Genomic DNA, 56,562 nt, shown 5'->3' on the forward strand with positions numbered 1-56,562 from the left:
CCCGCGCGCCCCGGTGTCAGCCCAGCGCCGAGACGCGGTCGCGGTACGTCCGGACGGCGGGGGCGTCGCGGTAGGGCTCCAGACGGCGTTCGAAGTCGCGGACGTACTCCGTCGCGCGCGCCGAGCGCATCTCGGAGGCCTGCTGGGCCGCTTCGGCGCCCAGCGCGCAGGCCTGGTCGAGCTCGCCGAGGGCGAGCCGGGCGGAGGCGAGGACGACCCGGCAGAAGAGCCGGCTGCGGGCGAAGCCGGGCGCGCGCAGCTGGAGGGCGCGCTCGGCGTGCTGGGCGGCGGCCCGGTACTGCTGGAGGTCGCGGTGGCAGTGCCCGAACTCGTCGGCGAGCTGGGCCTCGTCGAAGGACCTGGCCCAGTACGGCACCTCGTCGCCCGGCCTGGCCGCCTCCAGGGCCCGCTCGGCACGGGCCAGCGAGGCGCCGCAGGCCCGGGAGTCGCCGAGCACGCCGTGCCCCCGCGCCTCGACCGCGTGGAGCAGCGCCTGGACGACGGGCGGGGCGGCGGAGCCGACGCCCTGCTGGGCGACCCGGGCGAGCTGGACGGCCTCGCGGCCGTGGCCGAGGTAGACGGCCTGGTGGCTCATGGTGACCAGGACGTACGAGCCGTAGGCCCGGTCCCCGGCCGCCTGGGCGAGCCGCAGCGCCTGGACGAAGTACCGCTGGGCCAGGCCGTGCGCGGCGATGTCGTACGAGGTCCACCCGGCGAGCCGGGTGAGGTCGGCGGCGGCGCCGAAGAGCCGGCGGCCCACGCTCTCGCCGTAGGTGCCGCGCAGCATCGGCTCGGCCTCGTGCTCCAGGTAGCGGACCAGGGCCTGGCGGGCGTGGCCGCCGCCGTAGGCGTGGTCGAGGGTGCGGAAGAGCTCGCCGACGGAGCGGAGGGCGGCGATGTCGCCGCTGGAGACCCGCTGGCCGGGGCCGCGGTCGGTGCCGCGCTGGCGGGGCACCGAGTACCGGCCCTGGGCGGGCACGCGCGGATCGGCGCCCTGTCCTCTCGTACCGCCGCCGAGCGCCGCGCCGGGTCCGGCCCCCGCGCCGGGTCCGGTGCCAGGGCCGGGGCGGGCGCCGCCCGCTCCCCCGCCCGGTTCGCCGCGCGCGACCCGCTCGTCGGCCCGGCCGATCAGCCAGTCGCGGCTGGGCACGACGAGCCCGGCCGGGGTGAAGGCGATCTTCCGCAGCTCGGCGTGGCTCCCGGAGTCCTTGCGCCACAGCCCGCTGACGATGTCGACGGCCTCCTCGGGCGTCGCCGCGAACTCCAGGCCCGCGTACACCGGCGCGCAGGCGTCGAGCCCGAGGTCCTGCGCGGAGAGCCGGCGGCCGAGCCGGCGGGTGAAGACCTCGGCGATCAGGGCCGGGGTGGTGCCGCGCGGCTGCTGCCCGCGCAGCCAGCGGGTCACCGAGGTCTTGTCGTACCTGAGGTCGAGGCCGTGCTCGAGGCCGAGCTGGTCCACCCGTCTGGCGAGACCCGCGTTGGAGAAACCGGCCTCGGCGATGAGCGCGGCGAGCTGGCGGTTCGGGATGCGCTGCGGGGGTCGTTCCGTCATCAGCTGTGCGGTCTCCTGCCTTCCGGGCCCGGGTGGCAGCCCGTACGGACCCTCATGGCCCTCATGGAACGGCGTGAATTTAGCGGCAGTCGCCGCCCTTACCGCCACCTTCGCCCCACATTCATCCGATCGTGTGAGGAACGCGATCAAGGGTTGTCGCAGGCCGGTGACCAGGAGCACGGGAGCGGTTCCCGGCCGGAACCGGCCGGCCACCCGCGCCCGCTCCCGTCCCTCCGGCCGCGCTCGCGTCCGTACACCTGCCCGAGGGACACGCCGCGCGCCGCCGTACAGTGGCATGGGCGCGAATGACGCATGGTGCCGCGCCGGCTCCCGCCCGGGACGATCCCCGGAACCCGGCCCGCGGCACCCAGGAGGAGGCATTGCCGTGAGTGAGCTGCGATTCGTCCGTCTGGGCTTCGGCGACGACGCCGTCGACTACCGGGTGGCCTGGGACAAGCAGCGCGAGGTGCACGCCGCCCGGTTCGCCGACGAGGTCGAGGACACCTGTCTGCTCCTGGAGCACCCGCCCGTGTACACCGCGGGCCGGCGCACCGCCGACAGCGAGCGGCCGCTGGACGGGACCCCGGTCGTGGACGTGGACCGCGGCGGCAAGATCACCTGGCACGGCCCCGGCCAGCTGGTGGGCTACCCGATCATGAAGCTGCCCCGGCCGGTCGACGTGGTCGCCCACGTCCGCCGCCTGGAGGAGGGGCTGATCCGCACCGCCGCCGAGTTCGGCCTGGAGACCACCCGGATCGAGGGCCGCAGCGGCGTGTGGGTGCTCGGCGACCCGGTCGAGCAGCGCCCGGCGCTCGGCGGGCTCTCGCTCGACTTCGACCCGCGGCTGACCGACGAGGAGTTCGACCCGCGCCTGAACGGCCCCGAGTACGCCCCGTCCAACGCCGGCCAGCGCCGCGAGGACCGCAAGCTCGCCGCGATCGGCATCCGGGTCGCCAAGGGCGTCACCATGCACGGCTTCGCCCTCAACGTGAACCCGGACAACACCTGGTTCGACAGGATCATCCCGTGCGGCATCCGCGACGCGGGCGTGGCCTCGCTCGCCAACGAGCTGGGCCGGGACGTCACGATCGAGGAGGTCCTCCCGGTCGTCGAGAGGCACCTGCGGGACGTGATGGCCGAGGCGGTGCTCAAGCCGCGGGAGATCGAGCGGGACGGCGCGGACGACGCCGTGCGCGACACGGCGGGCGACGGCGCGGTCGGCGTCGTGCGGGACGGCGCGGGCGACACGGCGGGCGCCGTGGACGGCGTGCGCGAGACGGAACGGGCCTCGGCCTGAGGAATGCCGGGCCTTGGCCACGGGTTGGCCAGAGCGTCAGGGCATGAGAACCACGGGCGTACCCTGGTGTACGCCGAAGAATCGAAGCTACAGGAGCCGATGTGTCCGCAGTCGCACCCGACGGACGCAAGATGCTGCGCCTGGAGGTCCGGAACAGCCAGACCCCCATCGAGCGCAAGCCCGAGTGGATCAAGACCCGGGCGAAGATGGGGCCCGAGTACAACAAGCTGCAGGGCCTGGTGAAGAGCGAGGGCCTGCACACGGTCTGCCAGGAGGCGGGCTGTCCCAACATCTTCGAGTGCTGGGAGGACCGCGAGGCGACCTTCCTCATCGGCGGCGACCAGTGCACCCGCCGCTGCGACTTCTGCCAGATCGACACCGGCAAGCCGCAGGCCCTCGACCGTGACGAGCCGCGTCGCGTCGGCGAGTCCGTCGTGACGATGGACCTGAACTACGCCACCATCACCGGCGTCGCGCGCGACGACCTGGAGGACGGCGGCGCCTGGCTGTACGCGGAGACCGTGCGCCAGATCCACCAGCAGACCGCGGAGCGCGCCGCCGGCCGCACCAAGGTCGAGCTGCTCGCCCCCGACTTCAACGCGGTGCCGGAGCTCCTGGAGGAGGTGTTCGCCTCCCGCCCCGAGGTCTTCGCGCACAACGTCGAGACGGTGCCGCGGATCTTCAAGCGGATCCGCCCGGGCTTCCGCTACGAGCGCTCCCTCGAGGTCATCACCAAGGCCCGGGACTACGGTCTGGTCACGAAGTCGAACCTGATCCTCGGCATGGGCGAGACCCGCGAGGAGATCAGCGAGGCGCTGCGGCACCTGCACGACGCCGGCTGCGAACTGATCACCATCACCCAGTACCTGCGCCCGTCCGTCCGGCACCACCCCGTGGAGCGCTGGGTGAAGCCGCAGGAGTTCGTGGAGCTGAAGGAGGAGGCCGACGAGATCGGCTTCTCCGGTGTGATGTCGGGCCCGCTGGTGCGTTCGTCGTACCGGGCGGGACGTCTGTACCAGCAGGCGATGGAGCAGCGCAGCCGAGCCGGAGCGTAGGCCGCGGGTCCGCCCGGGGAACGCGGGCGGGCACCCGGCCGCGGCGGTGGCGAGGCGGAGCGCGACCGGGCGACCAGCGACGCTGGGCCGTGGACGACAACGCCACGCGGGCCGTCCGACCTCCGCATCCGGCCGTCGGGGCCGGCCGTTCGCCAGCCGACCGCCGGAGCCCCCTTCGGGCCCTCCGGAGCCCTCCGGATGCCCTTCGGAGCCCTTCGGAGCCCTTCGATGCGGCCGCCCGTACGCCGTACGGGCGGCCGCATCGGCGTTTCACCAGTGTTTGACCCCCGAGTCACGCCCTGGTAACACCGTTCTGTGAGGCTGTACTCACTCACCGCCACCGAGCGTTCACGGAGGCCCTCGCCCATGCAGGCCGCACACATCCGAGCCCATGCCCTCCCGTCCGTCACCGACGCCCTGCGCGCCGTCGAGTCCGTGCTGATGGCCCGCGGGCAGCGCACCGCCCGGCGCAACGCGTGGACGTCCGTCCTCGAGGACCGCCGCCGCGCCAAGGACCGGGTCGAGGCCCAGCACGTGATGGAGGCGGTGGCGGGCCGGGCTTCCCTGGGCACGTAAACTTCAGGTCATGGCGAGGAAGGCAAACACGGGCGGCGCTGACGCCGCGAACCCAGGGCGACTGAAGCAGATCGCCCTCACGTACAAGATGACCCGGAAGGCCGACCCGAAGGTCGGTCTCGTCGTCGCGGGCGTGGGCATCGTCGTACTCGGTGTCCTCCTCGCGATCGGCTTCCTGATCGGTCACCCGGTCTACCTGGGCATTCTCGGCTTCGTGCTGGCGTTCCTGGCGATGGCCATCGTCTTCGGCCGACGCGCCGAGAAGGCGGCCTTCGGGCAGATGGAGGGCCAGCCGGGCGCCGCCGCGGCGGTGCTGCAGAACATCGGGCGCGGCTGGACGGTGACGCCCGCGGTGGCGATGAACCGCAACCAGGACGTCGTGCACCGCGCGGTCGGCCGCCAGGGCATCGTGCTGGTCGCCGAGGGCAACCCGAACCGGGTGAAGACGCTGCTCGCGGCCGAGAAGAAGAAGATGGCCCGGATCGTGGTGGACGTCCCGGTGACGGACATCATCGTCGGCAACGACGAGGACGCCGGCCAGGTGCCGCTGAAGAAGGTCCGCACCCGGATGCTGAAGCTGCCCCGGCTGCTGTCCGGCCCGCAGGTGACGGCCGCCAACGACCGGCTGCGGGCGATGGGCGACCTGATGAGCAACATGCCGCTGCCGAAGGGCCCGATGCCGAAGGGCATGCGGATGCCCAAGGGCGGCGGGAAGACGCGCTGACCGTACACGTACGCGCGACGGCGACAGCCGACCGTACGCGCAGAAGCGACAAGGGGCGCCCCGGACCGAAGTGGTCCGGGGCGCCCCTTGCCGTCGCTCCCGCCCGTCAGGCACAGCGTCGCTCCCGCCCGTCGGGGGCGTCGCCGCTCCCGTCCGTCAGGCGCGGACCTCGACCGTACGGGCGAGCCGGTCGTGCAGGCCCCGGCCGTCGCGGTCCCAGATGAGAGCCGGGACGGCGAGGAAGAGGAGGACCGTGCGCAGCAGGGCCCGGAGCACGTTCGCGCGGCCGGTGCCGAGGGCGACCACGCGCAGGCCGAAGAGCCGCTTGCCGGGGGTGAAGCCCACCGTGCCGACGGTGAGGACGGTCAGGACGAAGAGGATGAGCGGGGCCCAGACCTGGGCCGCTTCGTTGTAACTGTCCGCGATCAGGCCGTATGCGATCAAGAGGCACAGGCCCCAGTCGACGGCGAGGGCGCCGAGGCGGCGGCCGGGGCGGGCGATGGAGCCGGGCCCCTCCTCGGGCAGGCCGAGCTGCTGCCCGCGGTAGCCGAAGTCCACGCCCGCTTCTTCGGCCGCGGCGCGCGGGCCGGAGAGCCATGATCCGAGTGCTTGCCTGTTGTCCACCCGACCACGGTACTGCGCCCGTTTTCGATCACTTCGGCCTGGGTGCGGGATCGGCCCGGGGTCGGGGCCGGGGGCGGTGCCGGTGGCGCCGCGTGACCGTGGGGCGCGGCCGGGCCGGTTAACTTCCACGAAACAAATGGGTCATGCTTGAGAAATCCCGGCTGCCTATGGTCGGGTCCAGCGTGTAGGCCACCGCACCGGCCCTACGACCGAGCTGCAACCCCGCCCCTCCCCGGGCCGGGAGTAGGAGGAGTTGGATGTTCCAGAACGCCGACGAGGCCAAGAAGTTCATCAAGGACAACGACGTCAAGATGGTCGACGTCCGGTTCTGCGACCTTCCGGGCGTGATGCAGCACTTCACGATCCCGGCGACGGCGTTCGACCCGTCCGAGGAGCTGGCCTTCGACGGCTCGTCGATCCGCGGCTTCCAGGCCATCCACGAGTCGGACATGGCCCTGCGCGCCGACCTGTCGACGGCCCGCCTGGACCCGTTCCGCCGCGACAAGACGCTGAACATCAACTTCTTCATCCACGACCCGATCACGGGCGAGCAGTACAGCCGTGACCCGCGCAACATCGCGAAGAAGGCGGAGGCGTACCTGGCCTCCACCGGCATCGCCGACACCGCGTTCTTCGGCCCCGAGGCCGAGTTCTACGTGTTCGACTCGGTCCGCTTCGAGACCTCGGCGAACCAGGGCTTCTACCACATCGACTCCGAGGCCGGCGCCTGGAACACCGGTGCGCTCGAGGACAACCGCGGCTACAAGGTCCGCTACAAGGGCGGCTACTTCCCGGCCCCGCCGGTCGACCACTTCGCCGACCTGCGCGCGGAGATCTCCCTGGAGCTGGAGAACGTCGGCCTGCAGGTCGAGCGCCAGCACCACGAGGTCGGCACCGCCGGCCAGGCCGAGATCAACTACAAGTTCAACACGCTGCTCGCCGCGGCCGACGACCTGATGCTCTTCAAGTACATCGTGAAGAACGTCGCCTGGCGCAACGGCAAGACCGCGACCTTCATGCCGAAGCCGATCTTCGGCGACAACGGCTCGGGCATGCACGTCCACCAGTCGCTGTGGCAGGGCGGCGAGCCGCTCTTCTACGACGAGCAGGGCTACGCCGGCCTGTCGGACATGGCCCGCTACTACATCGGCGGCATCCTGAAGCACGCCCCGTCGCTGCTGGCCTTCACCAACCCGACGGTGAACTCCTACCACCGCCTGGTGCCGGGCTTCGAGGCGCCGGTCAACCTGGTCTACTCGCAGCGCAACCGCTCCGCCGCGATGCGCATCCCGATCACGGGCTCGAACCCGAAGGCCAAGCGCGTCGAGTTCCGCGCGCCGGACCCGTCCTCGAACCCGTACCTCGCCTTCTCGGCCCTCCTCCTCGCGGGCCTCGACGGTATCAAGAACAAGATCGAGCCGGCCGAGCCGATCGACAAGGACCTCTACGAGCTGGCCCCGGAGGAGCACGCCGGCGTCGCCCAGGTCCCGACCTCCCTCCCGGCGGTCCTCGACGCCCTCGAGGCGGACAACGAGTACCTGCAGGCCGGCGGTGTCTTCACCTCCGACCTGATCGAGACCTGGATCGACTACAAGCGCACCAACGAGATCGCCCCGATCCAGCTCCGCCCGCACCCGCACGAGTTCGAGCTCTACTTCGACCTCTAAACCGCGGCTGCACCCAGCGACAGAAGGGCCCCGCCACTCTCCCCGGAGAGCGGCGGGGCCTTCGCCGTACGTCCCGGCGCTGTCGGCCGCGCTGCACCGCCGGGAACGGCGGGTCTTCCAGCCGATGCTCCCGGCGCAGCACGTGGAGGGCGCCGACCCGGTGGACGCGGCTGCCGGTTCTCGCTCTCGCGTCCACCGGTCGCAACGGTGCCCCGCCCTCGCGGCCCCAAGGGGCCTCGCATGACGAAAAAGTGACGATCTGACGAATCGTCGCCCTTACCCTTCAGTAGGCGTATCGCTCTCCGTGACTGATCGATAGCATGTGGTCGTCGCTGCCGCCACACCCGGAGCACAGGGCTCCGTTGGGACTAGTTGGCGCGATGAGGATGTTCGAACGTGACTCAGGCGGCCTACGCCCCTGCAGAGACTCTCCGACTCCAGCCGTACACCGATCACTGCCGCGTCATCGCCGAAGAGGGCGCGCACGTGGTCATCGGCGTCTCACCGGGGAACAGCTATTTCACCGCCCAGCGGCTGCGCGAGCTGACGCGCTGGGGTTTGGACCACTTCGACCAGGTCGACCTCGTCTACACGGATCTGCATGTCGCCGACATGTACGAGGCGTTGGGGTACGGGGCCGACGAGGCGCGGCGCAAGGCCGTCAAGAACCTGCGGGGGGTGCGCGCGAAGGTCGGCGCGGCCGCCGCGGAGGCCGATCCGGCCGGCATACGGGTGCGGGCGCGCGGGATGTCGGAGTTCCGGGACATCCCCGCGTACCGGGAACTCCACCGGGAGGTGCTGGCCGCCGTCGAGCACGATCCGGTGGTGCGCGAGACCTGTGACGCGCTGACAGGGATCTTCCTCGCCGGGAAGCTGGCGCCCGGGCAGGAGACGAACGAGCGGCAGCGGGAGGTGTGCCGGGCGTACATCTGCGCCGAGGTGCCGCTGTTCCTGGACACGCCCGCGATCCTCGGGGTGCCGTCCTCGCTCAACTGCTACCACCAGGCCCTGCCGCTGGCCGATCTGCTCTACGGACGGGGACCCGGGCTGCGGGCCTCCCGCAACCAGGGACACGGCATCCTCACCCCCGCCGAGAACGCCCGCACCGCCGATGCCGAAGGAGATGCGCGATGAGCGTCGCCGTCGAGACCCTGCCCGCGTTCCCCTTCGACTGGAACGGCACCCGGCTGCCCGCCGAGGTCGAGGCGCTGCGCGCCGAACCCGTGCGGAAGGTGCGGACCATCGCCGGCGCGGAGGCCTGGCTGGTCTCCTCGTACGAGCTGTGCCGGCAGGTCCTGGAGGACCCGCGGTTCAGTCTGAAGGACACCTCCGCGCCCGGTGCGCCCCGCCAGTACGCGCTGACCATTCCGCCGCACGTCGTGAACAACATGGGCAACATCACCGGCGCCGGGCTGCGCAAGGCGGTGATGAAGGCGATCAACCCGAAGGCGCCGGGCCTCGAGGAGTGGCTGCGGGCCCGGGCCGGGGAGCTGGTCGACGCGCTGGCCGCGGAGGGTGCGCCCGCGGAACTGCGGACCGCCTTCACCGACCCGTACTCGGCCGGGCTGCACTGCCGGATGCTGGGCATCCCGGAGGAGGACGGGTCCAGGCTGCTGCGCAGCCTGGACGTCGCCTTCATGAACGCGCCGCAGGAGATCGAGGCCGCACGGCTCAACTGGGACCGTGACATCGCCTACATGACCGAGCGCCTCGACGACCCGGCGACGGGCGGGCTGATGGCGGAGCTCGCCGCGCTGCGCGACGATCCCGAGTACGCCCACCTGACGGACGAGATGCTGGCCACGGTCGGCGTGACGCTGTTCGGGGCCGGCGTGATCTCCACGGCCGGCTTCCTCACGATGGCCCTGGTGTCGGTGCTGACCCGGCCGGACGTGCGGGACGCGCTGGCCGGGGGCCGCGGGGTCACCGGGGCGATGGACGAGCTGCTGCGGGTCAACCTGTCGATCGGCGACGGTCTGCCGCGGCTCGCCCTGGAGGACGTACGGCTCGGCGACGTCGACGTACGTGCCGGTGAGCTGCTGCTCGTGCTCGTGGAGGCGGCGAACCACGATCCGGCGCACTTCCCCGAGCCGCTGGCCTTCCGGCCGGAGCGCGAGAACGCCGCCGACCACCTGTCCTTCGGCGGCGGCCGGCACTACTGCCCGGCGACGGCGCTCGGCAAGCGGCATGCCGAGATCGCCCTGGAGACGGTGCTCGAACGGCTGCCCGGGCTGCGGCTCGCGGTGCCGTCCGAACAGCTGGTGTGGCGCACCAACTTCATGAAGCGGCTGCCGGAGCGGCTGCCGGTCGCCTGGTAGTCCGTGCCTGAAGGTCCGGTGGACCGGACGGCGGTGGGAGGCCGCCCGGTCCGTCCCTTCCGGGGCGGTCCGGGCGGCACCCGCCGGGGTCAGCGGCCGTAGCGGATCAGGGCGCGGACCATGTGGCAGGTGGTGTCGGACGGCGGGTGGATGCCGAGCTCGGCGGCGGTCGTCCGTATCCTCGCGTTCGTCGCGCGCGAGGGCAGGTAGACGCCCGCGTCGAGCAGGGCGATGGCCAGGCGCATGGCCTTCAGCCGGCGGTTGTGCGTGACGTACCACTCGCGCGGGCGGCCCGCGGGCAGCGGCTTCTTCTGGAGCGGCTTCCAGGGTTCGAGGGACGGTGTCCGGATCATGGCGACAGCCATGGGCGACCTCCTGGCGAACGGTGGGCGAAGGCCCTCCCCGGGACCCTCGCCTTCACCCTCGATTTTAGTGCCCGGCACTGACAATCGGCCCTGGTCGGACCGGCTTTGACGGCCTTTCCGCGAGGTGTGGCGGAAGTGTCCCTCCGGTGCGGTCCGCGGGTCGGTGGAGAGCCGGTGGCGGCGGCTCGTGACCGTGTCCGTGGCGGTACTTTGGGGGCATGGAGATCTGGATCAACCCCGCCTGTTCCAAGTGTCGCAGCGCCCTGACCCTGCTGGACGCCGAAGGCGCCGACTACACCGTGCGCCGCTATCTGGAGGACGTGCCGTCGCCGGACGAGATCCGGCAGGTGCTGGAGCGGCTCGGCCTCGAGCCGTGGGACATCACGCGGACGCAGGAGGCGGTCGCCAAGGAGCTGGGCGTCAAGGACTGGCCCCGTGACGAGGACGGCCGCGAGCGCTGGATCGAGGCGCTCGCCGCCCACCCGAAGCTGATCCAGCGCCCCATCATCACCGCCGAGGACGGCACGGCCGTGGTCGGCCGCACCGAGGAGGCGGTGCGGGACGCCATGTCCCGCTGACCGGTGCGCGACCGCGAATTCCCGGGCCGCCGGTCCGCCGGTCCGCCCGGATCAGCCGGCCAGGCTGATCGACGGCACCGTGGGTCTGCTCGGGGACTTCGACGCGCGCGAGACCGAGGCCGTACGCCGCTTCCTCGCCGGCGTACGGAACGTCATGGCCGGGCTGTCCGCTCCGCCCCCGCGGGCTCCGTGGCCACGGCGGCCGCGGCCCTCGTGCCCGCCCGGGCCTCGGCCCCCGACTCCGCCCCGGCCCCCGACTCCGCCCCGGCCCGCGACTCCGCCTCGGCCAGGATTTCCGTGAGCCTCGCGCCGAAGCGGACGTCGCAGGCGTGCGCCTTCCCGGTCCGCACGGCCTCCAGCAGCGCGTCCACGGCCGCCCCGAAGGCGTCGAACGCGCCCTCCCAGCCCGGCATGGTCGTCCGGCCGCGCTCCCCGTACAGCGAGAGCGCCGCCTCCGACGCCTCCGGCGGCGCGCTCAGCGTGAGCGTCGCCGTGCTGCTCGCGCCCGAGGCGTGGCGCAGCACCAGATGGCGGGTGTCGTCGGGGCCGGCCACGCAGGTCACGGAGGTGACGTCGCCGAGGATCGGCAGGTACACCGACAGGACGTGCGGGCCGACGTCCCACAGGCCGCCCTTCTCGCGCCGCCACGGCGAGGCCGCGTACGCGCTGTCGGACCCGGGCGCGAACAGCGAGCCCAGCCAGTGCGCCTCGCCGAGGAACCAGCCGCCCGCCGCCGTCTGTTCCTCGATCCAGCGGGCCGTGGGCTCGGCGAAGCGCAGCGTGCAGAAGACGACGGACGCCACCCCGGCCGCCGTCACGGCGTCGGCCAGCGCCCTGGCCGACGCCACCGTCGTCGCCACCGGCTTGTCGAGGATCACATGGCACCCGGCCGCCGCGGCCCGGGCCGCCAGCGGGGCCTGGACGTCCGGCGGGAGCGCGATGGCGACGGCGTCGCTCGCCGCGAACAGGTCGTCCGCGTCCTCGTACGCCCGCGTCCCACAGGCCGCCGCCAGCGCCGCGGCCGCCTCCGGGCGTCTGCCCCACACACCGCTGAACTCCACGTCCGGGTGGGCGGCGAGGGCGGGCGCGTGGGTGCGTTCGGCCCAGGGGCCGGTGCCGAGGAGGCCGATGCGGGTGCGGGGGCGGAGGCCGGGGGTGCGGGGGGTCGTGCCCGGGAAGGTCGTCATGGGGACAAGTCTGCCGGGCGCCGCGGGATCCGCGGACGGTCTGCGGACGGTCCGCGGACGGTCCGCGGACGGTTGATCGGTGGTGTCCGGCCCCCTCCCGTGGTGTTAGCGTGCATCGCCGGCCGCGGGACTCCGGTGCGACTTCCGGGACCTGCCTCTGAAGCAACGTATTCGCTGTTCGCGCCCCCATTCCCCGGCCGGCACCCTGCCGAAGGAGCCACGATGTCCGATCTCCTCGCCGCCGAGGACGTGCTGCTCTTCGTGAACGCGGCCGTCACCGCCACCGGGCAGCGGGAGTTCCGGGACGGCGCGGAGGAGCAGCGGCTGTCGCTCGGCTTCCTGCACGAGTACGTGCGGGTCAACTACCGGCCGCTGTACGCCGCCGCGCTCGCGCTCGACATCAACGATCACAACGCCGCTCTCATCGTCGAGCAGCTGCTGCGCAGTTCGCGCGACGCCGGGGCGGAGGAGGTGCGGCGGGAGGGGCGGCTGATCGCCGCGCGGCTGGCGAGGCTGGCGCCGCAGCGGGTCTACCGGCTGTTCCGCGCGCTGCGGGCGGCCGGGGTCAACAACCGGCGGACGCGGGCGATCATGCGGGACTGGCTGGCCGCGCGGCCCGACCTCGCGCACGACGCCGTGAAGTACCGGTCCGGGCTCAAGGCCGCGGCCCGTCACGCCCATGCGGCGTTCACGGGTGACGGGGGCGAGACGGGCGACTTCCTGTTCGCGCCGCGGCGCCGGGCCCGCTACGGGCAGCCCGTCCTGGAGGCGTTCCGGCGGGCGCGGCACGACCAGGGGGCGCTGTACGAGCTGCCGTTCACCGTCGCCGAGGGGTTCGCCGCCCGGCACGGGGTCGACCGCGAGGTGTTCCTGAAGCGGATGACGTCGCGCATGACGCGTCTGGAGCGGCTGCGGACGCAGCCGACCGCGACCGGTCTCTCCGTGATGCCGCTGACCCGGCTCGCGCTGTACGTGCTGTCGCTGTCGTTCGAGGCGAGGCGGGAGCGCCGCGAGGAGCTGACCGGTGCGCTGCGGGCCGCCGCGCGACGGGTGGCCGGGCCGCACGCGGGGAGCTGGGGACGGGTGGCGGCGGTGCTCGACGACAGCTGGTCCTCGTCCGGTTCGGCGGTGAAGCGGCGTCGTCCGCTGGCCGTCGCCCTCGGCTGCCATTTCCTGCTGGAGGCGCTGGCCGCGCCCGGGGCGTACGCGGCGCACTGGACGTCGGGGGCGCGCGATCCGCTGCTCGTCCGGCCGTGGGGGGCGACGCCGCTCGGGGCGCGGATCCTGGACGCCCTGGACGGCTCCGCGGACCGGCTGGTGATCGTCTCCGACGGCTGGGACAACGCGCCGCCCGGGCTCGCCGGTGAGGTGCTGCGGGTCTGGCGGGCCCGGCTCGATCCGGGGCACCGGATCCCCGTGGTCCATGTGAACCCCGTATACGACGCCGCCGTCTTCGACGTGCGCAGGCTCGCGCCCACGGTTCCCACGGCCGGCATACGGGATGCGGAGGACCTTCCGGCGCTCGTCGAGATCGCCCGTTTCGCGGAGGGCCGCGAGGGGCTGCCCGCGCTGCGGGCGTATCTGGACCGGCGTGTGGAGCTGTTCCTGGAGGCGGACGAGGGGAGGCCCGCGTGACGCGGATCGATCTGAGCGGGCTCGTCGTGCGGCCCTCGCAGGTGTGGGGCGGGGTGCGGCTGGTGCCGCTCGTGCGGGACGAGCCGGTGGAGGGGCTGCGGCTGCGGCGCGAGGTGTACGCGCGCTCGTGGGGGCCCGACACCGTCGACGTCGGTGACGGCACCGCGTACACGTCGTACGTCCCGCACGGTTTCGTCGCCGACTGGGGCGGGGCGCCGGGCGCCGCCTACGGGACGCGGCTCGGGGACGAGCCGCCGGTCGCCGTGCCGGTGCGCAGGCTCGCCCGGCGCCGGCGGGGCGAGCCGCGGCTGCGGTTCCTGCCGCTCCACCTCGCGGTCGAGGGCTATCTGGCGCTGCACTTCGGCGGGCCTTCCGTGCTGTGGGACGAGTGGTCCGGGGAGGCGGTGCGGCGCGGTCTGTCGCCGCGCGCGGAGGCGGCGTACGCCGGGTGGGAGGTGCCCGGGCTCGCGGAGGCGCTGGGGGTGTTCGAGATCCACCCGGGGCAGTGCGGGATGATGCTGTACGTCGCCGACGCGCTCGCCGCGGCCTTCGTCGTGCCGCACCCGGACGACTACCGGCTGCTGCACGCCACGCTGGTGGAGGACCTGTTCGGCGAGCTGGTCCACCAGTACGCGCACTACGGCGCGCCGGTCGGCGACTTCGCCGCGTCCCTCGGCGACGGCGCCGGCGTCTCGTCGCTCGCCGATCTGCGCCGGGCGGCGGTGCGGGCGGAGCGGGAGTGGGCCGAGGCGCACGACGGGCTGATGGCGCGGGACCTGCTGGAGACCCCGTACGCCTTCGAGCGGGTCCACACGATGGGCGGTTTCCGGCTGTTCCGCTTCCTGCCGCCGTTCCTGCGGTCCGGGCAGGAGCAGCACATCGGGGAGCTGATCAGCGACTGCCGGGGCCGGACGGCGTATCTGAAGACGTTCCGGCTGTCGGAGAAGCAGATCCGGCGCGGGCACCTGCTGCGCCGGCTCGCCGACACCGACTGGCACCTGGGGCGTACGGCGGAGGCGCTCGGCACCTCGTACGCCGAGCTGGTGGCGCGGATCACACGGGCCGGATTCGGGGCCCTGCTCGACCACCACGCCGTCGCACGGCGGCTGCGGGATTCGGAGGAAGGCTGAGTAACACGGGGTTCACAATCGGGCAACCGACGGGAAATCCCGTGTTGCGAAGCTGCGCTCAGACGCACCACACCACCACCGCAGCTCTCGCAATGTCGCGAGCGGCCGCCGAGGACCCGCAGCACGGCAAAGGATGAGGCCCCGTGACCTTCAAGGCTGAGTACATCTGGATCGACGGCACCGAGCCGACCGCGAAGCTCCGCTCCAAGACGAAGATCATCCCCGGTGACGGTCTCGCGCTGGAGGAGCTGCCGATCTGGGGCTTCGACGGTTCCAGCACGAACCAGGCCAAGGGTCACGCCTCGGACCGCGTCCTCAAGCCGGTCTTCTCCTGCCCGGACCCGATCCGCGGCGGCAGCGACATCCTGGTGCTGTGCGAGGTCCTCAACACGGACATGACGCCGCACGACAGCAACACGCGCGCCGCGCTGGCCGAGGTGTACGCGAAGTACGCGGCCCAGGAGCCGATCTTCGGCATCGAGCAGGAGTACACCTTCTTCGACGGCGAGCGTCCGCTCGGCTTCCCCGTCGGCGGCTTCCCGGCCCCGCAGGGCGGCTACTACTGCGGTGTCGGCGCCGACGAGATCTTCGGCCGTGACGTCGTCGAGGCGCACCTGGAGAACTGCCTGAAGGCGGGTCTGGGCATCTCCGGCATCAACGCCGAGGTCATGCCGGGCCAGTGGGAGTTCCAGGTCGGCCCGCTGGCGCCGCTCGAGGTCGCCGACCAGCTGTGGGTGGCCCGCTGGCTGCTCTACCGCACGGCCGAGGACTTCAACGTCTCCGCGACCCTGGACCCGAAGCCGGTGAAGGGCGACTGGAACGGCGCCGGCGCGCACACCAACTTCTCCACGAAGGCGATGCGCGAGGGCTACGACGCGATCATCACCGCGTGCGAGGCGCTCGGCGAGGGCTCGAAGCCGCTCGACCACGTCAAGAACTACGGTGCGGGCATCGACGACCGTCTGACCGGTCTGCACGAGACCGCCCCGTGGGACCAGTACTCCTACGGCGTCTCCGACCGCGGCGCCTCGGTCCGCATCCCGTGGCAGGTCGAGCAGGACCGGAAGGGCTACATCGAGGACCGCCGCCCGAACGCGAACGTGGACCCGTACACGGTGACCCGCCTGCTGGTGGACACCTGCTGCGAGGCCCTGGAGAAGGCCGGCCAGGTCTGAGACCAGGCCTGACGCCGGGCCCGCCGGTCCGGTTCGCGCACGTCGTACGAGGGGTGCCCGCCGCTTTCCGCGGCGGGCACCCCTCTTCGCGTCGGGCCCCCCTCTTCGCGTCGCGGCTGCCGTGCGGTGGCGTGACGCACCACGGGGCATCCGGGGGGGTGCTCAGGAGCATTCCCTGCTGGTTTAATAGGAATATGAGCAGCCGCCAGAACGACACCGCGACGGGTCACCGCGACCTCGAGCCGTTCTGGCCGTCCCGGCAGCACGACGACTTCGACCGGTGCTGTCGGCGCGTGAGGAACGCGTCGGCCCTCTAAAGCCCGACCGGAACCGATTCCGGTCCCCGGCCTTCGGCCGACGCGCAAGACGTTCGACGTGCACCGTCCGTTCGCAACTCGCGCGAAAGAGCTGAGACTTCCATGGCCCACATCCAGGCTGCCACCGCTCCCCTCTCCCCCGCCCGTCCCCGTCTGCGCGCCGTCGCACCCGACGAGGCCGCCGCGCTCGCACAGGTCGCCGACTTCCTGCCGCCCGGCGCCACGCTCCTGCCCGCACCCCAGCACGCCGTGCCGGCGCTGCCGGGCCGGCCGCCGATGGTCGGCTACCTCGTCCTGTTCCCGGCCGACCGGCAGCCGCCGGCCCCGCCCCGCGTCGAGGAGGGCCCGGTGGTCATCGACGGCGTGCAGCGGATCGCCCGGGTCGACGGGCGTGAGCTCGACCTGACGTACCTGGAGTTCGAACTCCTCGCCCATCTCGTGGCCCGCCCGCACCGGGTGCACACCCGGGACCAGCTGGTCACGACGGTGTGGGGGTACGGGCACGTCGGAGACGGCCGGACCGTCGACGTCCACGTGGCCCGGCTGCGCCGCAAGTTGGGCGCCGAGCACCGCCACACGATCCAGACCGTGCGGCGGGTCGGCTACAAGTACACGCCCTGAATCAGCCCGTCCGCCCGGGCCGCGCCCCCGGCCGCGTCCCTGACCGCGTTTCCGGCCGCGTCCTCACCCGCGCGACGAACGCCACGGTGAGGTCGACGGCCAGGAAGGCCACCAGGCTGAGGCCGAGCAGCGGCACGAACCATCCCACCGCCGCCGTCGCCGCGAGCAGCGGCAGCAGCATCGTCGGCGGCACGCGCCGCCAGGCCCCGCGGGCGACCGGCCGGCGGGCCGGGCGGCGCAGCCACCACATGCGGTAGCCCCAGACGACCAGCAGGACCAGGGCGAGCGCGAGCGCGGCGAGCGCCAGCTGGTTGAACAGGCCCAGGAACAGACCCATGTGGGCGTCGATGCCGACCCGGGTGAGCTTCGCGAGCAGCGGGTAGTCCGCGAAGCGCAGCTCGTCGAGGACGGCGCCGTCGGCCGGGTTCACGGCGACCGAGTCCAGCTGGACCGGGAACTGCTTGTCGGTCTCCTTCACCACGTACCCGCTGCCCTCGGCGGGCAGCGTGACGGAGATCGAGGGGCTGTCGATGCCGGCCGCGCGGGCCGCGGCCACGGCCCGGTCGAGGCCGATGTCCGCGCTCCCGCCCGCGCCGCCGGCCCCCGCCGGCGCGGGGTGGTGGCCGGTGCCTGCGCCGGCGCCGTGGCCGGTGCCGGAGCCGGTGCCGGAGCCAGCGTCGGCGTCGGCGTCGGCGTCGGATCCGGATCCGGATCCGGATCCGGTGCCGTGGCCCGCGTGTTCGTCGCCGTTCGCGTCGCCGCCCGGAGTGACGGCTGCCGAGAGCTGCGGGGTCGCGCCGCCCAGGCGGTCCTGGACGCCGCCGATGTTCTCGCCCGCGTAGCGCGACCAGGTCAGGCCGGTGGCGGACAGCGCCACGAGCCCGGCCACCGCCCACAGGCCGACGCTGCCGTGCCAGGAGAGCGTACGGCGCCGGGACCGGGGACCCCGCTCCGGAAGGAACAGGGCACGGCGGTTCTTCCGGCGGCGGCCCAGCCACAGGGCGAGGCCGCCGAGCGCGACCACCCAGAGCCAGCTGGCGGCCAGTTCGCTGTAGTTGCGGCCGAACTCGCCCAGGTGCAGGTCGACATGGAGCCCGGATATCCAGGTGCGCAGCGGCAGCGCGCCCGCGCTGCCGTAGCTGGGCAGCTGTCCGCGCACGTCGCCGGAGTACGGATCGACGAACACGGCCAGGGAGGTGCCCTCCGGGGCCTCCGGGTCGTCCATCAGGACGCGGGTGGTGGCGCCGGGCTCGGCGCCGGGCCAGACGGCGGTGACGGTGCCGTCCGGGTTGGCGGCGCGGGCCGCCTCGACCTGGCGCGCGAGCGGCAGGGCGGTGCCGCCGCCGTCGGGCACCGGGACCTCCAGCTCGTGGGCGTAGACCAGCTTCTCGGCCGGGACGGCGAGCGCGTACAGCAGTCCGCTGACGGCGGCGACGAGGAGGAACGGGGCGACGAGGACGCCCGCGTAGAAGTGGAGTCGGAGCACGAGCGGGCGCAGGGCGGCCCAGCCGCGCGGGGCTCTGCCGGGGGCCGACGCTTCGGCCGGTGTGTCGGGGGTGGGCGTCCCGGAGGATTCCGGGCGCGCCAGATCGTCGATGGTCATGACGGTCCTCGGTGTGGTGATCCGGCGTCGGACGGCGGCAGGAAGCGCCGGACGGCAGGAAGCAGCGCCGGACGGCAGGAGGCTCATCGGACGGCCTCGAACCGTTCGGGACGGCTTCGGACGGCGTCGGACGGCATCGGCCGGCTTCGGCCGGATCGGGTGTCGACAGGGGAAAGCGGCCCCCGGTCGATCACGTCAGAGAAGTGCTCCGAGGGCCGTGGCGCGGAAGGTGAGCGGCGGGCGCGGCGGGCCGCGCCGGGACACCGAGCGGGCGAGGAGCACGCCGTGGAGCGGACGGGTGTGGCGGCGCGGGCGTACGGTACGGCGGACGGCCGGGCGCGCGGGTACGAGGATCCGGACCGCGGCCAGCAGCAACCGCAGCGGCGCCCACGCGCGGGCGCCGACGGTACGGGCAAGGGCGAACAGCGCGGCCTCGCCGCGTGCCAGCCAGAGCCCGCAGGCCAGGGCGGCGAGCACGTGGGCCGCGAGCATCCCGGTGCCCGATGCGGCACCGGAACCCGCGGCGGCCGCGGCCCCGTCCATGGCGTGCGCCATCGCCGTGTGCGAACCGCCGTGGGCGGCGGCGTGCGCCGCGTGCGCCGCCTGGGCCGCGTGCGTCAGGTACGGGTCGGCGAGGACCTCCGCCGGGAGCTCCGGGCTCGGCGACCCGACCGTTCCACCGGGACCGCCGTGCTCGCCCGCCCCGAAGATCAGGTGCAGCGTCCCCTGGACGGCCGCCAGTCCGGCCGCGACGGCGACGGGACCGCGTCGGCGCCCGGCGGCGGCCCAGGCCAGGGCGGCCGTCACGGCGAAGGCGGCGAGGAGGGAGGACGGCGGGACGGGGTGGGCGGACAGGGACGAATGCCCCACCGCCGCCAAAGTGACGCACACCGCCGCGAAAAATGCGGCACGGAGGGCGCGCAGCGGCGACCGGGGGTGCGTCATGGTGTCCCCCATGCTGTCACCCCGCTCCCGCGCGCGGGAGACCGCCTCCGGAGGGCGGGGCGGGGTGGGGAGGCCGGATGCCGCACGCCGGGATACCGGGACGCCGGGACATCGGAACGCCGCGACGCCGGGACACCCGGACACCGGGACACCGGGGCGCCGGGGTACCGGGACGCCGGGATACCGGGACGCCGGGATACCGGGACGCCGGGACGCCGGGACGCCGTCGGTCGCATCGGCTACGGTTCACAGGAAGAGTGCGAATAGTTCGGTTTGTACCGATACACCCGGTTCATGCAGTACCTGTCGCGCCTCGGAGGAGTCGACGCATGCCCGCCATTCCCGCCGTCACCGTCGCCAACCTCCGCGATCTCGGCACGCTGCCGCTCGGCGCGGGGCGCAGTGTCCGTGAGGGGCTGGTGTTCCGGGCCGGGCAGCTGGACCGGCTGGACCCGGAGGATTCCGTGGTGGCCGGGCTCGGGATCCGGACGGTCGTCGACTTCCGGACCGACGCCGAGCGGGCCGAACGGCCCGACCGCATGCCGGCCGGCGGACGGCTGGTGATCGCCGACGTGCTGGCCGACTTCCTGGCGACCAGCGGGCTGCCGCCCGCCGCCCGGCTCAAGACGCTGCTGGCCGACCCGGCGCTCGCCGAGGAGCACCTGGGCGGCGGGCGGGCGCAGGCGGCGTTCACCCGCACGTACCGCGCCTTCGTGAACACCGAGTCCGCCCGCGCCTCCTACCGTGCCTTCCTCGCCGAGCTGGGCGATCCGTTCGCCGGGCCGCTGCTCTTCCACTGCACCGCGGGGAAGGACCGCACCGGCTGGGCGGCGACCGTCGTGCTCTCGCTGCTCGGCGCGGACGAGAAGACCGTGATGGCGGAGTACCTCTCGGTCAACCCGGGCGTGCGGCAGGCCTTCGCGCCGATGATCGAGGGGTTCACGGCCCAGGGCGGCGACCCCGAGCTGGCGCTCGCGCTCATCGGGGTCGTACCGGAGTACCTGGAGGCGGCCCTGGACGAGGTCGCGGTGCGGCACGGGTCGATGGAGAAGTACGTACGGGAGGGGCTCGGCGTCCCCGACGAGGTCACCGAGGTGATCCGCGAACGGCTCACGGTCCACGCGGCCTGAACCGAGCCGTACCGACCGTGCGGACATACGGGCCGTGCGGGCTGTTCGGGCCGTGCGGAGGTAGGGGCTGTTCCAGCCGTAGGGGCTGTTCCGGCCGACGTTTCCGGGCCGCACCGGCTGACCCGTTCGAGTGACACCCTCCGGGGTGACCATCGCAAGAATCGCTCGTTCTGCTGAACGTGAGCACCCAGGAACTCGCCTCCTCCTCCCCCGCCTCCCCCGGTCCGGTCGACGTCGAGCAGGCCGAGGCCGCGCTCGTCGAGCACTATCCGCGGCTGGTCCGGATCGCCTATCTGGTGCTTCCGCCGTCGCTCGGGCGCAACCGCCGGGTGCTGACCGCGCACGCGCTGGTGCAGCGTTCGCTGCCGCGGCGCCGCACGTCCGGCGCCGCCGCCGCGGCGGTGCCGGGGGCCCGGCGGGCGGACGAGGACGCGGTCGATCCGGGCTACGCCTACGTACGGGGCGAGGTGCTGCGGCAGGCGCTGGTCGCCGGGCTCCCGCTGCGCCGTCTCGCGCTGCCCCGGCGGGCGCAGTTCCCGCCCCTGCTGCCGCAGGTGTGGGGGCTCCGGCTGTTCCCGCGGGCGGGCGGCGCCGACGAACTCGCCCTGGACCAGCGGCTCTCCGCGCTCTCCGGGCCGGCGCGCGCGGCGTACGTGCTGCGCGGCCTGGAGCGGCAGGGCGATCCCGAGGTGCTGCGGGTGCTCGCGGCGGCCGGGGCCGAGGACCCGGAGGCGGCGCTCGCGGAGGCGGACGCGGTCGAGGGCCCCGGCGGGTCGAGCGGGGCCGCGCTCCTGGAGTCGGCGGAGTTCGACCCGTGCTCCTTGCAGGCCCGGCCGACGGACCTGATGCGGCGGCGCCAGCACGGCAAGGCGGCGCTCGCGGCAGCGGCGGCGGTCGTGGTGTGCGGGGCACTGCTCGGGCTGCCGGGCGACGGATGGGGCAGAAACGGTGCTGCGGCGCCCTCGTACGCCCGCAATCCCGCGGCCGAGGCGGCGCTCGACCCGGCGGCCCTGAAGCGGATCGGCGCGGCCGACTGGCGGGGCTCGGCGCGGACGGACTTCTCCGTGTGGCCGGCCAGGGGCGGGCTCACCGGAGACGCGGCGCTGCTGCGCCGGGCGCTCGCGGTGTGGGCGCGGCCGGGCCCGTCGGTGCGGACGTCGGCGACGCCCGGGACGCCGCCGGGGCCGCCGATGGGTCCGCCGCAGCTGCTGTTCGCGAGCGAGGTCGACGCGGCGCGCGTGGTGCTGTTCTTCGACGGGCTGCGGGTGGTGCGGTACGCGGAGCCGGCCGGCGGCCGGGGTGGTGCGGGTGGGGCAGGCGGTGGCGGCGGTGCGGCGCTCGACTTCGCCCGTACGGACGGGGCGGACGCGGTGGGTTCGGCGGCGCTCGTGGTGTCCCGCGCCGGGGGCAACGTGCGGTACCTGACGGCGCCTTGGGTACGGGAGGCCGCCGTGCGGGACCTGCTGCTGCCGCAGAAGGCGGCGCGGGTCCTGACGCGGGACGGGTACGGGGTGACCGAGCCGGTCCCCAGCCCCGCGACGGCGCCGGGGTGCACGCGCTGGAGCGCGCTGCAGGTGCGGGACGAGACGGGCGTCCGGGTCCTCGGCGACCTGGGCGAACTGGCCCCGGCCCGGCTGACGTCGGGCCCGCCGGGGCGGCCGGCGGACGTGACGGGCGCGGGGGCGCTGGAGGACTGGGCGCGGGTGGCGTGCTCGCTGTCGGCGATGCGCTCGCACGGGGTGCGGTCGGTGAACTCCTGGGCGTACGCGAGGCAGCCGCTGCCGGAGGGGACGGGGACGGCGGCCGGTACGGGGGCCGCGGCGGGGGCGGGGCGCGCGGAGTGGTCGTGCGTGCGGGCGGAGACGTGGCGGGGGACGGGGAGCCGGGTGCTGGCGCTGTTTCGGGCCGCGGGGGCGGCGGGGGCGGCCGGGGCCGCGTCTCCGGGGGGTGGCGTGGCGGCCGTCGCCGCGCGGTCGGACGGGTCCCTGGCCTGCGGGCCGCGCGAACCGAGGATCCTGGCGGGGGTGGTGTGGCAGGCGGGGAGCGGGCAGTGGTACGTACTGGCCGCCGGGTCACCGGAGTTCACGTCGCTGACGGTGTCGGGTGGGGTGACGGGGCGGTCCGGGGGGAGGCTGCTGGCGGTGCGGGCGGCGGCGGGGAGCCGGGCGGATCTGACGGGGACGTTGGGGGACGGGCGGCGGGTGCGGGCGCTGCGGTGAGCGCCGCCGAGCTTGTGCGGGTGGCGCCTTTGGCTGTGCGGGTGGCGCCTTTGGCGGGTGCCGGTGCTGCCTTTTCTGGCGGTGCGGGTGGCGCCTTAGGCGGGTGCCGGTGCTGCTTTGGCGGGCGCGGGCGCGGGCGCTGGCGCTGGCCGGGGCGCCGTCCGTAGGGGTGGCGGGCGGGTGCAGGGGCGGAACGCGCCCGCAAGGGCGCCGTCCCGTGTGCCCACCCGTCCCGCCCCAGCGGGACGAATGCCCACACGGAGGCACGACCACGGCACGGCCCCGTCAGGGCGCGGGCGCGGCAGCGGAGGCGCGGCGGCCGGGCGGGAGCGGAGGCGGCGACAGCCGGGCGCACGGGAGCGGAAGCACGGGAGCGGAAGCACGGGAGCGGAAGCACGGGAGCGGAAGCACGGGAGCGGAAGCACGGGAGCGGAAGCGCGGGAGCGGAAGCGCGGCGGCCGGATGGGCGGCGGCCGGATGGGCGGCGGCCGGATGGGCGGGCGGGCAGGCGGGTGGGCAGGCGGGTGGGCAGGCGAGCGCGGGAGCGGGGGCAGCGACGGCCGGACGGACAGACAGGAGCGGTGGGCGGGCGCGAGGCGCGGCAGCGGAGGCGTGGCGATGGCCGGGCGGGCGCGGGAGTTGAGGCGCGGCGGCCGCCACCGTCGGCCGGACAGCCGGACAGCCGGGCGCCCGGCAACGGCAGCGGCAGCGGCAGCGGCAGCCGCAGCGGCAGCCGCAACCGCAACAACGCCGGCGGGTTCGGGGAAAAGGGTGTGTGCGGAGTCTGGTCGTGGGGTTTACCGGTCAGTACATTGACGGCATGTCTAATACGCAGCCCGTGCCGGTGGCGTCCGAGCACATCGAGCTCAAGGCCCGCAAGGTGTCCTTCGACTGGGAGCGGACCCCGCTCCACTGGGTGCCCGGTGACCCGTTCACCACCCACACCATCAATGTGCTGCACCTGCTCCTCCCGGCCGGCGAACGCTGGTTCGTGCACGTCTACAAGCAGGTCCTGCCGTACATCACGGACGAGCGGCTGCGTGCGGACGTCATCGGGTTCATCGGGCAGGAGGCCGTGCACTCGCAGGCGCACGACGACGTGCTCCCGCACCTCAGGAAGCTCGGGCTCGACCCGACCCCGTACACCGCGCAGGTCGACTGGTTCTTCGAGAAGCTGCTCGGCGACCGGACCCTGCCGCCCGGGCGGCCGCGCCGCTGGTGGCTGATGGAGCGGGTCGCGCTCATCGCCGCCATCGAGCACTACACCGCCTTCCTCGGCAACTGGGTGCTCAACGCCGAGGAGCTGGACCGCGTCGGGGCCGACCCGGTGATGCTGGACCTGCTGCGCTGGCACGGCGCCGAGGAGGTCGAGCACCGCTCCGTCGCCTTCGAACTGTTCCTGCACCTGGACGGCGGCTACCGGCGGCGGGCCAGGACCTGGGCGGCGGCGTTCTCGGCCCTCGTGTTCCTCTGGCAGCGCGGTGTCCGCTTCTTCATGGAGAACGACCCGACCGTCCTCGACGCCCGTCCCAGCGTCGCCCAGTTCGTGCGCAAGGGCCGCGAGGGCGTGCTCCCGTCCACGCCCGACATGCTGCGCTCCATCCCCCGCTATCTGAGCCGGAGTTACCACCCGAGCCAGGAGGGCTGCACCGCCCAGGCCGCCGCCTACCTCGCGAGCTCCCCCGGTGCCAACGGAGGGCGGATCTGATGGCCCGCGCGCGTGTCCAGCGCCTGCGCACCGCGGTCCTCGTCGCCGGAGCCGTACTGCTCGCCAAGCGGGCGATGCGGCGGCGGATCGACGCCTCCCCGCTGTGGCCGATGCCCGCGCTCGACGAGCCCGTCTCGGGCCGCGGACGGAGCTCCACCGTCACCCGGCGCGTGCTCGTCACTGCGCGCTCCGAACCCGCCGACGGCGTGGTCCGGCTCCGGCTCGAAGGCACCGGACTGCCCGACTGGCAGCCGGGCGCGCACATCGACCTCGTGCTGCCCTCGGGGACCGTCCGGCAGTACTCGCTCTGCGGCGACCCCGCCGAGCGCGACGCCTACACCATCGCGACCCGTCTCGTCGGAGCCGGCCAGGGCGGCCGCGGCGGCTCGCGCGAGGTGCACGAACAGGTGCACGTCGGCACCGAGCTGGAGATCCGCGGGCCGCGCAACCGCTTCCCGCTCGCGCCCGCGCCCTCGTACGTCTTCGTCGCCGGCGGCATCGGCATCACGCCGATCCTGCCGATGGTGCGCGCGGCCGAGGCGGCCGGCGCCGACTGGCGGCTGCTGTACTGCGGCCGCAGCCGCGCCAGCATGCCCTTCCTCGACGAGGTCGGGGAGACGGCGGAGCGGGTCACGGTCGTCGCCGAGGACGAGGACGGGCGGCCCGACCTCTCCTTCCTCGCCGGGCTTCCCGAGGCGACCGAGGTCCACTGCTGCGGGCCCGAAGGGCTGATGGACGCCGTGGGCGCCGCGATGCCGGAGGGCCGGGTCGCGCGCTTCGAGCGCTTCTCCGCGGCGCTGACCGCGCCCGGTACCGCCTTCGAGGTCGAACTGCGGCGCACCGGGCGCACGTTGGCGGTGCCGGCCGACCGCTCCGTGCTGTCCGTCGTGCGGGAGGCGGTGCCGGGCGTCCTCTACTCCTGCCGGCAGGGGTTCTGCGGCACCTGCCGACAGCGGGTCCTGGACGGCGAGGTCGACCACCGCGACGAGCTGCTCACCGACGCCGAGCGGACCGACTCGATGCTGATCTGCGTCTCGCGCTGCGCCGGCGAACGGCTCGTCCTCGACCTGTGACCCGGACGGGCGCGGGTCCCGCGGCGCCTACGGCAGGATCAGCCAGTCCAGCGCGAACGCCGTCAGCAGACCGCCCGCCAGAAGCCAGGTGGCCAGCCGGGTACGGCCGTTGCGGGAGAGTTCGATCACGACGCCGCAGAGGATCATGGCGAGTCCGTACACGCCGACGACCAGGACGGACGTGTGGCTCGCCAGCCGTACCACGAGCACCGCGGCCGTCACGACGAGCAGCACCGATCCGGCGACGATCCGCAGCAGCCGCGCCTGCCTGGGCGTGAGGCCCGTCCGCTCCGCCTCGGTCTCCGCGATGTCCTGCTCAGAAGCACTCATGTGGCGGGAGCGTAACGGACTCCCGTTAGGCTGTTCGCATGACGACCGGGGTACGCCGAAGGATGGGCGTCGAGGAGCGCAAGCAGCAGCTGATCGGGGTGGCCCTCGAGCTGTTCAGCCACCGTTCTCCCGACGAGGTCTCCATCGACGAGATCGCCGCGGCCGCGGGCATCTCGCGGCCGCTGGTCTACCACTACTTCCCCGGCAAGCAGTCGCTCTACGAGGCGGCGCTGCGCCGCGCGGCCGACGAGCTCGCCGCGCGCTTCGTGGAGCCGCCGCACGGCTCGCTCGGCGCGCGGCTGTTGCGGGTGATGGGCCGGTTCTTCGACTTCGTCGACGACCACGGCCCGGGTTTCGCGGCGCTGATGCGCGGCGGTCCGGCGGTCGGCTCGTCGACGACGAACGCGATGATCGACGAGGTGCGCCAGGCAGCGTACGAGCAGATCCTGGCCCATCTGGAGGTCGCGGAGCCCTCGGCGCGGCTCGAACTGGTCGTCCGTTCCTGGGTGTCGCTCGCCGAGTCGACGGCGCTGCTGTGGCTGGACGGGCGCCGGGTGCCGCGCGCGGAGCTGGAACTCCAGCTGGTGCACGACTTCTCGGCGCTGCTGACGGTGAGCGCGGCGTACGACGAGGAGATGGCGGAGCTGGTGATCCGCATCCTGGCGGGCGAGCCGGCCGACGGCCCGTTCGGCGACCTGGTGGCCCGCCTCGCCGCCCTGGTCCCCCAGGTGCCGGCCCAGCGCCCGGCGTAGGACGGACGGCACCGGCCCGGCGCCCGGCGTGGGACCGGCACCTGCCCCGGCGCCGCGATCCCGCTCCGGCGCGCCACGCCGGCGTCCGGCGCTCCGGGCCCCGCGCCCGGGGCCGTCAGCTCTTCGCGTACGACGGGTCCAGGTCCCGTACCTCGGCGGAGACGCGGACGCCCTCCGTGTCCTTGAGGTGGGCCGGCACCAGGTCGAGGACCGCGCGGCTCAGACGGGCCTTGGCCTCCTCCGTGCGGCCGGCCAGCAGTCCGATCTCGACGTGGACGACGGCCTCGGCCTCGCCCGTGGCACCGTCGCCGACGACGAGCTCCTCGACCTCGCGGAAGCGGGTCTTGCAGGCTTCGAGCCGTGCGTCGACCGTGTCCACGACCGTCCGGTGCAGCGCGCGGGCGAAGCCGCGCCGGTCGAGGGGCGCGGAGTAGTCGACGGTGATCTCGGGCATGGGGTCACTCCTGGTGGTCCGGTTCTCCGGCCCACCTTGACCGGGATCGCCCCGGCGGCACAAGTGACCTTCCGGCAGGCGGACGGCCGTGACCTCGCCGTCATGGAGAAGGCCGTGCCCCGGTGGTCACCGGGGCACGGCCTCCGTTGCCCGCCGCGAACGGTCAGCGTGCCGTGAAGACCGCCACCGTGCGGGCCGGGACCGTGAAGGCGCCCGTGCCGGGCTCGTAGGCGGCGGTCCTCACCGTCGCGTCGGAGCCGTGTGCCTGGACCGGGTGGAGGCGGTAGCCCTTCCCGGCGAGGGTGCCGACGGTCTGCTTCTGCTGCTGCGGGGTCGCGTTGAAGACGACGACCAGGTCGCCGAGGCGCATGGTGATCACGCCCGGGGTCTCGTCGCGGCCGGACAGCGGGAAGGACAGGGCGTCCTGGACGCGGGCGGTCGTGCCGAGCGAGAAGACCGGCTCGGTGGTGCGGATCTTCTGCAGGTCGCGGTAGGCGGCCGAGGCGCCGTCGATCTCGGCGCAGCCGGGCGTGAGGGCCGGGTTGCTCAGGAGCGGCCTGGCGTAGCCCCACTTGGCCTGGTTGTCGGCGGCCGGCGGGAGGCCGCGGCCGAAGCCGTTGCCGTCGCGGCAGTCCCAGTGGATGGCGTTGAACCAGTCGCCGCTGTCGTACGAGTTGCGGTCGAGGGACTTGGAGCGGAGCAGGTCGCTGCCGGCCTGGGAGAGCGCCGGGCCCTGGGAGAGGGTGGCCGTCGCCATGGCGAGGACCTGCATGCGGGCCCGGTCGGCGGCCGGGGTGCCGGCCGGCAGCTTGAAGGCGAGGGCGTCGTAGAGGCTCTCGTTGTCGTGGGCGTCGGCGTAGGCGAGGGCGTCACCGGGTGCGGCGGCGTAGCCGGCCGGGGAGCCGTTGTAGTCGACCTCGGAGCCCTTGACCGTACGGCCTGCGGTGTCGGTGAAGGTGTACGAGGCCAGGTTGCCGGTGAGGCCGACCTTGATGAGGTCCTGGTAGTGCAGGAGGCGGGCCTTCTGCTGTTCCGGGGTGCCGTTGGCCTTCGACGTGTTGGGGTCGGTGAACAGGCCGGACGCGAAGCCCTGGACGCCGGGGTCCTCGTCGAAGGGGCCGCCGCCGCGGACGGCGTCGCGGGCCCGGTCGGAGAAGGTGGCGATGCCGGTGCCGGCCATGTTCTTCTGGGTGGCCTGGACGAAGCGGGCGTCGTCGGCGACCTCGCCGAAGTTCCAGCCCTCGCCGTAGAGGACGATCGCCTTGCCGTCGACGCCGTCCTTCTCGACGGTCAGGGCGTCGAGGGCCTCGCGGACGGCGAGGATGTTCTCCTTCGGGTGGTGGCCCATGAGGTCGAAGCGGAAGCCGTCGACCTTGTACTGCTTCGCCCAGGTGACGACCGAGTCGACGACGAGCTTGCCCATCATCGCGTTCTCGGGCGCGGTGTTGGCGCAGCAGGTGGAGGTGGCGACGGAGCCGTCGGCCTGGAGGCGCTGGTAGTAGCCGGGCACGATCCTGTCGAGGACGGACTTGTCGGACTGTCCGGCGGCGACGGTGTGGTTGTAGACGACGTCCATGACGGTGCGCAGGCCGTCGCCGTTGAGGGCCTGGACCATCCTGCGGAACTCGACGGTGCGGCGGGTGCCTTCGGGGTCGGTGGCGTACGAGCCCTCCGGCACGGTGTAGTGCAGCGGGTCGTAGCCCCAGTTGAAGGCGTCCCTGGCCGCGGCGGCGGCCACGCAGGCCTGCTGCTCCTCGGAGTCGGGGGCGTGGACCTCGAGGTCGCAGGAGGGCGTGGTCTGCGCGGACTTCTTCTCGGGGATGGTGCCGATGTCGAAGGCCGGGAGCAGGTGGACGTAGCCGGTTCCGGAGGCGGCGAGGGCCTTGAGGTGCCGTGAGCCCTTGCTGTCCTTGTCGGTGAAGGCGAGGTAGGTGCCGCGGTGGGCGGCCTTCGCCGTCGGGTCCGCGACGGAGAAGTCGCGGATGTGCAGTTCCTGGATCTGCGCGTCGCGCAGCGGCACGGCGGCCGGTTTCCTCAGGGTCTTCCAGCCGGCGGGCGCGAGCGCCGGGTCGGCGAGGTCGACGACGAGACTGCGGGCGGAGTCGGTGGTGAGGGCGGTGGAGTAGGGGTCGGTGACGCGGTTCTCGACGAGCTTCCGGACGCTGGGTGCCCAGACCTTCACCACGTACCGGTACGGCTTGCCCTGCCAGCTCTTCGGGCCGCTGACGGACCACACGCCGCTGATCTCGTCGCGGCGCATGGGCACGGTCCTGCCGTCGAGTTCGAGGGCGACGGACTGGGCGGTGGGGGCCCAGACGGACAGGGTGGGCCGGCCGCCGCGGAACACGGGTCCGAGGTTCGCGCCGGTGGCCTTCGCCGCGTACAGGTCGTCGAGGACGCCGGCGGTCTGGACGCCGGTGGCGGCGAGCAGGGCGCCGTTGGCAGCGCGCTGGGTGGCGATCAGCTGGCCGCGCAGCGCGCCGCGGACGCGGTCGGCGTCGCGGGGGTCGACGGTGAAGGCGGGGTAGTCGCGCAGGTGCGGGAACCTCGCCTTCTGGGCGTCGGTGAGCCGGGCGGCGGTGAGGCGGAGCCAGCGGCCCTCGTCGCTGAGCGCGCCGTCGGTGACGGTGATGCCGCCGTTCTCCGCGTAGACCAGCTGCTGGCTGGTGGCGTCGGTGGTCTTCACCTTCCACACGACGGTGTTCCGGTCGATCCACTGGGCCTCGGCCTTGCCGAGGTCGAGGTTCGGGGCGCCGCCGGTCGTCGGGAGCAGGTACTTCTGCTGCCCGCCGAGCATCCACACCTCGTTGCCGTAGGTGGCGAGGTCGAGGGACTGGTCGGTGGGCAGGTCCTTCTGGTCGCCCTTGTGGACGATGTACGACAGGGAGGTCGCGCCGGCGGCGAGCGGCACCTCGTAGACGGCGCCGTACGCGTCGAAGCGGGACGGCATCAGCGGCTTGGACCAGTCGGTGGGCCGGTCGGCGCCGGTCCACAGGTGGAGGCCCCAGCCGTCGTAGTTCCCGTCGGCGCGCTGGTAGTGGAGGATCGCCGTGGTCTTGTCCTGCGGGGCGGGGGCCGGGTCGGTGTCGGCCTGGCCGGCCTGGCCCTGCGTGATCCAGACCTCGCCGGTGCGGCCGAGGCTGATGCCGCGCTGGGGGCCGTCGGCGGTGCCGTCCTTCTCGACGGTGTACGCGACGGTGGAGGCGCCGTCGGGGACCTTCACCCAGGCGAACGCGCCGAACGCGTCGCGGCCGTTGAAGACGGCCTCCTGGCCGGCGGCCTTGAGCTTCCAGCCGTCGTAGTCGCCGCCGGGACGCTTGTAGTGGACGATCGCGTAGGGGCGTTCGACGGCGACGGGCTTCTCGGGCGGCGGGACCTGCCCGGCGGTGCTGGTGGCGAGGGCGCTCGCGGTGCGTCCCGCGGAGTCGACGGCGACGGCCTTGTAGCGCAGGGCGGTGCCGGCGGGCGCGGTGACGTGCTGGGTGACCTTGTAGGGGGCGTGGTCGGCGGTGCCGAGGGTCTTCCAGGGGCCGTTGCCGACCTGGGCCGCGAAGACGACGCGGTTGAGGCCGCCGCCGGTGACGTCGGCGGAGAGCTCGACGGTGCCGGTGGCCCCGGCGGCCGGGGCCGTCAGGCTCACGGTCGGCTTCACCGCGGGGGCCGGGAGCGGCGCGTCGGCCTTCAGGACCAGCGAGGACAGGGCCGGGACGGTGACGGTGACCTTGCCGTCCCGGGCCGCGACGGCGCCCTGACCCCCGTACAGGACGTGGAAGGCGGCGGAGTCGACGGGGACGGTGACGGTCCGGTCGGTGGTGGCGCTGTTGGCGGCGACCAGGTATTCGGTGCGCTGCCGGGCGTCCGTACGGGAGAAGGCGTAGACGGAGCCCTCGGCGTACCGCTCCTGCTGGACGCCGTCGCGGAGCGCCGGGTGGGCCTTGGTGAGCCGGGACAGGCCGGCGATGGAGCGGTAGACCGGGTGCGTGGTGTCGTACGCGTCGGAGGCGTGGGTGCGGTCGGTGCCGAGCTGGTCGTCGTCGAGGTAGTCGGCGGTGCGGGAGGCGAACAGGGTCTGGCGGGCGTCCTTGTCGCCGCCGGCGCCGGTGTAGCCCTGCTCGTCGCCGTAGTAGACGACGGGGTTGCCGCGCGACAGGAACATCAGCTCGTTGGCGAGGCGGGCGCGCCGGAGCAGTTCGGCGTCCGGGGCGCCGGGGTTGTCCTGCTTGAGGAAGGTGCCGATGCGGCCCATGTCGTGGTTGCCGAGGAAGCTGACCTGCTCGTAGGCGTTGGCCTTGTCGGTGGTGTAGCGGTAGTCCTCGGCGAAGACCCTGGCGAGCCGGTCGGCGCCGGCGCCCTGGGAGGCGAAGGCGCGGGCGGCGTCCTGGAGGGGGAAGTCGAGGGTGGCGTCGAGCCGGCCGCGGGTGACGTAGGGGCTGGTGACGGCGGTGTCGGCGGAGTAGACCTCGCCGAACATGAAGAAGTCGTCCCGGCCCTGCTTCTTGGCGTACGCGTCGAGGGCGGTGGCCCACTGGGTCCAGAAGTCGAGGTCGACGTGCTTGACGGTGTCGATGCGGAAGCCGTCGATGCGGAAGTCGTGGACCCACTTCTCGTAGATCTTCTTCATGCCCTCGACGACCTCGGGGCGCTCGGTCCACAGGTCGTCGAGACCGACGAAGTCGCCGTACTCGGCGGACTCGCCGGCCCAGGTGGAGTCGCCCCGGTTGTGGTACATCGTCGGGTCGTTGAGCCAGGCGGGGACCTTGGCGGCCTTGTCGCCGGGCTTCTGTACGGGCGTGTAGGGGAACGAGTCGGCGTCGGTCCTCGGGAACGTCTTCCCGGCGGCGCGGTCGTCGAAGGGACGGCCGGTGGCGTCGAGGTACGGGTGGGCGCCCTTGGGGCGGTAGCCGTAGGTCTTCTCGGCGTAGTCGACGGTGTCGGCGGTGTGGTTGGTGATGACGTCGAAGAAGACCTTCATGCCCCTGGCGTGGGCGGCGGCGATCAGCCTCTTCAGGTCGTCGTTGGTGCCGAAGTGCGGGTCGACCTGGGTGAAGTCGGTGATCCAGTAGCCGTGGTATCCGGCGCTGGCGTCCTTGCCCTCGCCCTGCACCGGGCGGTTCTTGAAGATCGGGGCCATCCAGATGGCGGTGGTGCCGAGGCCCTTGATGTAGTCGAGCCGCTGGGTGAGGCCCTTGAGGTCGCCGCCCTGGTAGAAGCCCTTGTCGGTGGGGTCGAAGCCGGTGGCGGTGCGGCTGCCGGTGAGGCCGCCGCGGTCGTTGGACGGGTCGCCGTTCGCGAAGCGGTCGGGCAGGACGAAGTAGAACTGCTCGCGCGTGAGGTCGTGGCGGGCGGGCTGCGCGGCGAGCGCCCGGTCGGAGGGCGGCGCGGGGGGCCGGGGCGCCGCCGTCGCGGGGACGGCGGGCACGAGTGCGGCGCACAGGGCGGCGGCCAGCGCGGCCGCCGTTCTCTTGCGTGTCACGGGGGTGCTCCCTGGAGGTACGGGAAGGGGGAGGTACGGGAAGGGGGGCCGCCCCGGACGGGGCGGCCCTGGAGCGCGGGTGCGTCAGTTGCGGAAGGTGTCGTTCAGGGTGATCCGGCCGGAGGCGGGGACGGTCGCGGTGCGGTTGGCTCCGGACTCCCAGGTGACGTTTCCGGCGGCGTCCTTGCGGAGGTACTTGTACTCGAAGGCCGTGCCGGCGGGCAGGTTCACCGCCAGCTTCCACACCGGGTACGTGGCCGGGTCGAGCTTGAGGGCGGCGGCCGGGGACCAGGTGCCGAGTTCGGCGCGGTTGCCGGTGACGTAGATGTTCTGGCCGGTGACGGTGGTCGCGTTGACGTCGAAGGAGGCGCCGGTGGTGGCGGGCGGGGTGGTGCCGCCGCCGGTGCCGCAGCTCGTGGCGTTGACGTGGAGGGCGAGGGCGGTGTTGCCGCCGAGGGTGGCGGTGAACTGGCCGGCGGAGTTCACGGTCACGGGGTTGCCGCTCTGCACGTCGCAGTAGGTGCCGGCGGGCAGGGAGGTCTGGAAGGTGCGGCCGAGGGCCGAGGTCTCGTGGTTGACGACCACGTAGGCCTTGCTTCCGCGGCCGAACGCGATGGCGTTGTTGCCGTTGTCCCACCAGTCGGTGACGGCCTGGCCGCGGGCGGTGTTGCGGAAGGCCACCATGGAGGAGATCTCGCGCCAGGCGTGCTGGCACTTCCAGCCGTTGCTGTAACAGGCGTTCACCTGGTGGTTGTTGGGCGCGCCGGCGTTCTTGTCGCTCCACTCGTAGCCGGAGTGGACGTCCGGGGAGCCGTAGGGCCAGGCGAGCATGAAGACGGAGGCGAGGGTGTAGTTCGCGCCGTCCTTGTAGTTCAGGGTGTCGCCGCCGCGCTCGGTGTCGTGGTTGTCGACGAAGACGCCGGACCGGCCGGAGGGCATGTAGCCCCAGGCCTCGCCGAAGTTCTTGAGGTAGGCGAGCTTCTCGTTCTGCAGGACCCGCTTGAGGTCGCGGGCGTAGCGGAACTCCTGGACGTCGCCGTTGCCGAGGTACTCGCTCGGGGAGACGGCCTCGCCGGCGCCGTGGATGGCCTCCTGCTTCCAGTAGACGGAAGGATTCGTCAGCCGGGACTTGATGTCGGCGAGGTCGGCGGCCGGCATGTGCTTGGCCGCGTCCACCCGGAAGCCGTCGACGCCGAGCGAGAGCAGGTCGTTCATGTAGGCGGCTATCCGGCCGCGGACCCAGTCCTCGCCGGTGTCGAGGTCGGCGAGGCCGACGAGTTCGCAGTTCTGGACGTTCGCCTTGTCCTGGTAGTCGGAGACGTGGGCGCGGCAGTCGTCGAGGTCGGCGCCGGAGTAGATGCCGGGGTAGTGGTACTTGCTGTAGGTGGAGCCACCGGTGCCGGTGTAGGTGGCGCCCGCGTCCGCCGGGCCCGCCATGTGGTTGACGACGGAGTCGGCGACGACCTTCACCCCTGCCGCGTGGCAGGTGTCGATCATGCTCTTGAAGGCGGCGCGGTCGCCCAGCGGGCCCGCGATCTTGTAGCTGACCGGCTGGTAGGCGGTCCACCACTGGCTGCCCTGGATGCGTTCCTGGGGCGGGGAGACCTGCACGTAGCCGTAACCGGCCGGGCCGAGCTGGTCGGTGCAGGCCTTGGCCACCGAGGCGAAGTTCCACTCGAACATCACCGCGGTGACGTCCTTCTCGCCGGGGGTCGAGGCCTGCGCGGTGGGGGTGGTTCCCGTGACGGCCACGGCGGCTCCTGCCACGAGGGCGAGGGCAGCGGCCACGGTCTTTCTTGCCATGTTTCCTCCTGTACGACGTCCCTGTCGCAAGAGCGGCTCTCGGGCTCACGAGAGCCGGTACGCAAGAAGTTGCCGAAACTCGCAGCAACTGATTTCAGCCGCGACGCTAGGGGTGCACAGGCATGGGGTCAAGGGTTCGAACCGAGGCAACGCAAGGTCTTGCGCAAGGAGTTACGAAACGCTGTGCGGCGCCTGGGACGTGGAGCCGCGCACGACCAGCTCGGGCTGGAACACGAACTCCGTGCGCTGCACCGGGTTTCCCTCGATCTCCTCGAGGAGCGCGCCGACCGCGGCCGTCGCCATGGCCTGCACCGGCTGGCGCACCGTGGTCAGCGGCGGATCGGTGAACGCGATCAGCGGGGAGTCGTCGAAGCCGACCACCGACACGTCACGGGGCACGTCGAGGCCCCGGGCGCGCGCGGCCCGGATCACGCCCAGCGCCATCAGGTCGGAGCCGCACACGAGCGCGGTGCAGCCCTCGGCGAGCAGGATGTCGGCGGCGGCGTGACCGCCTTCGACGCCGAAGAGCGTGGGCCTGATGAACCGTTCGGCCTCTTCCCGCTCGACGCCCAGCTGGTCGCGGAGCTCGGCGGCGAAGCCCTCCGCCTTGCGGCGCGAGGGCACGTACCGGGTCGGCCCGATGGCGAGACCGATCCGCTCGTGGCCGAGTTCGACCAGGTGGCGCACGGCCATGCGGGCCGCTGCCCGGTCGTCGGGCGAGACGAAGTTGGCGTCGATGTGCTCGTTGAAGCCGTTGATGAGGACGAACGGCACCCCGCGCGCGGCGAGCCGGGTGTAGCGGACCGGGTCGGCGCTGGCGTCGGCGTGCAGCCCGGACAGGAACACGATGCCGGACACCCCGCGCTCCACGAGCTGGTCGACCAGCTCGTCCTCGGTGGCGCCGCCCGGCATCTGGGTGCAGAGCACCGGGGTGTAGCCGTGCCCGGCCAGGACCTGTTCGATGACCTGGGCGAAGGCCGGGAAGATGGGGTTGGTCAGCTCCGGCACGACCAGGCCGATGAGGCCGGCGCTGCGCCGTTTGAGCCGTACGGGACGCTCGTAGCCCAGCACGTCGAGCGCGGCGAGCACCTTGTGACGGGTCGCGCCCGCCACTCCCGCCTTGCCGTTGAGGACCCGGCTGACGGTCGCCTCGCTGACCCCGGACTGGGCCGCGATGTCCGCGAGCCGCGGGGCACCGGCTCCGGCGCCCCGCGGCGGGGGGATCGTCACACCGCCCACCAGGCGGTGGTGTCGGCGGGCACTTCGGCCTCGTCGTCGACGATCCGGACCTCCTCGTTGGAGAGGAGCAGCCGGCCGGGCAGCGGGACGGAGATGGCCCGGCCGGTGGTGTTGGCGACGCAGACGAATCCGTCGCGCCGGAAGGCGAGGACGCCCTCGGGGGCGTCCAGCCACTCGACGGACTCGCCCGCGCCGAGTTCGGGGCGCTCGCGGCGCACGGCGAGCGCGCTGCGGTACAGCTCCAGGGTGGAGGTGGGGTCGCCGGTCTGCGCCTCGACGCTCAGGGCGCCCCAGGTCGCGGGCTGCGGCAGCCAGGAGCCGCCGGTGCCGAAGCCGTACGAGGAGCCCTCGGCGGTCCACGGGATCGGCACCCGGCAGCCGTCGCGGAAGCCGTCCTGGCCGGTGGCCCGGAAGAAGGACGGGTCCTGGCGGACCTCGTCGGGCAGGTCGGTGACGTCGGGCAGGCCGAGCTCCTCGCCCTGGTAGACGTACGCGGAGCCGGGCAGCGCCAGCATCAGCAGGGTCGCGGCGCGGGCGCGGCGCAGGCCGAGCTCGCGGTCGCCGGGGGTGCGCAGCTGGGTGCCGAGGCCCGGCGGGTTGGCGAAGCGGGTGGCGTGCCGGGTGACGTCGTGGTTGGACAGCACCCAGGTGGTGGGGGCGCCGACCGGGCGCATCGCGGCGAGCGAGGCGTCGATGACGCCGCGCAGCTCGGCCGCGTCCCAGTGGGTGCCGAGGTACTGGAAGTTGAAGGCCTGGTGCATCTCGTCGGGGCGCACGTAGTTGGCGGTGCGCTCGACGGTGGGCGTCCAGGCCTCGGCGACGAGGACGCGCTCGCCGTCGTACTCGGACAGCACGTTGCGCCAGGAGCGGTAGATCTCGTGGACGCCGTCCTGGTCGAAGAAGGGCATGACGTCGTTGCCGAGCAGCTTCAGCTGGTCGTGGCTGCCAATGTCGGGCAGGCCGGCGGCCTTGACCAGGCCGTGGGCGACGTCGACGCGGAAGCCGTCCACGCCCATGTCGAGCCAGAAGCGCAGGATGGAGCGGAACTCGTCGCGGACGGCCGGGTGTTCCCAGTTGAAGTCGGGCTGCTCGGGCGCGAAGAGGTGGAGGTACCACTCGCCGGGCGTGCCGTCCGGGTTCTCCGTACGGGTCCAGGCGGGGCCGCCGAAGATGGACTCCCAGTCGTTGGGCGGGAGTTCGCCGTTCGCGCCCTTGCCGGGGCGGAAGTGGTAGCGCTCGCGCAGCGGGGAGCCGGGGCCCTCGCGCAGGGCGCGCTGGAACCACTCGTGCTGGTCGGAGGAGTGGTTGGGGACCAGGTCGACGATGATCCGGAGGCCCAGTTCGTGGGCCTCGCGGATCACGGCGTCGGCGTCGTGGAGGGTGCCGAACATGGGGTCGATGGCCCGGTAGTCGGCGACGTCGTAGCCGGCGTCGGCCTGCGGGGAGGCGTAGAAGGGCGAGAGCCAGACGGCGTCGACGCCGAGTTCCTTCAGGTAGGGCAGCCGGCTGCGGATGCCCCGCAGGTCGCCCATGCTGTCACCGTCGCCGTCGGCGAAGCTGCGCGGGTAGACCTGGTAGATCACCGCGTCTCTCCACCAGCCCGTGTGCGTGCCGGTGGTCGGGGCGTCGGCCGGGGTGGCGAGGTGCTGGGTCATGTCTTCCCTGGGAGGTAAGGAGGGGCGTCGTACGGGTTCGGTGCTCAGGGCCGTCAGCCCTTGACGGCACCGGCGGACATGCCGGTGACGAGGTGGCGCTGGGCGAGGAGGAACACCAGGGCGGCGGGGATGGCGATGAGCACGGAGGCCGCGGTCATCGGGCCCCACTGGGCGCCGTACTGGTTGACGAACTTCTGCAGTCCGCCGGCGAGGGTCATGTTCTCGTCGCCGACCATGAAGGCGGAGGCGTAGGCGACCTCGCCCCAGGCGGTGATGAAGGAGTAGAAGGCGGTGACCGCGATGCCCGGCTTGGCGAGCGGCAGGATGAGCCGCCAGAAGGTGCCGAACGGGGTCAGGCCGTCGACGTAGCCCGACTCGTCGATCTCCTTCGGGATGGTGTCGAAGAAGCCCTTCATCATCCAGGCGCAGAACGGCACGGCGATGGTCAGGTAGGTGACGACCAGGCCGGTCGAGGTGTTGAGCAGGCCCATCGACGCCATGATGTTGTAGATCGGCACGATGAGGACGGCGACCGGGAACATCTGCGTGATCAGCAGCGTCCACATCAGTCCGCGCTTGCCGGGGAACCGGAAGCGGCTGACGGCGTAGCCGGTGGTGGAGGAGACGAAGACGCCGAGCAGGGTGGTGAGGGCGGCGACGAGCAGCGAGTTGCCGAACCAGGTGAGGAACGGGGTGTCGTTCAGCAGGTTCGTGTAGTTCTCGAGCGTCGGCTCCTTCACGAAGTCCGTGGTGGTCGCGAACTTCGCGGGCTTGAGCGAGGTCAGCAGCACCCACAGCACCGGGAAGACGGCGATCACGGCGGCGACGACCAGGCTGACGTGCAGCCCGACGGAGGCCAGCGGCGAGCGGCGGCCGCGGCGCGGGGGGTTGGTCCTGGCCGGGGCCTGGGCCCGGTGCTTGGCCGGGCCGGTGGCGGTTGCGGTGGTCACCAGACTTCTCCCTGCTTGCGGAGGACCCGCCGGTAGACCGCGGCGAAGACCATCAGGAGGACGAGGATCAGCACGCCCCAGGTGGAGGACTGGGCGTAGTCGCGCGGGCTGATCTCGAAGGAGAACTTGTAGGCCTGGGTCACCAGGATCTGGGTGGCCTCGCCGGGACCGCCCCGGGTGAGCAGGAAGATCACCGGGAACATGTTGAAGGTCCAGATGGTGCTCAGCAGGATCACCGTGGTGCTGACGGACCGCAGTCCGGGCAGGGTGATGTGCCGGAAGCGCTGCCAGGCGTTGGCTCCGTCCATCTCGGCGGCCTCGTACATCTCGCCGGGGATGGACTGCAGGCCGCCGAGGAGGGCGACCATCATGAACGGCACGCCGAGCCAGACGTTGACGGCGATGACCGAGAACTTGGCCCAGGTGGGGTCGTTGAGCCACGGGACGGCGTCGATGCCGCCGCCCGCGAGCAGCTGGTTGAGGATGCCGCGGCGCTCGTCGTAGAGGAAGCGCCAGGCGAAGACGGAGACGAAGCCGGGAACGGCCCAGGGCAGGATGAGCAGCATGCGGTAGACGCCGCGGCCGGCCATCTTGCGGTTGAGCATGTTCGCGAGGACGAGGCCGAGGGCGAACGTGACCGACACGCACGCCACCGTCCACACCAGGGTCCAGCCGAGGGTGCCCACGAACTGGCTTCCGGTGAGCGCGTCGACGTAGTTGTCGACGCCGACGAACTCGTAGCTCGCCGGGATGTGGTTGACGCCGATGGAGCGCTCCACATTGCGTTCGTTGGCGTCGGTGAGCGACAGCCAGATGCCGCGGACCAGCGGGTATCCGATGATCACGCCGATCACGAGCACCACCGGGGCGACCATCGCCCAGGCGTACCAGTGGGTGGAGAGGGATCGCCGTACGGCGCCCCGGGATCCACCGTTCCGCTTGCCAGTTCCGCGGCTCCGGCCGCGGGCGCTGTCGCCCGCGGCCTTCGCCACCGACTGGCTGCTGGTGTCCACAGCCATCAGCCGGTCTGCCTTCCTTCGTGCTCCGTCTCCGGCACGGGGTTGGTTACTTCCAGTCCTTCAGGAGCTTGCGGTAGGAGTCGCCCGCGGTCTTCGCGCCCTGCTCCGGGGTGCTCTGGTTGGTGAGGACCTTGGTGTACTCGGTGACCAGCGGGGCGAAGAGGCTGCCGCCCTCCGGGATCCACGGGCGCTCGACGGCCTTGTCCACGACCGGCTTGAAGAAGGTGATCATCTCGTTGGTGGCCACCTCCGTCTTGCCGTAGGCGGAGGTACGGGTCGGGAGCAGGCTCAGTTCCTTGGCGACCTGGGCCTGGACCTCGGTCGAGCTCATGTACTCGACGAAGGCGTAGGAGGCGTCCAGGTTCTTGGAACCGGCGTAGACGGCGAGGTTGTGGCCGCCCTGCGGGGCGCCCTGGGCGGCGGAGCCGGCCGGGACCGGGGCGATGCCGAGGTTCGCCTTGTCGGCGAACTCCTTGCCCGTGTAGGTGTCGGCGACGGCCCACGGGCCGTTGATCATCATCGCGACCTTGCCGTCCTTGAAGGCGGCCTGCATGTTGTCCCAGCCGTTGGTCGCGTCGGTGATCGCGGCCTTGGAGTCGACCAGGTCCTTGACGGTCTTGAAGGCCTTGACGCCGGCCGGGTTGTCGATCGTGACGGTCTTGGTGTCGGCGTTGACCATGTCGCCGCCCTCGCCGTACAGGAAGGAGAGGAACCAGTAGGCGTCGTCACCGCGCAGGTACAGGCCGGTCTTGCCGGTCTTCTGCTTGATCTTGGCGGCGACGGACTTCAGCTCGTCGATGCTCTTGGGGACCTCGACACCGGCCTCCTTGAAGATCTTCTTGTTGTAGAAGATGCCCATGGAGTCGATGACCTGCGGCACGGCGTAGGTCTTGCCGTTGTACTTGGTGGACGCGGCGGCCTGCTTGAGGAAGTCGTCCTGGTCCTTCAGGGCGGCGGTGCCGTCCAGCGGGGCGAGGTAGCCGAGGTTCGCGAAGTCCGGGGTCCAGGCGACCTCGGAGCGGATCACGTCGGGAGCGCCCGAGCCGGACTGAGCGGCGTTCTTGAACTTGTTCTGCGCATCGCCGAAGGGCACGTTCACGTACTTGATCGTGACCTTGGGGTGCTTCTTGGTGAAGTCCGCGGCGATCTTCTTGAAGACCTTGTCCTCGGATCCGACCGTGGAGGTGTCCCACCAGGTGACGGTGCCGGAGAGCTCGCCCGAGCCCTTCGAGCCGCCGTCGTTCGAACCGCTGTCGCTGCCGCACGCCGCCAGGGTCACGCCCAGGGCGGCGACCAGCGCGGTGGCCGCTATGCCACGCCGCATGTGAACTCCTTCAGATGGTCCCGGGGGGACGAGGGGCTGGAACCTTCCTCATTGCGACCGCTCCCTCGCGGCGCTCCGGGTTGGCAGGAACGTAACAGGGATGAAAACGAGCCGAAAGAGCTTGCGGGAAATTTCTGCAAGACCCGAGGATCGTTACATCCGCGTGTCCCGAAGGTTGCGGACAGGCCGCTTGACAGCTCCGGAGTCATGACTCCGCTTGCAAGAACTTGCGCAAGCCGGACGGCAACGGCCGGAACCCGCGTTCGGTGGGCAATCCGACGCCCGACCGGTACAGTCCACTCCCATGACCGCGCGGCTCGCCGACATCGCAGCCCAGGCGGGGGTCAGTGAAGCCACAGTCAGCCGCGTGCTCAACGGCAAGCCCGGTGTGGCCGCGGCCACCCGTGAATCCGTGCTCGCCGCACTCGACGTGCTCGGCTACGAGCGTCCCGTACGGCTGCGCCAGCGCAGCGCGGGCCTCGTCGGGCTCATAACCCCCGAACTGGACAACCCGATCTTCCCCGCGCTCGCGCAGGTCATCGGGCAGGCCCTCACCCGGCAGGGATACACCCCGGTGCTCGCCACCCAGACCCCCGGCGGGTCCACGGAGGACGAGCTCACCGACATGCTGGTGGAGCGCGGCGTGGCCGGCATCATCTTCGTCTCCGGGCTGCACGCCGACACCACGGCCGACACCACCCGCTACGACCAGCTGCGCGGCAAGGGCGTCCCCTACGTCCTCATCAACGGCTTCTCCCCCAAGGTGCAGGCCCCCTTCGTCTCCCCCGACGACCGGGCCGCCATGGTGCTCGCCGTGACCCACCTCGCGGCGCTCGGCCACACCCGGATCGGCCTCGCCGTCGGCCCCAAGCGCTTCGTGCCGGTGCTGCGCAAGATCGAGGGTTTCCGCAAGGGCATGCAGGACCGCTTCGGCCTCGACCCCGAGCAGACCGAGGAACTCGTCCAGCACTCCCTCTACACCCTGGAGGGCGGCCAGGCCGCCGCCTCCGCGCTCATCGCCAAGGGCTGCACCGCCGTCGTCTGCGCGAGCGACATGATGGCCCTCGGCGCCATCAGGGCCGCCCGGCAGCAGGGCCTCCAGGTACCGAAGGACGTCTCGGTGGTCGGCTTCGACGACTCCCCGCTCATAGCGTTCACCGATCCGCCGCTCACCACCATCCGGCAGCCGGTGCAGGCGATGGGCCAGGCAGCCGTACGGGCGCTCCTGGAGGAGGTCGGGGGCACCCCGGCCCCCCACAGCGAGTTCGTGTTCATGCCCGAACTGGTGGTCCGCGGCTCGACCGCCTCGGCCCCGGCCGCCGCGCCCCGGCCCGCTCAGGGATGAGGGGCGTCGTCCCGGGGGACGGCGTCCTCCCGGGGACGGGCGTCCTCCCGGGGACGGGGTCCGTCCCGAGACGGACCCGGGTGCGCCGGGAACCCGACTGGAGGATGATCGGTCGAGGGGACGGGATCTGGCAGACTCTCCTCCTATGGGTGAAACGACCGTGAAGAGTTTGGAAAACCGGACGACCCCGTCGTCACCCACCGTGGCCGACGGGCGATGGGCGCGTCTGCGCGCCCGGGCGCCGCGGCGGCCGCGGATCTGGTTCGAGATCCTGCTCATCGCGGTCAGCTACTGGCTGTACTCGCTCATCCGCAACGCGGTGCCCGAGCAGAAGGCCCAGGCGCTGAAGAACGCGGACTGGATCTGGCAGGCCGAGCACTCGCTCGGCCTGGCCTTCGAGCACACCGTCAACCACGCCGTGAACTCGGTGACATGGCTGATCGTGTCCATGAACTACTACTACGCGACCCTGCACTTCGTCGTGACGATCGGTGTGCTGGTGTGGCTGTACCGGTGGCAGCCGGGCCGTTACGCCGCGTTCCGCACCGTCCTGTTCGCCACCACGGGCGTCGCTCTGGTCGGCTACTACCTGTACCCGCTGGCGCCGCCGCGGCTGATGAACGGGCAGAACTTCATCGACACGGTGCTCGTGCACCACACCTGGGGCTCGATGGCCTCGGGCAACCTCAAGCAGATGTCGAACCAGTACGCGGCGATGCCGTCGATGCACATCGGCTGGTCGCTGTGGTGCGGCGTCACGATCTTCCTGCTCGCGAAGGCGCCCTGGGCCCGGATCCTCGGCCTGCTCTACCCGATGGCGACGCTGGTCGTCATCGTCGCCACCGCCAACCACTTCTGGATGGACGCGGTGGGCGGCATCGTCTGCCTCGGCTTCGGCTTCGCCGTCTCGTACGTCTGGTACGGCTCGCGCCCGCACCGGCTCCCGAAGCTGGTGGAACCGGCCGCGTCGACGCCGCAGGGCGTCACGCGGGGTGACGACGGGTCGCGCGAGGGGGCGGGGCTCGCCCCGGAGGACACCGCGAAGGCCGCGAGGGCAGCGGAATCGGACGAGCGCGACGAGGAGCCGGTCGGCTCCGGCCGGTGATCCGTGCCGGCCGGTGATCCGGGCGGGTGAGCGGTCCGTGGCTGTGATCCGTACGGGACAGCGATCCGTACGGGACAGCGATCCGTACGGGATGGCGATCCGTACGGGATGGCGATGACCGGCGGCGGCCGGTGGCGGCCGGAAGCTGCTGAACACCCCGTGCGGACCTATGCTTTTCAGTGGGGCCCTTCGTACCGCTGGATGCCGTGGATCCGCTGGATTCCGTGCGTCCGGATCGGAGGCAAGGATGCTGACGCCCCGCACCGCGGCGGCCGCCCTGTTCGCCGTTCTGGCCCTGCTGGCCTTCGTCTCCCCCTCCCCCGCCGCCCTCGCCGCGGCCGCCGCCCCCGGACCCGGCGGGCTCGTGGTGACGTACGAGCCCGGCGAGACCGAGGAGGACGAGGCCGAGCGGCAGTTCCTGGAGGCCAACGAGGTCCTGGAGAGCGCGGCCACGCACGCCAACAGCCTGATCGGTCTGCCGCGCGACATCTCCCTGACCGCCCTGAGCTGCGGCGAGGAGAACGCGTTCTGGGATCCGGAGAGCGAGACCATCGCCTTCTGCTACGAGCTCGCCGGCGCCTACCGGTCGCTGTTCACGGACCTGAACACCGAGGGCAGCGAGGCCGAACGGGTCCGGGCCACCGACGACGACGTCATCGGGATCTCCAACAGCGTCGTCTTCCACGAGTTCGGCCACGCCCTGATCAGCCTCTACGACCTGCCGATCACCGGCCGCGAGGAGGACGCCGCCGACCAGCTCGCCACGCTGCTGCTCGCCGGTGACTCGCTGCACCAGGAGTACGCGGTCAGCGCCATCGAGGCCTGGGGCGCGCTCGCCCTCTCCGCCGAGCAGGGCGACGTCGCCGCGGATCCGGCCGACGAGCACTCGCTGGACTCCCAGCGGTACTTCAACGCCATCTGCTGGCTCTACGGCTCCGACCCGGCCGCCTACCAGGGCGTCGTGGCGACCGACGGGAACCCGGACGGGGTCCTGCCGGAGGACCGCGCCGCGCGCTGCCCCGCCGAGTTCGACCAGATCGACCAGGCCTGGGGCACCCTGCTGGAGCCGTATCTGAAGACGGCCTGAGGGGCGGCGGGGCCGAGGGGCGGCGGGGGTGAGAGGGCGGCGGGGCCGGGCGCCGGCCCCGCCGGCGTTACCCGCAGGGCCCCGGCGGGCCTCAGGCCCCGTACCGGCGGGCCTCAGGCCCCGTAGAAGAGTTCCTCCATCACCGCGCGCGCCCGGCGGGTGACCCGGCGGTAGTCGTCCACCATCTCTCCGACGTGGCCGGGCCCGTAGCCCATGTAGCGGCCCACCGCCGCCAGTTCGCGCGGCTCGGACGGGAAGGTGTCGCCGGGCCGGCCGCGGACCAGCATCACCGCGTTGCGCACCCGGGTGGCGAGTACCCAGGCCTCGTCCAGGATCTGCGCCTCGTCCGTCGGGATGAGACCGGCGGCGTGGGCGGCGGCCAGGGCCTCGCGGGTGCGGGGGGTGCGCAGGCCCGGCTCGGCCCAGCCGTGCCGCATCTGGAGCAGCTGCACCGTCCACTCGACGTCGCTCAGTCCGCCGCGGCCCAGCTTGGCGTGGAGGGTCGGGTCGGCGCCGCGCGGCAGCCGCTCGGTCTCCATGCGGGCCTTGAGCCGGCGGATCTCGCGCACCGCCTCGTCGCCGAGGCCTTCCACGGGATAGCGCAGCGGGTCGACCAGGTCGATGAACCGCTGCCCGAGCTCCGCGTCGCCGGCCATCGGCGCGGCCCGCAGCAGGGCCTGGCTCTCCCAGACGAGCGACCAGCGGCGGTAGTAGGCCTCGTAGGACTTCAGGGTGCGGGCGAGCGGTCCGTTCCTTCCCTCCGGGCGCAGATCGGCGTCGATGAGCAACGGCGGGTCGGCGGTGGGCACTTGGAGCAGTCGGCGGATCTCGGTGACGACCTGGTTGGCGGCCCGCGCCGCCTCCTGTTCGTCGACGCCCTCGCGCGGTTCGTGCACGAACAGCACGTCCGCGTCGGAGCCGTAGCCGAGTTCGTGTCCGCCGAAGCGGCCCATGCCGATGACCGCGAAGCGGGTCGGGAGTTCGTCGCCCCATTCGGCGCGGACGGCGGCGCGCAGCGCGCCCGCGATGGTGGCGGCGTTGAGGTCGGTGACGGCCTGGCCGACCCGGTCGACCAGGGCGCCGGGGTCGGGTTCCCTGGGGCTGTCCTCGGTGCCGTACGAGCCGATGAGGTCGGCCGCGGCGGTACGGAACAGTTCCCGGCGGCGCACCCCGCGGGCCGCCGCGACCGCGGCCTCGGCGCCGTCGGCGCGGCCGACGGCGGCGAGGACCTCCTGCTCCAGGTGGTCCCGGCCGCGCGGCCTCAGGCCCTCGGGGTCGCCGAGGATGGCGACCGCCTCGGGGGCGCGGAGCAGCAGGTCGGGCGCGAGGCGGCCGGCGGAAAGGACCCGGGCGAGGTTCTCGGCGGCGGCGCCCTCGTCGCGGAGCAGCCGCAGGTACCAGGGCGTCTTGCCGAGCGCGTCGGAGACCTTGCGGAAGCCGAGCAGTCCGGCGTCCGGGTCGGCCGAGTCGGCGAACCAGCCGAGCAGCACCGGCAGCAGCGTCCGCTGGATCGCGGCCTTGCGGCTGACGCCGGAGGACAGTGCCTCCAGGTGGCGCAGGGCGGCGGCGGGGTCGGCGTAGCCGAGTGCTTCGAGGCGCTGGCCGGCGGCCTTCGGGCTGAGCCGGATCTCGCCGGGGGCGAGCTGGGCGACGGCGTCGAGGAGCGGCCGGTAGAACAGCTTCTCGTGCAGCCGGCGCACGACGGCCGCGTGCCGCCGCCACTCGCGGTTCAGCTCGGCGACCGGGTCGGTGCGCAGGCCGAGGGAGCGGCCGAGGCGGCGCAGGTCCTCGTCGCCCTCGGGGACGAGGTGGGTGCGGCGCAGCCGGTACAGCTGGATGCGGTGCTCCATGGCGCGCAGGAAGCGGTAGGCGTCGTCGAGCTGGGCGGCGTCGGCGCGGCCGACGTAGCCGCCGGCGGCGAGGGCGGCGAGCGCGTCGAGCGTGGTGCCGCTGTGCAGCGAGGCGTCGCTGCGGCCGTGCACCAACTGGAGGAGCTGCACGGCGAATTCGACGTCGCGCAGGCCGCCGGGGCCGAGCTTGAGTTCGCGGTCGATCTGCGCGGCGGGGATGTTGTCGACGACGCGGCGGCGCATCTTCTGCACGTCGGGGACGAAGTTCTCGCGCTCGGCGGCCTGCCAGACCAGCGGGGAGACGGCGTCGATGTACGCGGCGCCGAGGTCGGCGTCGCCGGCCACGGGCCGGGCCTTGAGGAGGGCCTGGAACTCCCAGGTCTTGGCCCAGCGCTGGTAGTAGGCGAGGTGGGAGGACAGGGTCCGGACGAGCGGGCCGTTGCGGCCCTCGGGACGGAGGTTGGCGTCGACGGGCCAGATGCTGCCCTCGACGGTGGTCTCCGAGCAGATCCGCATGAGGTGGGAGGCGAGCCGGGTCGCGGCCTGGAGCGCCTTGGCCTCGCCGCCGTCCCGGACGGCGGCCTCGTCCGTGGCCTCCCCGACGAAGATGACGTCGACGTCGGAGACGTAGTTGAGCTCGTTGCCGCCGCACTTGCCCATGGCGATCACGGCGAGCCGGCACTGGGCGGCGTCCTCGGGCGCGGCCGCGCGGGCGAGGCGGAGCGCGGCGCGCAGGGTGGCGGTGGCGAGGTCCGCGAGTTCGGCGGCGGTCTGGGCGACGTCGGTGGTGCCGCACACGTCGCGGGCGGCGATGGACAGCAGGCAGCGGCGGTAGGCGACGCGCAGCGACACCGGGTCGGTCGCCCCGGCGAGCCCGCCCTCGAACTCGGCGACGCCCGGGTGCAGGTCGGCGGCCTCGTAGGTGACCAGGGCCTGCCAGTCGTGCGGGTGGCGGGCGAGGTGGTCGGCGAGCGCCTCGGAGGTGCCGAGGACGCCGAGCAGCCGGTCACGGAAGGGCTTGGCGGAGAGCAGCGTGGTGGTGAGGGCGGAGCGCTCGGCCTCCGGCTGGGCCTCGACGAGCCGGACCAGACCGCGCAGCGCGAGGTCGGGATCTGCGGTGCCGCCGAGGGCGTCGAGGAGCACGGAGTCGCCGCGCAGGGGCGCGAGCCCGTCCAGGTCGAGCAGTCGCTCGGCGGCGGACGGATCGGTGAATCCGTGTCGCAGCAGCCGGGTGAACGTGCTGCTCCTGCGTCCCGGCACCGTCATCCCGCCGCTCCTCCACCGGTCGATCAAGCCCGGTCCCGAGCCTATCCGGCGAACGGGCGGAGGGGCCTGCCGGGGAGCGCGGGGCGGGTCCCGGGCGTGCCCTCGGGTGCGGACGGGCCCAGGGCGTGCCGGAGGAGGCGGGGCGGGTCCCGGCCGGAGCCGGAGGGCGCGGACGGGGTCCCGGGCGGGCCGGAGCCGGAGGGCGCGGGCCGGTTCGCCGGTGTGCCCGCGGAGCCGGAGGGCGCGGACGGGGTCCCCGGCGGGCCGGAGCCGGAGGGCGCGGACGGGGTCCCGGGCGGACCGGAGCCGGAGGGCGCGGGCCGGTTCGCCGGCGTGCCCGCGGAGCCGGAAGGTGCGGACCGGTTCGCTGGCGTGCCGGAGGGCGCCGGGCCGGTTCGCCGGTGTGCCCGCGGAGCCGGAGGGTGCGGACCGGTTCGCTGGCGTGCCGGAGGGCGCCGGGCCGGTCGCGGCGGCAGAATCGGCGGCATGAACTGGACCCTCGAAGTGGTGACCGTCCCCGTCACCGACCTGGACCGGGCCAAGGAGTTCTACGGCGAGCGGCTCGGCTTCACGGTCGACCTGGACCAGGAGGTCTCGCCCGGTACCCGGATCGTGCAGATCACCCCGCCGGGTTCGCGCTGCTCGATCGCCCTCCTCCAAGGCATGCCGCCGTTCCCGGGCACCGGGGTGATGGCCCCCGGCAGCCTGCACGGTCTCCAGCTGTGCGTCACCGACATCGAGGCGGCGCGCGAGCGGCTGCTGGCGGCGGGCGTGCACGCGACGCCGGTGATGCACGTGGGCGCGTCGGGCTGGGAGGCCGGCAAGGGCGGCACCTGGAACTCGTTCCTGACCTTCCGCGACCCGGACGGCAACGGCTGGTGGGTGCAGGAGGCACCCTCGGAGCTGTCGGAGCGGTGAGCCGCCGGTGGCGTCACGCGGGAGACGTGACGCGGGACGTCACGCGGCGAACACCAGCCGGTAGTTCCGCACCTTCTCGTCCTCGCCCTCGTACGCCATGCCCGCCGCCTCCATGACCCGCTGGGAGGCGACGTTGTCGAGGTCGGCGTCGCCGCGGACGGCGGTGGCGCCGGCCTCGCGCGCGCGGGCGATCAGCGCGCGCAGCGCCTCGGTGGCGTAGCCCTGCCCACGCGCTCCGGGCACGAGTCCGTACCCGACGGTGACGACCCCGGCCGTGTCCGGAGGGCCGTGGAAGCCGATCCCGCCGATGGTGCCGCCGTCGGCCAGGAGCCGTATCTCGTACGGCCGGTAGGCCCCGGGATCGCCGCGCTCGGCGACGCCGTTCAGGAAGCCGCGGGCACTCCGGACGTCGCCGTCCCCGGGATACCCCTCGGCCCAGCGGTCGCCGGGTGCGGGCGCGGCATCGACGATCCGCCGGGCGTCGTCGACGGTGAGCGGGAGCAGCCGCAGCCGGGCCGTCTCGATGATCTTCACGTCTGTCACGAGCGGCAGTGTCGGCCGGGCCGGCGGCGGCGGGCAAGCGATTTCGGCCGGCCGGCAGGCCGCGGCGCCGCGAGGACGCCCATTACCTGCGCTTCCCCACCCTGGAAAGGGGTCTCCGGTGCCACGAGACTCGGCCTCGCCGAGTTCACGCACGCGACACGGGGGGCCAGATGCGCCTGTGCGAAGACCGCTGTCCGGCGGAGAGTCCCGATCTGTGTCGGGAGGCACTGGAGGTCTACCGGACCGCCGTCGCGTCCGGGGAGCTGAAGGACCCTCCTCCGCCGTGTCCGACCGCCCTCGAACTGCTCCGTCCGCACCCGGAGGACCCCGGACGGCTGGTGCCGGTGCCGCCGGACGTGGCCGAGCACCACCTCGTCCAGCCGCTGGAGCAGGAGTTGCAGGCGGGTCGGAGCAGGCTGCTGTCCGTCCGGCAGGTCCTGGCCGGGGTGGAGTCGGTGTACCGCGAGGAGTCGCGGCGCGCGCCCTCGCCTCTGCAGTTGCTCCGCGGGAACGACGTCATCCACAAGAAGCTGCGCCAACTCAACGCCGAATGCCGCCACGAGCTGCAGGCCATCCAGCCGGGCGGCCCGCGGTCCGCGCCCGCGCTCGCGGAGGCACTGCAGCAGCTGCCGGGCGTGATCGCCCGTGGGGTGCGGCACCGCACGCTCTACCAGCACACGGTCCGCGGGCACCGCCCGATGATCGAGTTCATGACGGCCATCCAGAAGGCCGGCGGGCAGTTCCGGACCACGGATCTGCTGGCCGACCGGGTGATCCTCTACGACCGGTCCGTGGCCCTGATCCCCGACCACCGGTACTCGCGCCCCGACCACGCGCTGCTGATCGAGCATCCCGCCGTCGCCGCGTATCTCGCCGGTGTCTTCGACCTCATCTGGGACGCGGCGGAACCGGTCGAGCCGTTCGAGACGCCCGCGAGCACGCCGCCGCTGCTGGCGGACGAGAAACAGCTCAGCGTGCTCCGGCTGATGGTCCAGGGGCACACGGACGCGAGCATCGCGGCCCGCCTGGGCATGAGCGCCCGGACCGTGTCGGCGCACGTCAACCGGGCCTCGACCACCTGGGGCAGCCGCAGCCGGGCCCACCTGGCGTACCTGCTCGCGGAGAACGACGCCCTGCGCACACCGCCGGAGTCCTGAGTCGTCCGCTTTCGCGCCCTTCGGCCGGGGTGCGGCTTTCCGCAGTGCGGGATCCCGCAGACCGCTCGCCGTGGTGGCCGCCGCACGGTGATCGGCAAGCTCGTGTCGCGGCGGTCGCACGGACCGCCGCACGTCCGCACCACACCGACGAGAACGGAACCTCCCATGAGTCTCAAGCGCAAGTCGGCCATCGCCCTGTCCGCCCTCGCCCTGGCGGCCGCCGGCACGGCGGTGACGACGACGCCCGCGGCGGCAGAGGGCGGCTGCCCCGCCGCCACGCTGTGTCTGTCCGAGGACACGAACTACGTCGACATCGACGTCACGTCCAAGACCACCGCCACGAACTGCATCGCGCTCGGCCACTACGGCGAGACCGGCTTCTACAACGGCATCAAGTCGTACGTGAACAACCTGCCGGTCAAGGTCGACGTCTACTACTGGAGCGACATCTACAAGGCGTACCGTCCCGAGTCGCCCATCTACTCCGGCGGCTTCAGCAGCAACACCACTTCGGTGGCCTTCTACGGCATGCGCGGCGCCGTCTGCACCGGCGGCGGCAACCCCAACATCCTGCTCGTCTCCTGACGCACCACCGGTGCACCGCCGACCGCCTGCCCCGCCGGCGGTCGGCGCCGTTTCCCCCGGCGGTCGGCGCCGTTTCCGCAGCGCTTACAGCACCGGCAGGTTCTTGCGCAGCTCGAAGGCCGTGACCTCGGAGCGGTACTCCTCCCACTCCTGCTTCTTGTTGCGCAGGAAGAAGTCGAAGACGTGCTCGCCCAGGGTCTCCGCGACCAGTTCGCTGCGTTCCATGAGGGTGATCGCCTCGCCGAGGTTCTGCGGGAGGGGCTCGATGCCCATCGCGCGGCGTTCGGCGTCGCTGAGGGCCCAGACGTCGTCGTCGGCGCCGGCCGGGAGTTCGTAGCCCTCCTCGATGCCCTTCAGGCCGGCGGCGAGGAGGACGGCGTAGGTGAGGTAGGGGTTGGCGCCCGAGTCGATGGAGCGGACCTCGACGCGGGAGGAGCCCATCTTGCCCGGCTTGTACATGGGTACGCGGATCAGCGCGGAGCGGTTGTTGTGGCCCCAGCAGATGTACGCGGGGGCCTCGCCGCCCGAGCCGGCGGTGCGGCCCGAGCCGCCCCAGATGCGCTTGTAGGAGTTGACCCACTGGTTGGTGACCGCGGCGGTCTCGGCGGCGTGCCGGAGCAGGCCCGCGATGAAGGAGCGGCCGACCTTCGACAGCTGGTACTCGGCGCCGCTCTCGTAGAAGGCGTTGCGGTCGCCCTCGAAGAGGGACAGATGGGTGTGCATGCCCGAGCCGGGGTACTCGGAGAACGGCTTCGGCATGAAGGTGGCCTGGACGCCCTGCTCGAGCGCGACCTGCTTCATGACCAGGCGGAAGGTCATGATGTTGTCGGCCGTCGAGAGCGCGTCCGCGTAGCGCAGGTCGATCTCCTGCTGGCCCGGCGCGCCCTCGTGGTGGGAGAACTCGACCGAGATGCCCATCGACTCCAGCATGGTGATGGCCTGGCGGCGGAAGTCCATGCCGACGTTCTGCGGGGTGTGGTCGAAGTAGCCCGAGTTGTCCGCCGGGGTCGGGCGGGTGCCGTCCAGCGGCTTGTCCTTCAGGAGGAAGAACTCGATCTCGGGGTGGGTGTAGAAGGTGAAGCCCAGGTCCGAGGTCTTGGCAAGGGCGCGCTTCAGGACGTAGCGCGGGTCGGCGAAGGACGGCGAGCCGTCCGGCATGAGGATGTCGCAGAACATCCGGGCCGTGCCCGGGGCCTCGGCGCGCCAGGGCAGGATCTGGAAGGTGCCCGGGTCCGGCTTGGCGATCATGTCGGACTCGTACACGCGGGCGAAGCCCTCGATCGCGGAGCCGTCGAAGCCGATGCCCTCGTCGAAGGCCTGCTCCAGCTCGGCGGGCGCGACCGCGACCGACTTCAGGAAGCCGAGCACGTCGGTGAACCACAGACGCACGAAGCGGATGTCGCGCTCCTCGAGCGTACGGAGCACAAATTCCTGCTGCTTGTCCATTTCCACACCCATCCTCGCTGGTCAGGCCGCCTGCTCCCACCGCCTCGAGCACTTCGGGGGGGCGCCTGAGCATCCCACCACATGGTTTCGTGCACGTTGCACACCCATACTGCCTGCTCCGCTGTGACACAGGTAACGGGGGAACGGCCGAAAAGCGGTGGTCGTCCGGCGGCTTCCGGCCGTCCGCCCGGCGGGCGCCGGTACCGAGCGGTACGACTGGTACCCCGTTCGGCCCACGGCCCGCCTTCTGGCACTACGATCTGCGCCCATGGGGGGTCCACGGCGTACACGCCCGTCCCGGAACCCGCGTCCCGTGGCACTGGCGAGTGCCGTGGCGACGCTCCTCGGCGCGCTCTTCCTCTGTCTGAGCGTCGGCGACCCGGCCGAGCGGCACGAGCACGAGCGGGCGGCCCCGCACGCGGCCCCGGCCGATCGCTACGTCCAGTACGCCTGCCCGTACGAACGGGGCGACTGCTCCCTCTTCCCGGCGCTCTCCCCCGCCGTGCTCAGCGCGCCGCCGCTCGATCCGCCGCTGCAGGCGGAGGGACGGCTCACGCGCCCGGAGGCCTCGCCCGCCGACGGCGGGGCGCTCCTCTCCGGCGCCGGGCCCCGTGCGCCGGACCTCCACGTCCTTCAAGTCCTGCGGACGTGAGCGGCCGGGCCTTCCGTCACGTCCGTTCCGTTCCGCAACCCCCCGCTTTTTCTCACTTCAGAAGGACGACATCACCATGGCGAACCGTTCCACCACCGCCGACCGCCGCGCCCGGATAGAGGAGATGCGCCGCGCCGAGCAGGCCCGCGAGCGCCGCAACCGCATCCTCACCGTCGGCATCAGCGCCGTGGTCGTACTCGGCCTCGTCGGCTTCGGCGGCTGGGTGATCAACAAGGAGAACACCAAGCAGGAGCAGCAGGAGGCCGCCGCCAAGGCCCCCATCGAGGGCGAGAAGTCCTGGGACGCCAAGAAGCTGACCCGCAACCACGTCAAGACGCCGGTGACGTACAAGATGACCCCGCCGGTCGGCGGCGACCACCACCCGATCTGGCAGAACTGCAACGGCGACGTCTACGACAAGCCGGTCAGCGACACCAACGCCGTGCACTCCCTGGAGCACGGCGCGGTGTGGGTGACGTACAGCAAGAAGGCCGCCGCCGGTGACCTGGACAAGCTGAAGGCCAAGGTCAAGAAGACCCCGTACTCGCTGATGAGCCCGGTGGACAACCAGTCCGGCGCGATCATGCTGAGCGCCTGGGGCAAGCAGGTGACCGTGGACGGGGCGGACGACCCGCGCGTCGACGCCTTCTTCACCAAGTACGTCAACGGCCCGCAGACGCCCGAGCCGGGCGCGGCCTGCACCGGTGGCGTGGACGCCGCCGGTCTGGGCGGCGCCGGGATGGGCCAGTGAGGCTGAACCGGACGCAGTGGGCGTCCGTGACCGCCGTGGCCCTGGCGGTGCTGTTCGCCGGCGGCGCGGTCACCGTCGCCTCCGCCGACCGGGACGACGCACCGCGCACGCCGACGGCGCAGTCGGCCGACGCGGGCTTCGCCCGTGACATGGCCGTCCACCACCAGCAGGCCGTCGAGATGTCGTTCGTCGTCCGGGACCGGACGAAGGACGAGGAGGTCCGCCGCCTCGCGTACGACATCGCCAACACCCAGGCCAACCAGCGCGGCATGATGCTGGGCTGGCTCGACCTGTGGGGGCTGCCGAAGGTGCAGTCCGGCGTGCCGCCGATGACGTGGATGGGCATGGGCACGGACCTCGGCGGCGAGGACGGCGAGCTGATGCCGGGCATGGCGACCCGGGCCGAGATCGAGCAGCTGCGCGAGGCCTCGGGCCGCGAGGCCGAGGTGCTCTACCTGAAGCTGATGACCGAGCACCACAAGGGCGGCGTCCACATGGCCCAGGGCTGTGTGGAGCGCTGCGCGCCGGGCGTCGAGCGGGATCTCGCACAGGGCATGGTGGACGCCCAGGAGTCCGAGATCAGGCTGATGGCGGACATGTTGAAGGCACGCGGCGCGTAGCCGCCGCGACGGTGTCCGGGACGGTGTCCCGGCGACGGCCCCCGCGACCCGGGCGTGCGCGCTTGCGCACCTGCCCTGAGGTCGCGGGGGCCGCGTCGTGAACGGAGAATGAGAGCGCTCGGGGACCCGTACGTACGACCGCTTCACGGCGACGTTCTACGAAAGGTACGCACCCCATGACCACGGCCAGGGACATCATGCACGAGGGGGCCCAGTGGGTCCCGGCACACGAGACGCTCGACCGAGCCGCCCAGCTGATGCGCGACCTCGACGTCGGCGCGCTGCCCATCGCCGACGAGAACGAACGGCTCTGCGGCATCCTCACGGACCGCGACATCGTGGTCGGCTGCGTGGCCATGGGCCACGACCCCGCCAGGATCACGTGCGGCGAGATGGCCAAGGGCACCCCGCGCTGGATCGACGCGGGCGCGGACGTGGGCGCGGTCCTGCAGGAGATGCAGGGCCACCAGATCCGGCGGCTGCCGGTGATCGACAACAAGCGGCTGGTGGGCATGATCAGCGAGGCCGATCTGGCCCAGCACCTGACGGACGACCAGCTGAAGGCCTTCTGCGAGAGCGTCTACGCGACGTCCTGACGACGGCCGGACCCGCGGCCTGACGGCGGCCTGGCCACGCCCGGTCCCGCGGCCTGACCGCGGCCTGACCGCGCCCGGCCCCGCGGCCTGACGGCGGCCTGACCGCGCCCGGACCCGCGACCTGACGGCGGCCTGGCCACGCCCGGCCCCGCGGCCCGACCGCGCCCGGCCCCGCTGAGACGCGCCGCCGTCGGTGCCGCGCTCCACGGCGTGGCTCGGCGTCGCGCCGCCCCCGCTGCCGCGCCGCCCTCAGCGCCCCGCGTCGAGGACCGCCCGGGCGATCGCGTCCGGGCGGTCCAGCATGACCAGATGGCCCGACGGCTCGGCCGCCTCGTAGCGGGCGCCGAGCCGCCGGGCCAGCGCGCGCTGACGGCGCTCCCAGCGGGCCGAGCCGTCGGGCGCGGCGAGGACGGTGACCGGAAGGCCCGGCGGCAGCGGCGCGCGCTCGCGCAGGGCGAGCAGTTCGGCGGCGACGGCGCCGTAGCGGGCGTTCTCGTCGAGGGTGCCGCGCAGCGCGCGAGAGGTGCGGTAGACGCGGCGGACCTCCGCGGGCGGTGACGGGTCGGGCCGGCGGTGGGACGAGAGGCGTACGGTCAGCGCGCGGCCGGCGGGCCCCAGTGCGGCCGGCATTCCGGCGGCGCACAGGGCCGCGCCGAGCGCGCGGGAGAGCGCGGGAGCCGTACGGGAGGCGCGGGGCGACTCCTCCACGGACGAGTCGACGAGGACGAGCGCCGCGGTACGGGCGGGGTGGAGCCGGGCGAAGGCCTCGGCGTGGAAGCCGGCGATCGAGTGCCCGACGACGGTGACGGGCGCGCGGCCGGGGCCGGCGCCGCCGGCCCGTACCGCCTTCCCGTCGAGGCCGGCATCCGGGCCGACGTCCGGGCGGCCGGCATCCGCGCCGTCGGCATCCGCGCCGTCGGCGGCCAGGCCGGCTTCCGGGCCGACGTCTGGACCGACATCCCGACCGACCTCCGGACCGGCATCCCGACCGACATCCCGACCGGCATCCCGACCGGCAGCCGCGCCGCCGCCGGCGGCGGCCCGGTCGGTGACGAGGCCCGCCTCGACGACGGCGTCGAGGACGGCGGCGATCCGGTCGGCCTCCCCCGCCGCGGTGCTCGGGACGGCGGAGGGCTGCGAGAGGCCGTGGCCGGGGCGGTCGAAGCGGACGACGGTGCGGTGCGGGGTGAGCAGGGGGACCACGGGGTCCCAGTCGAACCAGCTCATGCCGAGCCCGGCGGCGAGCACGCACACCGGCCCGGTCCCGTCGACGACGACGTGGTGGGCGACGCTCCCGATCCGTACGAAGGTCCGGCCTGGGGTGCGTTCGAAGGTCACCGTGCGTCCCGCTTCCTGGTCGTCTTCCCGGCGCTCACGACGGCTCCGGTGCCTGCCCGGACAACTCCCCGTCCCACCGAGCCCGCGAGGACCGAACGTCAGGGCGCGGCCGTGGGTTCCCGGCCGTGGCCGGCCGTGCGTCCGACTTCACCCGCTCGCTGCCCGCGCCCAGACGCCCTGGCCGGGCCGCCGGAGAGCTGCGGGTGCGGCCGGCCCGACCCTTCTGGAGCACGAGGCCCAGACCTGGACCGGTCCGACGAAGCGGTCCGAAGGCGCGGCCGCCGGGGGCACGCCCGGGAAGCGGGTTCCCTCGCCCGCCACGACATAGCGTCGGATTGACGATAAACTGGGGGCGTGCCTCAACTACGCCTCGCTCTGAATCAGATCGACTCGACCGTCGGCGATCTCGCCGGTAACGCCGAGGCCGTCGTCCACTGGACCCGGCACGCGGCCGGACAGGGCGCGCACCTCGTCGCGTTCCCCGAGATGACGCTGACCGGCTACCCCGTCGAGGACCTGGCGCTGCGCCCCTCGTTCGTCGAGGCCTCGCGGGCCGCCCTGCGGGCGCTCGCGCGGCGGCTCGCGGACGAGGGACTCGGCGAACTCCCGGTGGTCGTCGGCTACCTCGACCGCTCCGACCGCGCCGTGCCGCGGCTCGGGCGGCCCGCCGGGTCGCCCGAGAACGCGGCGGCGGTGCTGCACCGCGGCGACGTGGTGCTGCGCTTCGCCAAGCACCACCTGCCCAACTACGGGGTCTTCGACGAGTTCCGCTACTTCGTCCAGGGCGACACGATGCCCGTCCTCC

At 72.9% G+C, this 56,562-nt stretch carries 48 protein-coding genes (1 of these 48 only partly in view); 29 read left to right on the plus strand and 19 right to left on the minus strand.

The window, feature by feature from the left end; genetic code table 11:
- Positions 1-16: 16 nt before the first annotated feature.
- Positions 17-1,552 (minus strand): NsdA family TPR-like regulatory protein, encoded by a 1,536-nt coding sequence (locus tag ESG85_RS25840; RefSeq protein WP_128983255.1) that lies wholly within the window; start codon positions 1,550-1,552, stop codon positions 17-19.
- A gap of 385 nt (positions 1,553-1,937) precedes the next feature.
- On the opposite strand from ESG85_RS25840, the gene lipB reads away from it, so the two are divergent.
- The 4 genes from lipB to ESG85_RS25865 all read left to right on the plus strand — a co-directional run bounded on the left by lipB (position 1,938) and on the right by ESG85_RS25865 (position 5,204).
- Positions 1,938-2,849 (plus strand): lipoyl(octanoyl) transferase LipB, encoded by a 912-nt coding sequence (gene lipB, locus ESG85_RS25845; protein WP_246095282.1) that lies wholly within the window; start codon positions 1,938-1,940, stop codon positions 2,847-2,849.
- A gap of 101 nt (positions 2,850-2,950) precedes the next feature.
- Complete coding sequence (gene lipA, locus ESG85_RS25855; RefSeq protein ID WP_128983257.1) at positions 2,951-3,904, plus strand: lipoyl synthase; 954 nt, start codon at positions 2,951-2,953, stop codon at positions 3,902-3,904.
- Positions 3,905-4,270: 366 nt separating this feature from the next.
- The gene (locus ESG85_RS25860) at positions 4,271-4,480 is read left to right on the plus strand and encodes an SCO2195 family GlnR-regulated protein (RefSeq protein ID WP_128983259.1); all 210 of its coding nucleotides are present in this window, start codon (positions 4,271-4,273) and stop codon (positions 4,478-4,480) included.
- A gap of 10 nt (positions 4,481-4,490) precedes the next feature.
- Positions 4,491-5,204, plus strand: a complete 714-nt coding sequence (locus tag ESG85_RS25865; protein WP_128983261.1) for a DUF4191 domain-containing protein — start codon at positions 4,491-4,493, stop codon at positions 5,202-5,204.
- Positions 5,205-5,360: 156 nt separating this feature from the next.
- Here ESG85_RS25865 and ESG85_RS25870 read toward each other — a convergent pair whose 3' ends face one another.
- Complete coding sequence (locus ESG85_RS25870) at positions 5,361-5,828, minus strand: RDD family protein (RefSeq protein WP_128983263.1); 468 nt, start codon at positions 5,826-5,828, stop codon at positions 5,361-5,363.
- A gap of 257 nt (positions 5,829-6,085) precedes the next feature.
- Between ESG85_RS25870 and glnA the strand changes: the two genes are divergently transcribed.
- The 3 genes from glnA to ESG85_RS25885 all read left to right on the plus strand — a co-directional run bounded on the left by glnA (position 6,086) and on the right by ESG85_RS25885 (position 9,813).
- Entirely contained in the window at positions 6,086-7,495 is a 1,410-nt protein-coding gene (glnA, locus tag ESG85_RS25875; RefSeq protein WP_128983265.1) for a type I glutamate--ammonia ligase, read from the plus strand.
- A 396-nt stretch (positions 7,496-7,891) separates the two neighbouring features.
- Positions 7,892-8,629, plus strand: a complete 738-nt coding sequence (locus ESG85_RS25880) for a cyclodityrosine synthase (RefSeq protein WP_128983267.1) — start codon at positions 7,892-7,894, stop codon at positions 8,627-8,629.
- Positions 8,626-9,813 (plus strand): cytochrome P450, encoded by a 1,188-nt coding sequence (locus ESG85_RS25885; protein WP_128983269.1) that lies wholly within the window; start codon positions 8,626-8,628, stop codon positions 9,811-9,813. The genes ESG85_RS25880 and ESG85_RS25885 overlap by 4 nt, the downstream gene beginning before the upstream one ends.
- Before the next feature lie 89 nt (positions 9,814-9,902).
- Here the strand turns inward: ESG85_RS25885 and ESG85_RS25890 are convergent, their stop codons facing one another.
- Positions 9,903-10,178, minus strand: a complete 276-nt coding sequence (locus ESG85_RS25890) for a hypothetical protein (protein ID WP_128983271.1) — start codon at positions 10,176-10,178, stop codon at positions 9,903-9,905.
- A 218-nt stretch (positions 10,179-10,396) separates the two neighbouring features.
- On the opposite strand from ESG85_RS25890, the gene ESG85_RS25895 reads away from it, so the two are divergent.
- Positions 10,397-10,756, plus strand: coding sequence for an arsenate reductase family protein (locus tag ESG85_RS25895; protein ID WP_128983273.1), 360 nt, complete (start codon positions 10,397-10,399; stop codon positions 10,754-10,756).
- A 152-nt stretch (positions 10,757-10,908) separates the two neighbouring features.
- Here the strand turns inward: ESG85_RS25895 and ESG85_RS25900 are convergent, their stop codons facing one another.
- Complete coding sequence (locus ESG85_RS25900; RefSeq protein ID WP_128983275.1) at positions 10,909-11,943, minus strand: Gfo/Idh/MocA family protein; 1,035 nt, start codon at positions 11,941-11,943, stop codon at positions 10,909-10,911.
- 222 nt (positions 11,944-12,165) lie between these two features.
- Between ESG85_RS25900 and ESG85_RS25905 the strand changes: the two genes are divergently transcribed.
- The 5 genes from ESG85_RS25905 to ESG85_RS25920 all read left to right on the plus strand — a co-directional run bounded on the left by ESG85_RS25905 (position 12,166) and on the right by ESG85_RS25920 (position 16,821).
- Positions 12,166-13,578: a hypothetical protein gene (locus ESG85_RS25905; RefSeq protein ID WP_128983277.1), complete on the plus strand. Its 1,413-nt coding sequence runs from the start codon at positions 12,166-12,168 to the stop codon at positions 13,576-13,578.
- Positions 13,575-14,708 carry an ARPP-2 domain-containing protein gene (locus tag ESG85_RS25910; RefSeq protein ID WP_128983279.1) on the plus strand — a complete coding sequence of 378 codons (1,134 nt, stop codon included), beginning with the start codon at positions 13,575-13,577 and terminating at the stop codon, positions 14,706-14,708. Before ESG85_RS25905 ends, ESG85_RS25910 begins: the two co-directional genes overlap by 4 nt.
- A 143-nt stretch (positions 14,709-14,851) precedes the next feature.
- Positions 14,852-15,883 (plus strand): glutamine synthetase, encoded by a 1,032-nt coding sequence (glnII, locus tag ESG85_RS25915; protein WP_128983281.1) that lies wholly within the window; start codon positions 14,852-14,854, stop codon positions 15,881-15,883.
- A 194-nt stretch (positions 15,884-16,077) separates the two neighbouring features.
- Positions 16,078-16,200: a hypothetical protein gene (locus tag ESG85_RS36700; protein WP_281288083.1), complete on the plus strand. Its 123-nt coding sequence runs from the start codon at positions 16,078-16,080 to the stop codon at positions 16,198-16,200.
- 102 nt (positions 16,201-16,302) lie between these two features.
- Positions 16,303-16,821: a winged helix-turn-helix domain-containing protein gene (locus ESG85_RS25920; protein ID WP_128983283.1), complete on the plus strand. Its 519-nt coding sequence runs from the start codon at positions 16,303-16,305 to the stop codon at positions 16,819-16,821.
- A 1-nt stretch (position 16,822) separates the two neighbouring features.
- On the opposite strand, the gene ESG85_RS25925 is transcribed toward ESG85_RS25920, so the two are convergent.
- Positions 16,823-18,424, minus strand: a complete 1,602-nt coding sequence (locus ESG85_RS25925) for a PepSY-associated TM helix domain-containing protein (RefSeq protein WP_128983285.1) — start codon at positions 18,422-18,424, stop codon at positions 16,823-16,825.
- Positions 18,425-18,619: 195 nt separating this feature from the next.
- Positions 18,620-19,369, minus strand: a complete 750-nt coding sequence (locus ESG85_RS25930) for a hypothetical protein (protein ID WP_246095283.1) — start codon at positions 19,367-19,369, stop codon at positions 18,620-18,622.
- A 329-nt stretch (positions 19,370-19,698) separates the two neighbouring features.
- On the opposite strand from ESG85_RS25930, the gene ESG85_RS25935 reads away from it, so the two are divergent.
- The 4 genes from ESG85_RS25935 (at position 19,699) to ESG85_RS25950 (ending at position 25,499) form a co-directional block, all read left to right on the plus strand.
- Positions 19,699-20,499: a tyrosine-protein phosphatase gene (locus tag ESG85_RS25935; protein ID WP_128983287.1), complete on the plus strand. Its 801-nt coding sequence runs from the start codon at positions 19,699-19,701 to the stop codon at positions 20,497-20,499.
- A gap of 179 nt (positions 20,500-20,678) precedes the next feature.
- On the plus strand, positions 20,679-22,718 hold the full coding sequence (locus ESG85_RS25940) for a hypothetical protein (protein ID WP_128983289.1): 2,040 nt from the start codon (positions 20,679-20,681) through the stop codon (positions 22,716-22,718).
- Between the two features lie 820 nt (positions 22,719-23,538).
- The gene (locus ESG85_RS25945; RefSeq protein ID WP_128983291.1) at positions 23,539-24,426 is read left to right on the plus strand and encodes a metal-dependent hydrolase; all 888 of its coding nucleotides are present in this window, start codon (positions 23,539-23,541) and stop codon (positions 24,424-24,426) included.
- Positions 24,426-25,499 carry a PDR/VanB family oxidoreductase gene (locus ESG85_RS25950; protein WP_128983293.1) on the plus strand — a complete coding sequence of 358 codons (1,074 nt, stop codon included), beginning with the start codon at positions 24,426-24,428 and terminating at the stop codon, positions 25,497-25,499. The genes ESG85_RS25945 and ESG85_RS25950 overlap by 1 nt, the downstream gene beginning before the upstream one ends.
- Before the next feature lie 27 nt (positions 25,500-25,526).
- Here the strand turns inward: ESG85_RS25950 and ESG85_RS25955 are convergent, their stop codons facing one another.
- Positions 25,527-25,829 (minus strand): hypothetical protein, encoded by a 303-nt coding sequence (locus ESG85_RS25955; RefSeq protein ID WP_128983295.1) that lies wholly within the window; start codon positions 25,827-25,829, stop codon positions 25,527-25,529.
- Between the two features lie 38 nt (positions 25,830-25,867).
- Between ESG85_RS25955 and ESG85_RS25960 the strand changes: the two genes are divergently transcribed.
- The gene (locus ESG85_RS25960) at positions 25,868-26,581 is read left to right on the plus strand and encodes a TetR/AcrR family transcriptional regulator (protein WP_128983297.1); all 714 of its coding nucleotides are present in this window, start codon (positions 25,868-25,870) and stop codon (positions 26,579-26,581) included.
- A gap of 115 nt (positions 26,582-26,696) precedes the next feature.
- Here ESG85_RS25960 and ESG85_RS25965 read toward each other — a convergent pair whose 3' ends face one another.
- From ESG85_RS25965 to ESG85_RS26000, 8 genes are all read right to left on the minus strand, one after another.
- Complete coding sequence (locus tag ESG85_RS25965) at positions 26,697-27,035, minus strand: 5-carboxymethyl-2-hydroxymuconate Delta-isomerase (RefSeq protein WP_128983299.1); 339 nt, start codon at positions 27,033-27,035, stop codon at positions 26,697-26,699.
- A gap of 163 nt (positions 27,036-27,198) precedes the next feature.
- The gene (gene pulA / locus ESG85_RS25970) at positions 27,199-32,508 is read right to left on the minus strand and encodes a pullulanase-type alpha-1,6-glucosidase (RefSeq protein WP_246095284.1); all 5,310 of its coding nucleotides are present in this window, start codon (positions 32,506-32,508) and stop codon (positions 27,199-27,201) included.
- Positions 32,509-32,592: 84 nt separating this feature from the next.
- Positions 32,593-34,311 carry a carbohydrate-binding module family 20 domain-containing protein gene (locus tag ESG85_RS25975; protein WP_128983301.1) on the minus strand — a complete coding sequence of 573 codons (1,719 nt, stop codon included), beginning with the start codon at positions 34,309-34,311 and terminating at the stop codon, positions 32,593-32,595.
- A gap of 171 nt (positions 34,312-34,482) precedes the next feature.
- A complete protein-coding gene (locus tag ESG85_RS25980; protein ID WP_128983303.1) occupies positions 34,483-35,550 on the minus strand; it encodes a LacI family DNA-binding transcriptional regulator in 1,068 nt (355 codons plus the stop codon).
- The gene (locus ESG85_RS25985; RefSeq protein ID WP_128983305.1) at positions 35,538-37,205 is read right to left on the minus strand and encodes a glycoside hydrolase family 13 protein; all 1,668 of its coding nucleotides are present in this window, start codon (positions 37,203-37,205) and stop codon (positions 35,538-35,540) included. The genes ESG85_RS25980 and ESG85_RS25985 overlap by 13 nt, the downstream gene beginning before the upstream one ends.
- 53 nt (positions 37,206-37,258) lie before the next feature.
- Entirely contained in the window at positions 37,259-38,155 is an 897-nt protein-coding gene (locus ESG85_RS25990; protein ID WP_128983307.1) for a sugar ABC transporter permease, read from the minus strand.
- A complete protein-coding gene (locus ESG85_RS25995; RefSeq protein WP_128983309.1) occupies positions 38,152-39,174 on the minus strand; it encodes a carbohydrate ABC transporter permease in 1,023 nt (340 codons plus the stop codon). The genes ESG85_RS25990 and ESG85_RS25995 overlap by 4 nt, the downstream gene beginning before the upstream one ends.
- A 46-nt stretch (positions 39,175-39,220) precedes the next feature.
- Positions 39,221-40,498: an extracellular solute-binding protein gene (locus ESG85_RS26000; RefSeq protein ID WP_128983311.1), complete on the minus strand. Its 1,278-nt coding sequence runs from the start codon at positions 40,496-40,498 to the stop codon at positions 39,221-39,223.
- 304 nt (positions 40,499-40,802) lie between these two features.
- Between ESG85_RS26000 and ESG85_RS26005 the strand changes: the two genes are divergently transcribed.
- The 3 genes from ESG85_RS26005 (at position 40,803) to ESG85_RS26015 (ending at position 44,035) form a co-directional block, all read left to right on the plus strand.
- Positions 40,803-41,843, plus strand: coding sequence for a LacI family DNA-binding transcriptional regulator (locus ESG85_RS26005; protein ID WP_181019114.1), 1,041 nt, complete (start codon positions 40,803-40,805; stop codon positions 41,841-41,843).
- 145 nt (positions 41,844-41,988) lie between these two features.
- Entirely contained in the window at positions 41,989-42,948 is a 960-nt protein-coding gene (locus tag ESG85_RS26010) for a phosphatase PAP2 family protein (protein ID WP_128983316.1), read from the plus strand.
- Positions 42,949-43,195: 247 nt separating this feature from the next.
- Positions 43,196-44,035 carry a DUF4344 domain-containing metallopeptidase gene (locus ESG85_RS26015; RefSeq protein ID WP_128983318.1) on the plus strand — a complete coding sequence of 280 codons (840 nt, stop codon included), beginning with the start codon at positions 43,196-43,198 and terminating at the stop codon, positions 44,033-44,035.
- A gap of 113 nt (positions 44,036-44,148) precedes the next feature.
- Here ESG85_RS26015 and ESG85_RS26020 read toward each other — a convergent pair whose 3' ends face one another.
- Positions 44,149-47,151: a bifunctional [glutamine synthetase] adenylyltransferase/[glutamine synthetase]-adenylyl-L-tyrosine phosphorylase gene (locus ESG85_RS26020; protein WP_128983320.1), complete on the minus strand. Its 3,003-nt coding sequence runs from the start codon at positions 47,149-47,151 to the stop codon at positions 44,149-44,151.
- 486 nt (positions 47,152-47,637) lie between these two features.
- Here ESG85_RS26020 and ESG85_RS26030 point away from each other — a divergent pair, with 486 nt between their 5' ends.
- Positions 47,638-48,069, plus strand: a complete 432-nt coding sequence (locus ESG85_RS26030) for a VOC family protein (RefSeq protein WP_128983321.1) — start codon at positions 47,638-47,640, stop codon at positions 48,067-48,069.
- 39 nt (positions 48,070-48,108) lie between these two features.
- Here ESG85_RS26030 and ESG85_RS26035 read toward each other — a convergent pair whose 3' ends face one another.
- Positions 48,109-48,612, minus strand: coding sequence for a GNAT family N-acetyltransferase (locus ESG85_RS26035; RefSeq protein ID WP_128983323.1), 504 nt, complete (start codon positions 48,610-48,612; stop codon positions 48,109-48,111).
- Between the two features lie 170 nt (positions 48,613-48,782).
- On the opposite strand from ESG85_RS26035, the gene ESG85_RS26040 reads away from it, so the two are divergent.
- Together ESG85_RS26040 and ESG85_RS26045 are read left to right on the plus strand one after the other, a co-directional pair.
- Entirely contained in the window at positions 48,783-49,769 is a 987-nt protein-coding gene (locus tag ESG85_RS26040; protein WP_128983325.1) for a LuxR C-terminal-related transcriptional regulator, read from the plus strand.
- A 165-nt stretch (positions 49,770-49,934) separates the two neighbouring features.
- Positions 49,935-50,354, plus strand: coding sequence for a proteinase inhibitor I36 SMPI (locus tag ESG85_RS26045; protein ID WP_128983327.1), 420 nt, complete (start codon positions 49,935-49,937; stop codon positions 50,352-50,354).
- Between the two features lie 84 nt (positions 50,355-50,438).
- Here ESG85_RS26045 and ESG85_RS26050 read toward each other — a convergent pair whose 3' ends face one another.
- Positions 50,439-51,800: a glutamine synthetase family protein gene (locus tag ESG85_RS26050; protein WP_128983329.1), complete on the minus strand. Its 1,362-nt coding sequence runs from the start codon at positions 51,798-51,800 to the stop codon at positions 50,439-50,441.
- A 313-nt stretch (positions 51,801-52,113) separates the two neighbouring features.
- Between ESG85_RS26050 and ESG85_RS26055 the strand changes: the two genes are divergently transcribed.
- The 4 genes from ESG85_RS26055 to ESG85_RS26070 all read left to right on the plus strand — a co-directional run bounded on the left by ESG85_RS26055 (position 52,114) and on the right by ESG85_RS26070 (position 54,419).
- Complete coding sequence (locus tag ESG85_RS26055) at positions 52,114-52,452, plus strand: hypothetical protein (RefSeq protein ID WP_246095285.1); 339 nt, start codon at positions 52,114-52,116, stop codon at positions 52,450-52,452.
- Positions 52,453-52,528: 76 nt separating this feature from the next.
- Entirely contained in the window at positions 52,529-53,203 is a 675-nt protein-coding gene (locus ESG85_RS26060) for a thioredoxin-like domain-containing protein (RefSeq protein ID WP_128983333.1), read from the plus strand.
- Complete coding sequence (locus tag ESG85_RS26065) at positions 53,200-53,823, plus strand: DUF305 domain-containing protein (protein ID WP_181019115.1); 624 nt, start codon at positions 53,200-53,202, stop codon at positions 53,821-53,823. The genes ESG85_RS26060 and ESG85_RS26065 overlap by 4 nt, the downstream gene beginning before the upstream one ends.
- 176 nt (positions 53,824-53,999) lie before the next feature.
- Entirely contained in the window at positions 54,000-54,419 is a 420-nt protein-coding gene (locus ESG85_RS26070) for a CBS domain-containing protein (protein ID WP_128983335.1), read from the plus strand.
- Between the two features lie 249 nt (positions 54,420-54,668).
- Here the strand turns inward: ESG85_RS26070 and ESG85_RS26075 are convergent, their stop codons facing one another.
- A complete protein-coding gene (locus ESG85_RS26075) occupies positions 54,669-55,757 on the minus strand; it encodes an alpha/beta fold hydrolase (RefSeq protein WP_128983337.1) in 1,089 nt (362 codons plus the stop codon).
- A gap of 354 nt (positions 55,758-56,111) precedes the next feature.
- Here ESG85_RS26075 and ESG85_RS26080 point away from each other — a divergent pair, with 354 nt between their 5' ends.
- Positions 56,112-56,562 carry the start of an NAD+ synthase gene (locus tag ESG85_RS26080; protein WP_128983339.1) on the plus strand. It continues 1,319 nt past the right edge of the window, so the window shows 451 of its 1,770 coding nt (coding positions 1-451); the start codon lies at positions 56,112-56,114; its stop codon lies off the right edge, out of view.

This window comes from Streptomyces roseicoloratus, from assembly GCF_004117935.1.
Lineage (GTDB): Bacteria > Actinomycetota > Actinomycetes > Streptomycetales > Streptomycetaceae > Streptomyces > Streptomyces roseicoloratus.

Bases quoted from the DNA above. Each gene is read 5' to 3' on its own strand.
- ESG85_RS26070 (WP_128983335.1), top strand. From the start codon at position 54,000: ATGACCACGGCCAGGGACATCATGCACGAGGGGGCCCAGTGGGTCCCG.
- ESG85_RS25995 (WP_128983309.1), bottom strand. From the start codon at position 39,174: ATGGCTGTGGACACCAGCAGCCAGTCGGTGGCGAAGGCCGCGGGCGAC.
- ESG85_RS25960 (WP_128983297.1), top strand. From the start codon at position 25,868: ATGACGACCGGGGTACGCCGAAGGATGGGCGTCGAGGAGCGCAAGCAG.
- ESG85_RS25860 (WP_128983259.1), top strand. From the start codon at position 4,271: ATGCAGGCCGCACACATCCGAGCCCATGCCCTCCCGTCCGTCACCGAC.
- glnA (WP_128983265.1), top strand. From the start codon at position 6,086: ATGTTCCAGAACGCCGACGAGGCCAAGAAGTTCATCAAGGACAACGAC.
- ESG85_RS25895 (WP_128983273.1), top strand. From the start codon at position 10,397: ATGGAGATCTGGATCAACCCCGCCTGTTCCAAGTGTCGCAGCGCCCTG.
- ESG85_RS25865 (WP_128983261.1), top strand. From the start codon at position 4,491: ATGGCGAGGAAGGCAAACACGGGCGGCGCTGACGCCGCGAACCCAGGG.
- ESG85_RS25840 (WP_128983255.1), bottom strand. From the start codon at position 1,552: ATGACGGAACGACCCCCGCAGCGCATCCCGAACCGCCAGCTCGCCGCG.
- ESG85_RS26015 (WP_128983318.1), top strand. From the start codon at position 43,196: ATGCTGACGCCCCGCACCGCGGCGGCCGCCCTGTTCGCCGTTCTGGCC.
- ESG85_RS25945 (WP_128983291.1), top strand. From the start codon at position 23,539: ATGTCTAATACGCAGCCCGTGCCGGTGGCGTCCGAGCACATCGAGCTC.
- ESG85_RS25925 (WP_128983285.1), bottom strand. From the start codon at position 18,424: ATGACCATCGACGATCTGGCGCGCCCGGAATCCTCCGGGACGCCCACC.
- ESG85_RS25920 (WP_128983283.1), top strand. From the start codon at position 16,303: ATGGCCCACATCCAGGCTGCCACCGCTCCCCTCTCCCCCGCCCGTCCC.
- ESG85_RS26030 (WP_128983321.1), top strand. From the start codon at position 47,638: ATGAACTGGACCCTCGAAGTGGTGACCGTCCCCGTCACCGACCTGGAC.
- ESG85_RS25975 (WP_128983301.1), bottom strand. From the start codon at position 34,311: ATGGCAAGAAAGACCGTGGCCGCTGCCCTCGCCCTCGTGGCAGGAGCC.
- ESG85_RS26010 (WP_128983316.1), top strand. From the start codon at position 41,989: ATGGGTGAAACGACCGTGAAGAGTTTGGAAAACCGGACGACCCCGTCG.
- ESG85_RS25885 (WP_128983269.1), top strand. From the start codon at position 8,626: ATGAGCGTCGCCGTCGAGACCCTGCCCGCGTTCCCCTTCGACTGGAAC.
- ESG85_RS36700 (WP_281288083.1), top strand. From the start codon at position 16,078: ATGAGCAGCCGCCAGAACGACACCGCGACGGGTCACCGCGACCTCGAG.
- ESG85_RS25900 (WP_128983275.1), bottom strand. From the start codon at position 11,943: ATGACGACCTTCCCGGGCACGACCCCCCGCACCCCCGGCCTCCGCCCC.
- ESG85_RS25965 (WP_128983299.1), bottom strand. From the start codon at position 27,035: ATGCCCGAGATCACCGTCGACTACTCCGCGCCCCTCGACCGGCGCGGC.
- ESG85_RS26060 (WP_128983333.1), top strand. From the start codon at position 52,529: ATGGCGAACCGTTCCACCACCGCCGACCGCCGCGCCCGGATAGAGGAG.
- ESG85_RS25935 (WP_128983287.1), top strand. From the start codon at position 19,699: ATGCCCGCCATTCCCGCCGTCACCGTCGCCAACCTCCGCGATCTCGGC.
- ESG85_RS26045 (WP_128983327.1), top strand. From the start codon at position 49,935: ATGAGTCTCAAGCGCAAGTCGGCCATCGCCCTGTCCGCCCTCGCCCTG.
- ESG85_RS25890 (WP_128983271.1), bottom strand. From the start codon at position 10,178: ATGGCTGTCGCCATGATCCGGACACCGTCCCTCGAACCCTGGAAGCCG.
- ESG85_RS26050 (WP_128983329.1), bottom strand. From the start codon at position 51,800: ATGGACAAGCAGCAGGAATTTGTGCTCCGTACGCTCGAGGAGCGCGAC.
- ESG85_RS25950 (WP_128983293.1), top strand. From the start codon at position 24,426: ATGGCCCGCGCGCGTGTCCAGCGCCTGCGCACCGCGGTCCTCGTCGCC.
- ESG85_RS26005 (WP_181019114.1), top strand. From the start codon at position 40,803: ATGACCGCGCGGCTCGCCGACATCGCAGCCCAGGCGGGGGTCAGTGAA.
- ESG85_RS26040 (WP_128983325.1), top strand. From the start codon at position 48,783: ATGCGCCTGTGCGAAGACCGCTGTCCGGCGGAGAGTCCCGATCTGTGT.
- ESG85_RS25955 (WP_128983295.1), bottom strand. From the start codon at position 25,829: ATGAGTGCTTCTGAGCAGGACATCGCGGAGACCGAGGCGGAGCGGACG.
- ESG85_RS26020 (WP_128983320.1), bottom strand. From the start codon at position 47,151: ATGACGGTGCCGGGACGCAGGAGCAGCACGTTCACCCGGCTGCTGCGA.
- ESG85_RS25985 (WP_128983305.1), bottom strand. From the start codon at position 37,205: ATGACCCAGCACCTCGCCACCCCGGCCGACGCCCCGACCACCGGCACG.
- ESG85_RS25930 (WP_246095283.1), bottom strand. From the start codon at position 19,369: ATGACGCACCCCCGGTCGCCGCTGCGCGCCCTCCGTGCCGCATTTTTC.
- ESG85_RS25905 (WP_128983277.1), top strand. From the start codon at position 12,166: ATGTCCGATCTCCTCGCCGCCGAGGACGTGCTGCTCTTCGTGAACGCG.
- ESG85_RS26000 (WP_128983311.1), bottom strand. From the start codon at position 40,498: ATGCGGCGTGGCATAGCGGCCACCGCGCTGGTCGCCGCCCTGGGCGTG.